Raw genomic sequence first — 55,618 nt, 5'->3', positions numbered from 1 at the left:
GCTCGAGATACACAACTTCGGCATCAACAATGTCTTTATCGTCGCGCGACGCCTTCGAAGCGGGCTTTGCCGCATCGACCACAACCGACTTCGCCGGTATCAGAGGCTTCAAATCTTCGCGAGGTGGCGCCGGTCGCACCGGTTCGGCCGCCAGAGCGCTGTCAAAATCATCGCCGGAATCGATCACCTGGCCAAGTTGCTCGACCGGGACCTTCCATTCGAACGCATCGAGTTTACCCGTTACCGGCGAGGCCGGCGCCCAACGTTCCGACACATAGCCGTCTGCTGTCCACGCCGGATCGCGCGGCGCCTTGACTGCCCTTGACAGCCACTGGCGCACGCGACCCTGATCGCCCGTCTGGGCTTCCTCGATATCGGCGAGCAAGAGATAGGCACTCTCGCGCGGGGCGCTTCGAAGCACCGCTTCTGCCGCCTCCCGCGCTTCCTTCAGCTCGCCCGCCGCAAGTGCAGCATGGGCGATCGCAAGGCTGGATTCGGGGTGGTGCGGATAAAGTCCCGCCAAATGGCGGGCGCGCTTTAGCCTGTCAAAAACCGAATCGCCGAGCCGCGCATGAATATAGGTCTCTGCCACTTCCGGATGCGGTTCCTTCTTCCAGACATGCTCGAGAATTTTCGATCCCTTGCGTAGATCACCCTGCTGGAACAGCGCCCTTGCTGCAACAATTGCTGCCGGCACAAGATCCGGCGCTAGCTTGTTCGCCTCAATGGCAATCGGCTTTGCACTCAGCGGATCGCTGTCAAACGTTGCGATCGCCTTGGCGGTCAGGAGCACAGCGCGCTCCCGCTTGGCCTTCTCCTTGTCGATCTGTTTTGTCGCCTTCTGCTTTTCAAGCAGTGTCAAAGCACCATCCCAGTCGCCATGGGTGGTTTTTTGACCAAGAGCAGCCGATGCAGCCCATTCGACGGTAGGAGCAAGCAAGGCAGCTTCCTCGGCATAGTGGCGGGACGCATCACGCGCGCCAAGCCGTTGCGCCTCGAGGTAAAGCCCTCGCAGACCAAGCAGCTTTGTCTCCGGATCGTCAAGCATCGCCTCGAACTTTGCCCGCGCATCGTCAGCCCGCCCTTCCAACATTGCCGCTTGCGCATCCAGGAGCTTGATCAAAGGCTCCTGGTCGACATTGAGCAGTTTTTGCGCCTGACCGATCATCCGTCGCGCCGTCTGACCGTCACCGGCACCGGCAGCAATCAAGCCGGTAGAAAGTGATTGATAGCCACGGTCACGCTTACGCGCACGGAAGTGGCGGCGCAGTGCATAGGGCGACGCAATGACGCTTTTGATAACCCACCATGCGAGCATCACAGCAGCAACAATTGCCACGATGGCAGACGCGGCGACCATAAGCGTGACTTTGTACTGCATGCCGGCAAAGGTAACGACCAGATCACCAGGGCGATCGGCCAGCCATGCAAACCCGATGCCAAGCAAGAGAACTACAAGGAAGAAGACGAGAATACGGATCATGTTCTTCTTGCTCCTAATTGGCTGCCGCTGGCGATTTGACGCCGGTCAGCGCATCGGCCAAGGCTTTTGATACAACCTCGTCAGCTTTTTGCCGCGCCTTCATGGCGTTGGTGAAATCCATCGAGACGGTTTTGGCGTTCTCTGGCAGCTTTTCCCCCTCGGCGATCGCAGCTTTTATGTCACCTGCATGCAAATGGGCTTCGATACGAGCTGTTATAGCGTCGACGCTCTCACCTTCGACCATCCCAACAGGACGGGCTTCGACCAAGCCTTCCGCACTCGCCCATAACCGGTCGAGCACTCCGGCATTGGGATCGACAGCACGCGCGGCTGCAATAATTTTGGGCGCTATATCACCAAACTGGCTCGCCAGCATGCCGATCGTCGGCACTCCCTTGGCAGCGACCGCACGAAGGCTATCAGCGTCTCCCGGTGTTGGTGCAACCGCGAGATAAGTGTCGAGTTCCGCTGCAAAAGGTCCACCGCGATCAATAGCCGCCTTGAGACTCGTGGCAGCCATGGCAAGCGCCATATTGGTCTGGCCGGATGTGTCATTGACCTTTGCTTCCAGCGCATTGAGTCTTTCCGCTGCTCCGGCAGCGGCTCCTTCGGCGTGTTCGGCCTTCTGCGCGCTGGCGCTCAGCTGTGTCTCAAGCGCTGCAATACGGGCATCGATGGCGCTTGTATCCACAGAGCCGGTCCCAGCAGCCGCATTCTTTTGAATTTCGGCAATGCTTTGCTTGATTGAGCTGATTTCGCCGGAAAGTCCACTCGTTTGCCCTAGCGCCTGCTTGGCATTCTCAACGGCACCGTTTAGCGCCACCTGTGCGCCTTCGTCGAGTGTCTGGCCCTGGGCGGGCGTGCTGCGCAATTGGGCAATCTGCTGTTCAAGTGCCGAGATATCTGTACTTGGCGATGGCAAAACACCTGCCCACTGCAAGGTAGCAGCGCCAACCAGCGCAACGATACCGCCAGCAAAGCCTGCCGCCAGCCGGCCAAGTCCGTCGCCGGATTTCTGTACAGGTGCCGTAGGTGCAGTTTTAGCATGCTCTTGGCCGGTGGATTGCGCGCGCTCGAATGATTGTTGGCTTTCCGGTGAACTGTCCCGCTGGAGCCGCTCCTCGGGCGGCAACGAAGGCGGCGCCTTAGCAGTTGGTTCAACAATATTTGGTGCGCTCTGATCAACTGGATCGAAGCCCACAGGCTCCGCCGAGGGGGTTTCCGCCGTTGTGGCCGTTTTGTTGATAGCCGATGGCTCCAGTTCTATCGTCACAGGTTTGCGGGCAGATTTCGAATGACGCGGAACGGAAGATTTGGCCATGGATAGATTCTCTCGATCATGAAAACTGGTCAGTGCGAGGCTAGCAAGGAAGCTCCAACTGCGAAACGGCACAAATGGTATTAGAGGTGGCACACAAAGATCTATGCCCTTTGCATAAGTTCAAAGAGAGCGTCTTCATTGGGCTTGTTCGCGACATGAACCGAAGCGTTGCCTATTCCATTCAATACTTCGGCGATCCTGCCGGAAAGACACAAAATCGATGTGTTATCAAGATGATGAGCAATCTCGGCTTGACTGGCCAAACGCATGAATTCCTCCGCACTCCAGCGCGAGTACAACAGGCAGTAATCAATCCTTCCCCTGCTGAAAAAATTCAGCAAAAAATCAGTTGTGTAACTGACTGAAACCGTATCGTAGGACATCAGAGTACGAAAATGAACCCGCGCTTTCCGCAATAAATCTTCAAAATCGGGCGCACGGACGCGTCCCGTCAAATAAAGAATACGGGCGCCAGCGCATGATTCCTCGATTACTATTTGGGCAAGCGACGCACCGTCACCGTCTCCTGTCGTGACTGTTTCAAATCCGCGGGCGCGGGCCATCGCGGCAGTCGCCTCCCCCACAACGAAACAAGGCAACTTTTGAAGAGGCTGCAACGCCTCATCTGAGGCTTGGCGCAACGCACTGGCACTTGTCACCGCAACTGCACTGAATTTCATGGCAGGTTTCTTTGCTGGCAGGGCGACAATCTCCGTCAGCGGCAAGACCAGAGGCAGGAAGCCGTTGCAAAGCAATCGCTCAGACGTTCTGGTCGCTCCCGGTTGAGGCCGTGTGACCAGGACCGTTTTCATGGTCAGAGCCAATCCGTGAAAAAATGCGCCCCGGCTAGTTTGCGCACGCGCAGCGCCGCATCGTGACCGATCTCAACGGCGTTGGACAGTGCGCCCTCGCCAGTCACCTCGTGCGCTTCACTGCCATCCGGCAGGAGAATCATGCCGTGGAACTGAACCTTTTCCCCCGAGACCGTTGCAAGGCCAGCAATCGGGGTGCGGCAAGAACCATCCAGAGCGCCGAGGAAGGCGCGTTCGCAGCTGAGCGCCGTTGACGTCGGGAGATGGTTGAGAGGCGCGAGCAGCGCATCGATCCGATCATCGCCGATGCGGCTTTCAACGGTGATCGCTCCCTGCCCGGGCGCCGGCGGAAAGGTTTTTACATCCATCAGTTCCGTCACTGCGTCACCAAGCCCGAGACGCTTCAGACCAGCATATGCCAGAAATGTCGCGTCCACCTGTCCATCAGCAAGCTTACGCAGTCGCGTTTCTACATTGCCACGGAAATTGACAACCTTGAGGTCGGGGCGGGCACGCCGGATCAGTGCCTGACGCCGCAGGGAAGCGGAACCGACGACAGCTCCATGCGGCAGGTCCAGCAACCTCTTGACGTCTCGCCCGATAAAGGCGTCGCGCGGGTCTTCACGCTCAAGGAAGATCGACAGGTGCAGTCCCTCAGGCAAGAAGGTCGGCATATCTTTTGACGAATGTACAGCAAGGTCGATACGCCCATCGGCAAGTTGTTCTTCTATCTCGAGCGTGAAGAGCCCCTTGCCGCCCACCTCTGCGAGCGGCCGGTCCTGAATCCGGTCACCACTGGTCGAAATGACGACAATCTCGATGTCCTCCTCGCGAATTCCGTGGGCTTTTATCAGCCGGTCACGCGTCTCACGGGCTTGTGCGAGCGCCAGGGCACTCCCACGTGTACCGATCTTGAGCGTTTTTGTTTGCATTGGCTGCTGTCCGTGTTACGCGAGTTCAAATTGGAGCCTTACCTAACGAGCTTTTATTCGACGGGCAATGCGGCGAAGGATATCAGGTTTATCGATGCGAGTGCTAGGAATTGAGACAAGCTGTGACGAAACAGCGGCGGCGATTGTCGAACGTGACGATCGTGGCCACGGCCGCATCTTGGCGAATGTCGTTCTAAGCCAGATTGACGATCACGCGCCTTATGGCGGGGTGGTACCTGAAATTGCCGCACGCGCCCATGTCGAGGTGCTCGACCGGCTGATCGCCCAGGCATTGCACGAAGCGCAAATGACCCTGGAAGATGTCGACGTCGTGGCGGCGACCGCGGGTCCGGGATTGATTGGCGGATTGATTGTCGGGCTGATGACCGGCAAGGCGATCGCCATGGCGGGCCACAAGCCCTTCTACGCAATCAACCACCTCGAAGGACATGCGCTCACGCCGCGCCTCACCGATAGCATCGATTTTCCCTATTTGCTGCTGCTGGTATCTGGTGGCCACACGCAAATGGTTCTGGTTAAAGGTCTTGGCGACTATGAGCGGCTTGGCACCACGATCGACGATGCATTGGGCGAAGCATTCGACAAGACCGCCAAGCTGCTTGGCCTGCCCTATCCCGGGGGGCCCGAGGTTGAGAAAGCTGCCCTCCTTGGCGATCCGAACCGTTTCGTTCTGCCGCGACCGCTGAAGGGTGAGGAGCGACTCGATTTTTCCTTCTCCGGTCTTAAGACGGCCGTGCGCCAGTTGGCGATCACGCTGGAGCCGCTATCCGAGACGGACGTCAACGATATTTGTGCCGCATTCCAGACTGCCGTCGCCGACACGCTGGATGACCGCGTCTCGCGGTCGCTGATGCGGTTTCGTCGAAGCTTCCCGCACGTCAAGGAACCCGCCCTGGTCGTGGCGGGCGGTGTCGCCGCGAACAAGGTCTTGCGCGATGGCCTGCAGCGCCTTTGCTCGGACAATGGCTTCCGCTTCATTGCGCCTCCGATGACGCTGTGCACAGACAACGCCGCAATGATCGCCTGGGCAGGCGCAGAGCGAGCCAATCAAGTCCCTGCTGACTCGCTCGATATTGCGCCACGTTCGCGCTGGCCACTGGACATGCAGTCGGCACCATTGATCGGCGCCGGTCGACGGGGAGCCAAGGCATGAGCAGAAAACCAACGATTTCCGTGCTTGGTGGGGGCGCTTGGGGTACGGCGCTTGGAAGCATGGCTGCGCGCAACGGCAATGCTGTCAAACTCTACGCACGTGATACCGCAACGGTCGCTGCCATCAACAATAGCCATCGCAACGAAATCTATCTGCCCGGAATTGACCTGCACCCGGCGCTCATAGCAAGCAGCGAAGCCGGCCGTGTTATGGCAAACAGCGATTTGATCCTTTGCGTCATTCCCGCGCAGGCTCTAGCCGGGGCCATGCAGGAATTGAAGGACCGGATCCCGGCCGCCACCCCCTTCGTCATCTGCGCCAAGGGCATAGAGCGCAGCAGCGGTCTGCTCATGTCTGATCTGGTCGCCAGAATTTTGCCGGATCAAACCCTTGGCGCTTTGTCAGGACCAAGCTTTGCCACTGACGTGGCCAGAGGACTGCCGACCGCTGTGACCGTGGCAGCACGCAATCAGGCAACTGCCGACCGCATCGCGCTGATGCTGTCCGGCCCAACATTCCGTTGCTATTCGACCGACGATCTGACCGGTGTTGAAATTGGCGGCGCGCTTAAGAATGTACTTGCCATTGCCGCCGGCGCGGCGATCGGTCGGGGCTTCGGCGCCAGCGCCCAGGCAGCGCTGGTTACCCGCGGCTTTGTGGAACTGCGCCGTGTGGGTCGGGCGCTCGGCGCAAGACCGGAGACCATCATGGGCCTCTCCGGACTTGGCGACCTGATGCTAACGTGCTCAACGCCGCAATCGCGCAATTATTCCTATGGGCTTGCTCTCGGGCGCGGTGAGGATCTGACCGGCCGTCCGCTTGCGGAGGGCGTAGCGACCGCCGGTATCGCTGCCGAGCTTGCCGCCCGGCACGGCATCGAAGCGCCGATCATTGCGGCGGTCGCACAGATACTCGCCCGCCACATCACCATTGACGAAGCCATGGAAGCACTGCTTTCTCGGCCCCTCAAAAACGAAGATTGAACCAGGAGACTGTGAATGCTTTATGCCCTTCTTTGCAACGACAAGCCTGACCATCTGCAACTGCGCCTCGACACCCGCACTGCCCATCTCGATTATCTAAGCGGCTTGGACGATCGCTTGAAATTTGCCGGCCCGTTCCTTGGCGACGATGCCAAGCCGAACGGAAGTCTTGTCGTTGTCGAAGCCGCCGATCTTGCGGGGGCAAAGGCCATTGCAGCCAATGATCCGTACGCCAAGGCTGGTCTCTTCGCGTCTGTAGACATTCGCCCATGGAACTGGGCAATCAAGAATCCGGACAACAAATAGGGCTTCAAAAGATGGCATTCTGGCTGTTCAAATCCGAACCCGACGCATGGTCTTGGGAAAAACAAAAAGCTGCTGGCGCCAAGGGCACTGAATGGACTGGCGTGCGCAACTACCAGGCGCGCAACAATATGCGCGCCATGCAGATTGGCGATAAGGGTTTCTTCTACCATTCGAATGAAGGGCTGGAAGTCGTCGGCATCGTCGAGGTCTGCGCGCTGGCCCATCACGATTCAACTACGGATGATCCGCGCTGGGAATGCGTCGATATCCGTGCCGTCAAGGATGTGCCGACACCGGTAACTCTGAAAGACGTCAAGGCAAATCCAAAGCTGGAAAAAATGGCGCTGGTTACCTCTATGCGTCTGTCGGTTCAGCCGGTGACGCCAGATGAATGGAAGGAAGTCTGCCGCATGGGCGGACTGGTCCCTGCACCCGAATGACCATAGAAGAGGCGGTTCTCGATCCCGACAGCGACCGCTATCATCGGTTCGTTCTGGCAAATACGGTGCTGCAATCACCGCCTCATGTCCCGGAGATCAAGCTACATCTGGCCGACGAGGCCCACGATCTCTGGCACCGCACCGAGGAGGAACTGGCAACGATCGGCCTGCCGCCACCCTTCTGGGCATTCGCCTGGGCAGGCGGTCAGGGCGTTGCACGCTACGTTCTTGATCATCCGGAGGCGGTCGCAGACGCTGTTGTCCTCGACTTTGCCTCGGGCTCGGGTCTCGTTGGCATTGCCGCCGCCAAGGCCGGCGCGGCACACGTCATCTCCTGTGATATCGACCCGTTTGCACGACCGGCTATTGCACTCAATGCCAAGGCAAATCAAACGACGATCGAAGCACGTGTCGATGACCTGATCGGCAGCGATGATGGCTGGGATGTCGTTCTGGCAGGAGACGTGTTCTATGAAAAGCCGCTGGCAGATCGGCTGGTACCGTGGTTCACGGCACTCGCGAAACGCGGTGCCACGATTATCGTTGGCGATCCGGGTCGATCCTATTTTCCCAACAATCTTCTTGAATCGCTTGCGGTTTACTCGGTCCCGGTGACACGGGTCCTTGAAGATGCCGAAGTCAAGCAGACGTCCGTCTGGCGCTTCCGGCGCTAGCGCAAGGTTCGAATAGCTGTCTTGTTTGATAGATAAGGTAATAGCCGATTCATATCGCTGCGGTTCAATGCGATGCAGCCTTCCGTCGGTGTATAGCCGGGGCGCGCCAGATGAAAGAAGATGGCGCTGCCCTTTGCGCGCCGCCGCGGTCTAATGTTCCAATCCATGACTATGCAGACATCGTACATATCATCCTTGCGCCACATTGTCTCATGACTTGCGCCATAGGGTATACGGACCTTGCGGTTGTAATTGCGGTCGTTGCTCACCTCACACCAGCCATCATTGCGGCGAAGAGCCTTCATCGTCAGCCCGGTCGGACCTTTGACCTTCTTGTCCGGACGCTTGAAACCATAGAGAAGCCGCATCCTGGTCAAAGGCGTTGCGCCATCGCCCTCACGCTTGAATGCGGAAATACCGCCCTTACCGAGCGCACAGCGCAGGATCATGTTGCCAGCGATCATCTGACCCTGGCTTGCGTTACCGGGTCTTGGACGAACATCGATCAATTTCAATGACCTGCGACTCATGCTTGCCTCATAAAGAGCATTATTGTGTCAGACTGATGCGCCAAATAAGCATAATCAAGTCGATGGTCTTTCTTTCCTCTCGAATTCGACATAAATTCCAACGACTTCTTTCCATTTGCGGGAGATCTGATGACAGCGCGTACCATTCTTATCGTCGATGACGATGCAGACCTGCGGGCCATTCTGATTGAACAGCTCAGCCTCTATGAAGAGTTCCAGATCATCGAGGAGGACAATGCAGCCAAAGGCATCCAGGCGGCAAGGAACGGCGTTGTCGATCTCCTGATCATGGATGTCGGATTGCCTGACATGGATGGACGCGAGGCGGTGAAACTGCTTCGCAAGGGCGGCTTCAAGGCACCCGTCATCATGCTGACCGGGCATGATACCGATTCGGATACAATTCTGGGGCTCGAATCCGGCGCCAATGACTACGTGACCAAGCCATTTCGCTTCGCGGTCCTGCTGGCACGCATTCGCGCGCAGCTCCGCCAGCACGAGCAAAGCGAAGACGCGACTTTTGTCGTCGGGCCCTATACCTTCAAGCCTGGGCAAAAGATGCTGATCGACGCGAAAGGCGGCAAAATTCGGTTGACCGAGAAGGAAGTGGCGATCATCAAATATCTTTACCGCGCTGGTGGTAAGGTCATTACCCGCGATGTGCTGCTGGAAGAAGTTTGGGGTTACAACTCAGGGGTGACCACGCACACGCTCGAAACCCACGTCTACAGGTTGCGGCAAAAAATCGAGCAGGATCCGTCGAATTCAACCATACTCGTCACCGAAAGCGGGGGATACAAGCTCATTCCTTGATGCTGATGGGGCCAATCTAGGTATATGTCTGTAATTGCATGGCAATTGAAGATGATATTCGCATACTGGAGACGGTGGGGCTGTTCGGAACGTTTACGCGCGACCAGTTGCGGTTGCTTGCCTTTGGTACGGAGCGGCTTGTATTAAGGGAAGGCCGTGAACTCTACCGTGAGGGCCAATCGGCCGATTGCGCCTATGTCATTGATCGCGGTGAGATTTCCCTGTTTCGCGAAGGTCCGGCCGGCCGCGTCGTGCTGAAATCGGTAGGCCCCGGCGCCGTCCTTGGTGAAATGGCGATCATCGCCCAGACCAAGCGGCTGACCAGCGCTATGGCGGAAACCGAAACCGAGGTGATTCGTCTCAATCGCTCGCTTTTCCGGCGAATCCTCGAGGAATATCCAGAGATTGCCGCCGCCCTGCACGATCAGATATCGATGGATCTCAATGAAATGATCGAGGCCATTACCAAATATGAACACCTGTTCGGCGAGCGCTAACTCGCGTTGGCACAACCATATTTCCCGCATCGGTTGAAAATCTTGTGTGAGAATCGATGATTCTTGTGCAGGATTCGGAGAAATCCTTGCAAGAATCGAACATTCTTCTGCAATTTTTGTCCGGAATCCGGCTCAATCCAGATTAAAGCGCGCAATGACTGGAACATGGTCCGATGGCCTTTCCCATCCGCGGGCTTCCCGCAAGACCGTGATGTCGGTCAGATCGTTTTCGAGGTTGGGTGAACCCCAGATGTGATCCAGCCGCCGGCCGCGATCTGCAGCATCCCAATCGGCCGCCCGGTAGCTCCACCAGGTATAGATCTTTTCACTCGGCGGAATGTGATGGCGCATCAGATCGCTCCAGCCGCCATTTTTGCGCAATGCCTCAAGCCCCTCGGTCTCGACCGGCGTATGGCTGACCACCTTCAGCAATTGCTTGTGTGACCAGACATCGGTTTCAAGTGGCGCGATATTGAGGTCGCCGACCAGCAGCGAAGCATGCCCTTCACCATAGACGGCGTTCATGGCCTTCATCTCGTCGAGGAAGCCGAGCTTGTGGGCAAACTTCGGATTTATTTCGGGGTCCGGCTCATCGCCACCGGCCGGAACATAGAAATTATGAATACGCAGTCGCTTCGATCCAGCGGTGACAACCGTGCTCAAATGCCGGCAATCAACAATATCGCAAAACTCGACGCGTTCTGATTCCGTCAAAGGGCGACGCGAGACGGTGGCAACACCGTGATAGCCCTTCTGGCCGCTGACCTCGATATGTTCGTAGCCCGCCGCGTGGAAGGCCTCGCGCGGAAACAGATCATCCGGACACTTGGTTTCCTGCAAGCACAGCACATCTGGCTTATGCTCGCCCAGGAATTGTAAAACCAGCGGCAGGCGCAGGCGCACCGAGTTGATGTTCCAGGTAGCAACAGAAAAGGGCATGGGAAATTAGACTCGCGGCATCGACAGGAAGCCGCGAGACTAGTGCAAGTTCGCCCGAATGAAAACCGAAAGACGGCTCGTCCACAGCTGTAAGCCGGTCATTATCGCTTCATGGCGATGCGCGTATAGTCGATCGTGAACATGTCATCGGCGAACCGAACGCCGGTGCGGACATTGGTGATCATGACGGTCGTATCCAAACCTTGCGCATCCGTGATCGTCCATTGGCGCAGATCATTGGTTTTCGGATCGAACATCATCGTTATGGTTGAATTGCCGAAGATCGACTTGTCGCCAAGCACGATCGTCGTCATGTCCGGCTCTTGCTTGACCGACTTGACCTTGCCGCCGGAAAGATCGATCTGATCGCTGAGAAGCAACTTCAGGGGCGTCTTGGATAGAGGATAGAGATCCCACGTGTCGAGCTTGCGGTTATTGATGACCACTGACTTGCCGTCGGAGATAACGCGGATCGGCGACGGCTTGTTGTAGTTGAATCTGATCTTGCCAGGCCGCTCGATATAGAACGTACCTTCAGTCTGATCGCCGCGCGGGCCGAACTGAACGAAATTGCCGGTCAAAGTTTTGACGCTCGAGAACTTGTTGGCGATTTCCTGGGCAGCGCTGATGCTGCCAGGCGCTGCCTGGGCCAAAGCAGGCGTTGTCAAGGCCACACCTGCCCCTCCCATCAGCAATCCCATACCGACCATGGAAGTGACCACCGAAGCCCTGGCAAACGAGCCAGCTGCGCGAAACGGTGCTTTGATATTGATCATGGTCGTATCTCCTGTGGTCATGTCTTGCTTGTACGAGGCCAGTTTGACCTGACTGTGGCTAAGAAACGGCAGAACCTGCTTCTTGTTCCTCAAAACCGTTACGTAACCGCATTGCTGATGCGTTATGTAATGTTCGTGACCGGTTCATTCCATATCGGCGCATAAAATCGTTACGTTACGTCCGTTCTGCCTCTTACCCTGTCCCCTATGGGGAGGGCAGGAAGTGACTGCTCACTCAAAACTCATCGTCCTGTGTCGGCACGAGAATTTCGCGCTTGCCGGCATGATTGGCCGGGCCGACAAGCCCTTCCTGTTCCATGCGCTCGATGATAGATGCGGCGCGGTTATAGCCGATGCCAAGGCGCCGCTGAATATAGCTGGTCGACGCCTTCTGGTCGCGCAACACCACGGCAACCGCCTGATCATACGGATCGTCGGAATCTTCGAGATTCGAGCTTCCGGCAGGTCCGCCGCCGCCCTCGTCTTCATCATCCTCTTCGGTGATCGAATCGAGATATTCCGGGGCGCCCTGCAATTTGAGATGCTGAACGATCTTCTCCACCTCGTCGTCGCCGACAAATGGACCGTGCACGCGCTGGATGCGCCCGCCGCCGGCCATATAAAGCATGTCACCCATGCCGAGCAGCTGTTCTCCGCCCTGCTCGCCAAGAATCGTGCGCGAATCGATCTTCGATGTCACCTGGAAGGAAATACGGGTCGGGAAGTTCGCCTTGATCGTACCGGTAATAACGTCGACCGACGGGCGCTGCGTCGCCATGATCACGTGGATACCGGCAGCACGGGCCATCTGTGCCAGCCGCTGCACCGCGCCTTCGATATCCTTGCCGGCAACCATCATCAGATCGGCCATTTCGTCGATGATGACGACGATATAGGGCATCGGCTTCAGATCGAGTTCTTCGGTCTCGTAGACAGCTTCGCCCGTGGCCCGGTCGAAACCGGTCTGTACCGTGCGGGCAATGCGCTCGCCTTTCTTCTGCGCCTGTTCGACACGCTGGTTGAAGCCGTCAATGTTGCGCACACCGACCTTCGACATCTTACGATAACGGTCTTCCATCTCCTTGACCGTCCACTTCAATGCAACAACGGCCTTCTTCGGATCGGTAACAACCGGGGTCAGCAAATGCGGAATGCCGTCATAGATCGACAATTCGAGCATTTTCGGATCGATCATGATCAGGCGACATTGCTCGGGTGTCATCCGGTAGAGCAGCGACAGAATCATCGTGTTGATAGCAACGGACTTGCCCGAGCCGGTGGTACCCGCAACCAGCAGATGCGGCATCTTCGCAAGATCCGCGATGACCGCCTCACCATTGATGGTTTTGCCAAGGGCAAGGGCAAGCTTGGTCTTGGTCTGCTCGAAGTCGCGGCTCGCCAGAAGCTCACGCAAATAAACCATCTCACGGGTCTGGTTCGGCAGTTCGATGCCAATGGCGTTGCGCCCGGGTACGACGGCAACACGCGCCGCGATGGCACTCATCGAACGGGCGATATCGTCGGCCAGCGTGATAACGCGTGAGGATTTGATACCGGGCGCTGGCTCCAGCTCATAAAGCGTAACAACCGGGCCTGGACGAACGTGGATGATTTCACCGCGCACGCCGAAATCTTCCAGCACCCCTTCCAGCAACCGCGCGTTCTGTTCCAGCGCCTCCTTCGACAGGCTGGGATTGCGAACAACGTTTTTTGGTTCGCTGAGGAAATGCAGCGATGGCATTTCGAATTCATCGGACTTGATCAATGAGGCTTGCGCCTCGCGCTGGACGCGAGCGCCGGCCTTTGGAGCGGGCGCCGGCGTGTCAATGCGCGCTGCGCCGGGCCTTCCCGCTGGCATTGCCGTGGGTCGCGCAGGTACCTGCTGCGGCCCCCAGTCGTCAATGTCGTCCTCATCGTCGCTGAAGGCGACGGGATCGAAACGGCCGGGCCGGGCATCAAAGCGGTCATTATCGATTTCGATCGATGGCGCATCGACATGTGGGGCTTGGTCATAGAATCCGGGCTCACGCCGCATGCCATTCGAAGCATTTTTCTGACGGGCCATCGGTACATCAGAGAGGAAGTCACCATCGTTGCGACGGGCACTGCTGCCGCGGGCGCCAATGTAGGCACCGGCACCGTGGCCAGAAATACGGCGGAACAGCGCCTTTGTGCTCAGGAACCAGTGGGTTACCGCGCCAAGAGCGAGCAGGCCACCACCCTCACGGTCATCTTCGTCTTCGTCGTCGTAATCATCCTCGTCTGCCACATGGCGCGTGGATTTCTTGGCGACTGCCGGTTCGGTATCACGATAGGTGATGCCACTGGCAAAACCGAAGACCCAGAGTGTCGGCAGTGCTAGAATGGCAACGAGGATCATCGCAAGGCCGCCGCGCGGGAACGCGCCGATGAAGATCGCCGGAATTTTCAGGACCATATCGCCGAAAACACCGCCAAGGCCGATCGGCATGGGCCAGCTCGATGGGATCGCGAAGCAACCCGCCATTGCGGCCGCCATCAGCGACGCGCAAAACCAGGCAATTGCCCGGCGCGGCATGCGATCAACGCCGCGCCCGGTGAGGAAGAGACCGCCCCAGAAGAGCGCGGGCATCAACGCTACGACCATCGAAAGCCCGAAAAACTGCATGCCGAGATCGGAAAACACTGCCCCAGGATAACCGAGTGCATTGCGCACCGGATTCGATGTAGCGTGGCTGAAACTTGGATCGAGCACATTCCACGTGGCAAGGCTTCCTACGGCAAAGGCAACAAAGCAGAACAGCGCCAATCCCCAGAGGATATAAATCTGCCTGCGGAACAGGGTCGTCAAACCGGTCCGCTCGTCTTCAATGGCATAAGAGGCTGAATATCCTTGACGCATGAAATCCGGTCCCATGTGAACGCATACACGGCAGCCGAGACGGGCCGCAGATCTAAGAGTTCTCACGTTAAGATGCGGATGGTTAAGGGGGCATTAACCATGGGAGGCGGGCGGAAGGAATTTAGCACTAAAGGCTGACAATATGAGTTGCGCGTGGTTCCCCTGCAAGGAAGAGGCGCCAACAGCAGCCCCAAAACAAATGGGCCCGGTTAACCGGGCCCATCGCAATTGTCGTCACCTACGGTTTACGAGGCGTGGTAGGCAGCTTCACCGTGCGATGTCAGGTCAAGACCTTCACGCTCAGCTTCGGGCGATGCACGCAGGCCGACGATCAGGTCGACGATCTTGTAGAGGATCGCACTGCCGATACCGGACCAGAGCAGCGTAACAACCACGCCCTTGAACTGCGCCCAGAGCTGAGTTGCCGTACCGGCGTAGCTGGCGGCAAAGTCAGCGGTCGAGTAGTCGACGATGCCAGCACCGCCAAGTGCCGGGTTGACCAGGATACCCGTGCCGAGAGCGCCGATGATGCCGCCAACGCAATGGATACCAAAGACGTCCAGACTGTCGTCATAGTCGAACTTGTTCTTAACGACTGCGACGAAGAAGTAGCACACGAAGGTTACGACAGCACCGAGTACGATGGCGCCCATCGGACCGACGAAGCCGGCAGCCGGCGTTACGGCAACGAGACCGGCAACTGCACCGGAGGCAGCACCCAACATGGAGGCTTTGCCGCGCAGAAACGCTTCAAGGATGATCCACATGACAGCGGCAGCGGCAGTTGCCACGAAGGTATTGATCATGGCGAGGGCAGCGTAAGCATTGGCTTCAAGGTTAGAACCCGCATTGAAACCGAACCAGCCAACCCACAGCAAAGACGCACCGATCATGGTCATTGTCATCGAGTGCGGCGCCATGATGTCTTTCTTGTAGCCGACGCGCTTGCCGATCATCAGTGCACCGACGAAACCGGCGATGCCAGCATTGATGTGAACGACCGTGCCGCCCGCGAAGTCAATCGCGCCAAAGCCCCAGATAAGGCCACCCGGATCGGAATAGGCGCTTGGACCACCCCAGAACCAGACCATATGGGCGATTGGGAAGTAAACGAACGTGACCCATAGGATGACAAAGAGAATGACTGCCGAGAACTTGACGCGTTCAGCAAAGGCACCAACGATAAGAGCAGGCGTGATGCAGGCAAAGGTCATCTGGAAGACGACAAAAACCAGCTCAGGGATTGCAACGCCCTTCGTGAAGGTTTCAGACACGGTGGTCACGTCGACGCCATGCAGAAATGCCTTCGACAGCCCGCCGAAGAGCGCGTTGCCAGGTGTGAACGCCAGGCTGTACCCGTAGAATACCCAGATCAGCATCACGACAGCCGTAATGGTGAAGACCTGCATGAGAACCGAAAGCATGTTCTTTGAGCGAACAAGGCCACCGTAGAAAAGGGCGAGACCAGGGATGGTCATCAACAGTACCAGAACTGTCGAAATCATCATCCAGGTTGTATCACCCTTATCGACGGCCATGGCTGGCGCCGCGGCGGCGGGAGCAGCTGGTGCGGCTTCCTGAGCAAACGCGGCCAGTGAGCCGATGGCGACCAGTGCCAGCGAACCCAGAAGGGTGCTGCGCGCCGCAGATGTCAGACTGGTTGGAATTTTCATTATTGTCTCCTTGAACCCCAAATTTTACAGTGCGTCGGTGTCGGTCTCGCCCGTACGGATACGGACGGCCTGCTCGATGCTGAGAACGAATATCTTCCCGTCACCGATCTGACCGGTCTTTGCGGCCGTGGTGATGGCTTCAACGGCGGTGTCGACGAGCTCGGACGCGACTGCGACTTCGATTTTCAATTTCGGAAGAAAGCTGACCGCATATTCGGCGCCACGATAGATCTCGGTGTGTCCTTTCTGGCGGCCATAACCCTTCACCTCGGTGACGGTCAGGCCCTGGATGCCGACAGCGGTGAGTGCTTCGCGCACTTCGTCCAGCTTGAACGGCTTGATGATGGCCATCACAATTTTCATTGACTATACCCCTGCGCTAGCGCGGTACCCTCCAGGTGGAATTACCTGAACTGCAGCAATCCGCGTTGAACCCATCGCCAAAAGCCGTATTGGCCATCGGTGACTGGTCAGGAGTATTCAAGTTCCGTGCCAGACTCGGAATATAATACTAAGCTATTGATTAGAAATATGTATTTTTCGCAAAGTGTGGTGCGAATATGCTTTTTGCAGCAACATGCCTAAAATATAGGCATTACTCGACAAATGACTTGAACTCACGCCACAGGATGCACACGAATTAGGCCCTCCTGCGCCGTCGAGGCAATCAACGTGCCGTCACGGCTATAGATTGCACCACGATTGAAACCACGCGCACCGGATGTACTCGGACTGTCTGCCGTATAAAGCAGCCAGTCGTCGAAGCGACAGGGCCTATGAAACCACATGGCGTGATCGAGGCTGGCAACCTGCAGATCGCGGTCGAAGATCGAGCGGCCGTGCGCGTAGAGCGAGGTGTCGAGCAGGGTCATGTCCGAGAGGTAGGCAAGCACGGCTGCCTGCACGGCACGGTCATCCGGCACCGGACCGGTGGTCTTGATCCAGACATTCTGTTCCGGCGGAAGTTTCTCGCGCGAGAAATAATGCGTGAGCGATAGCGGCTTCAACTCGATCGGCCGGTCCTGTTCCCAATACCTGCGAATATTGGCGGGTGCGTTTTGCAGATACTGCTCTTTCAGGTCCTTGTCACTGATCAGCTGTTCCGGTGCGGTAAGATCGAGCGGCGCAGGCTTCTGGTGTTCGAGCCCTGCCTCTTCGATCTGAAACGAGGCTTCCAGCGAAAAGATTGCATGGCCATGCTGGATGCCGACGACGCGGCGGGTGGTGAAACTGGAGCCATCGCGGATGCGGTCGACCTCATAGATGATGGGCACTTTCGGGTCGCCAGCGCGCATGAAATAGCCATGCAGCGAATGGACATGCCGCGCTGGATCGACGGTGCGCTGTGCCGCGACGAGGGCCTGGCCGATCACCTGTCCGCCGAAGACACGCTGCCAGCCGACCTGCGGGCTGCGACCTCGAAACAGGTTGTGTTCAAGCGTCTCAAGGTCGAGTATGGACAAAAGCTCTTTCATGGCGTCTGACATGATCGGCATCTCCTGTTCGCGTAACTTCAACGCTTGCAACAGGAACAGAAGAACAAGTCAAGCGCATCAAGCGCAACCCGGAGGCAATCATGGTTGAACGAACCCGGAAAGAACAGCCAAGCACCGACATTATCATTGCGGGCGCTGGCTATGTCGGCCTCGCGACAGCCGTGGCGCTTAAATCTTCGGCGCCGCATTTGGGCGTGACGGTCATCGACGCGGCACCCGCCGGCGTCTGGCGCAACGACACGCGCGCTTCGGCGATTGCTGCAGCCGCAAGCCGCATGCTCGACCGGCTCGGTTGCTGGGATGCCATTGTGCCGGAAGCCCAGCCCATCAATGAAATGATCGTCACTGATTCGCGTACCGCCGATCCGGTCCGGCCGGTGTTCCTGACCTTCAACGGCGAAATCGAGCCGGGCGAACCCTTTGCGCATATGGTGGAGAACCGGGTGCTGAATGCATCGCTGCGCGCCAAGGCGGAAGAGCTCGGCATAGCTTTCATCGAAGGTGCGCCGGTCAATGGTTTCGAGCACGGCGAGGCGCACCTGGCGGTTCACTATGCGGGCGACAAGAGCCTGCGCACGCGGCTGCTGGTGGCCGCCGATGGCGTGAAATCGCGCCTGCGCGACATGGCGGGCATCAAGACGGTGAACTGGGAATACGGCCAATCCGGCATCGTTTGCACCGTATCGCATGAGCGGCCGCATCATGGCCGGGCGGAGGAGCATTTTCTCCCGGCTGGTCCCTTCGCCATCCTCCCGCTCAAGGGCAATCGCTCCTCGCTGGTCTGGACCGAGCGGACGGATGACGCAGAGCGGCTGGTCAATGACGATGATTTCGTGTTCGAACACGAGCTGGAGCAGCGCTTTGGCCTGAAGCTCGGCGAATTGCGTGTCGAAGGCCCGCGCAAATCATTCCCGCTGGGCCTCACCCTGGCGCGTGATTTCGTCAAGCCGCGCTTTGCGCTTGCCGGAGACGCAGCGCACGGCATCCACCCGATCGCCGGACAAGGACTCAACCTCGGCTTCAAGGATGCGGCGGCACTGGCGGAGACGATTGTCGATGCCGACCGGCTTGGCCTCGACATCGGGTCGATCGCGGTGCTCGAGCGCTACCAGACCTGGCGGCGCTTCGACACGGTGCAGATGGGTGTCACCACCGATGTTTTGAACCGGCTGTTCTCCAATGACAATGTACCGGTGCGGATGCTGCGCGACTTCGGCCTCGGCCTCGTCGAGAGGATGCCGCGGCTCAAGGGATTCTTCATCCGCCAGGCTGCGGGCTTGTCGACGACGGCGCCCAAATTGTTGCAGGGCCAGCCGATCTAGAGCGGGCGCGGGTATTTCCGGTAGATCGCATCGATCTCCTTGAGGATTTCTGGCGACAGTGTGACCGAGCTTGCCCAGATATCGGTCTTCAACTGTTCCATCGATGTGGCGCCGATAATCACCGAAGTCATGAATGGCCGCGTCAGGGCAAAGGCGATAGCCATCTGCGCCACATCGAGCCCATGTTTGCGGGCAAGATCGATGTAGGCCTTGACGGCCGGCGCGGAATTGTCGTTGTTGCGCCACAGACCGCCCGGCTGGATCGCGCCGCGCGTTCCAGCCGGCATCTTTCCGTCCAGATATTTGCCGGTCAAAACCCCCGATGCCAGCGACGAGTAGGCGAGCAGCCCGACATCCTCGTGGTGGCTGAGTTCGGCGAGATCAAGGTCGAATACGCGCTGGATCAGGCTGTACTCGTTCTGCACCGACGCAACACGCGGCAGGTCATTGCGCTCGGCAAGCTTCAGCCATTGGCTGATGCCCCAGGCCGTCTCGTTGGATAGGCCAATATGGCGGATCTTGCCTTCTTTGACCATGTCGTCGAGGCCCAGAAGAGCTTCTTCGATCTGTGCTGTAGCCAGGCTTTTGTCCTGATTCTGCGGCGCATATTTCCACGCTGTACCGAAATGATAGTGCCCACGTGCAGGATAATGCACCTGATAGAGATCGATATAGTCGGTTTGCAGCCGCTTCAGGCTGCCCTCAACCGCCTCGCGCACCTGCTTCCTGTCCGGACGTGTTCCATTGCGGATCCAGCTGTTGCCGCCACCGGAGACTTTGGTGGCGAGGACGAATTTGTCGCGTTTGCCGGTTTTCTTGAACCAAGTGCCGATATAGGTCTCGGTCTTGCCATAGGTCTCGGGGCTTGAGGGAACAGCATAGACTTCCGCCGTATCCATGAAATTGATGCCGGCGTCGAGCGCATAGTCGATCTGCCGATGCGCGTCTTCTTCGGTGTTCTGCACGCCCCAGGTCATCGTTCCGAGGCAAATTTCTGTGACGTCAATATCCGTACGGCCAAGCTTTTTCAGTTTCACGGGATCTTCCTGTTTCGATTTCGGGTTGATCAGTCGACTTGGAGGCCAAGCCCCTGCTTGAGCTTTCTGATCCGCTGGCCGTAATGGTGGGAGACTGGAACGGCGGCAGCGGCCGCTCCTACCATATCAATCAATTCACACTTTTCCAGATCATTGAGCTGCCTGCGGAGGAGTGGTGACGTTTTTTCAATGATCGTTGCCGTGTCGCCGATCTGGGTGAAGGCCCATTTCGCGCAGATCATCGCCTCGTCCGCCTTCCTGGGATTGCTGACATCGATGAGGACACTGCGTACTGCATCGAAATGGTTTTCCGTGATCAGGGTATCTTCAGCAATAATCGCACACCGTTGCTGCCGCAAGAACGAGATCTTCGATGGCAGTCAAGGGAGAGTGAGTGGCCTGCTGCCTTATTTTCCTGCGCCGGAAACAACTGCGCACACGCCCCATACTGTCTGCGACATCACCAGCCCTTCACTCAGTATCTTCAGTCGGTACCACCAGAACAAGCCGCCGCCGAGGAGCCCGAGAATCGCGAGAACAATATGCATGATCAAAATCCCTCAACAAAAAGTCTATTTCTAGAAGAGGGAGATGCAGTCCGTAAATTAGGCGATAGAATAATGCGGTGCCATCGATATGATACGGAACCATGTTACCACGGAGCCGTTATCGCCAGGCCTGGTGATGGCCTGCACATCCGCCACGCAATCAATTTCAACGAGGGAGATTAAAATGGACAGACAAGCAACAGCGATCTGGAAAGGCGCGCTAAAGGACGGCTCGGGCACGCTCGATACCCAAAGCGGTGCGCTCAAAGGTCTTCCTTATAATTTCAAGGCGCGTTTCGAGGATGCCAGCGGCACCTCCGGCACCAATCCTGAAGAGTTGCTCGGCGCTGCCCATGCGGGTTGCTTTGCCATGCAGCTGTCGCATTTCCTTGCGGAGAATGGCACGCCCGCGCAGAAGCTCGAAGCAAAGGCTGTCGTGACGATTGATCCGGCCAAAGGAGCAATTACCAAGAGCGCCCTGACGCTGGTCGGCAATGTTCCAGGTATAGACGCGGCTACCTTCAATGAACTCGCCACCAAAGCCAAAGCCAACTGCCCGGTGTCAAAGGCGCTCGGCGCAATCGAAGTCACGCTGGACGCAAAGTTGGCGTGATCCTGAGATCAGCGATTGAATCAAAAACGGGCGCTCTTGAGCGCCCGTTTTATTTTGAAGCCAAAGCCGGTTTCACGTCCACCGCCAATGCCGACTATCTCTCCCCCTCATGGGGGAGATTAAGAACGGCGCTATCAAATCAAACCCGGCGCTCGACCATCATCTTCTTGATTTCGGCGATTGCCTTGGCCGGATTCAGGCCCTTCGGGCAGGTCTGAGCACAGTTCATGATCGTGTGGCAGCGATAGAGCCGGAACGGATCCTCGAGATTATCGAGCCGCTCGCCTGTCGCTTCGTCGCGGCTGTCGATCAGCCAGCGATAGGCCTGCAACAGCACAGCAGGACCAAGATAGCGATCGCCGTTCCACCAATAGCTCGGGCAGGACGTCGAGCAGCAGGCACACAGGATGCACTCGTAGAGTCCGTCAAGCTTGGCGCGGTCCTCGTGGCTCTGCAACCATTCCTTTGCCGGCTCCGGCGAGACGGTCTTCAGCCATGGCTCGATCGACCGGTGCTGGGCATAGAAGTTGGAAAGATCCGGCACCAGGTCCTTGACCACCGGCAGGTGCGGCAGCGGATAGATCTTCACTGGCCCCTTGATCTCGTCCATGCCCTTGGTGCAGGCGAGCGTATTGGTCCCGTCGATATTCATGGCGCAGGAGCCGCAGATGCCTTCACGGCAGGAGCGGCGCAACGTCAGCGTCGGATCGATCTTGTTCTTGATCCACAGCAGGCCATCGAGAACCATCGGGCCGCAATCGTCCAGATCGACATAATAGGTGTCGATGCGCGGATTTTCGCCATCATCCGGTGACCACCGATAGATCCGGTACTCGCGCAGATTATTGGCGCCCTGCGGACGATCCCAGGTCTTGCCGGGACGCATCTGCGAATTCTTGGGAAGTGCAAGTTCAACCATAATGCTCTTGTCCCTAAATCAATACACACGCGCTTTTGGCGCGATCTTGGCGAGGCTGATGCCGCCATCTTCTTCCTTGACCAGCGGGTCGAGGTGGACAGGGCGGTAGCCGAGCGTGACCTTGCCGTCCGGATCGAGCCAGGCGAGGCTGTGCTTGCGCCAGTTGACATCATCGCGGTTCGGGAAATCCTCGTGCGCATGAGCGCCGCGGCTTTCCTTGCGCGCTTCTGCGGCAACGACCGTGGTCAGGGCGTTGGCCATCAGGTTCTCCAGTTCCAGTGTTTCCACCAGATCGGAATTCCAGATCATCGAACGGTCAGTGACCTTGACGTCTGGCAGCTCGCTCCAGATTTTCTCCATGCGTTGAACTCCGGACTTCAGCGATTCCGACGTGCGGAACACAGCGGCATCTTCCTGCATGGTCCGCTGCATTTTCTCGCGCAACGCGGCTGTCGGCGTGCCGCCATTGGCGTGGCGCAGGCGATCGAAACGATCCATGATCTTTGTGACCGAGGCCTCGTTGATATCCGGAACCTTGGCGTTGCGGTCGATGACCTGACCGGCGCGAATTGCTGCTGCCCGGCCAAACACCACAAGATCGATCAGCGAATTGGAGCCGAGGCGGTTGGCACCGTGCACCGAGGCGCATCCGGCCTCGCCCACGGCCATGAGGCCGGGCTGGATGCGATCGGGATTATCTTTCGTCGGATTGAGCGCTTCACCCCAATAATTGGTCGGAATGCCGCCCATATTGTAATGGACTGTAGGGATGACCGGGATCGGCTCCTTGGTCAGATCGACACCAGCAAAAATCTTCGCCGATTCCGAAATGCCGGGCAGGCGCTCATGCAAGACAGCCGGATCGAGGTGGTCCAGATGCAGGAAGATGTGATCCTTGTTCTTGCCGACACCGCGGCCTTCGCGGATTTCCAGCGTCATGCAGCGTGAAACCACGTCACGCGATGCCAGATCCTTGGCCGAAGGCGCATAGCGCTCCATGAAGCGCTCGCCTTCGGAATTAACCAGATATCCGCCTTCGCCGCGCGCGCCTTCGGTGATCAGGCAGCCAGCACCGTAGATGCCCGTCGGATGGAACTGCACGAATTCCATGTCCTGCAGCGGCAATCCGGTGCGGGCAACCATGCCGCCGCCATCGCCGGTACAGGTATGCGCGGAGGTCGCTGAGAAATAGGAGCGTCCGTAACCGCCCGTCGCCATGACGACCATCTTGGCGGCAAAGCGATGGATCGTGCCGTCATCAAGATTCCAGGCGACAACACCAGTGATCGTGCCGTCTTCATCCTGGGTGAGATCGAGCGCGAAATATTCGATGAAGAACTGCGCATTGTTGCGCAAGGACTGGCCGTAGAGCGTGTGCAGGATGGCATGGCCGGTACGGTCCGCCGCGGCGCAAGTACGCTGCACGGGCGGGCCATCGCCATAATTCATCATGTGTCCGCCGAAAGGACGCTGATAGATCTTGCCTTCTTCCGTGCGCGAGAACGGCACGCCGTAGTGCTCGAGCTCATAGACGGCCGCGGGTGCTTCGCGCGCCAGGTATTCCATGGCGTCGGTATCGCCGAGCCAGTCGGAACCCTTGACGGTGTCATACATATGCCACTGCCAGGAATCCGGACCCATATTGCTGAGCGAGGCGGCAATGCCGCCCTGCGCCGCAACTGTATGCGAGCGGGTCGGGAAGACCTTGGTGATACAGGCCGTCTTCAGGCCCTGCTCAGCCATGCCAAGCGTTGCCCGCAAACCTGCACCGCCGGCCCCGACCACGACCACATCGAACTTGTGGTCGACGAATGTATAGGCCTTGCCGGCCTTGGTGTCTGTTGCTGCCATGATAGAGATTAAACTCCGAAGCTCAGCTTGAGGATCGCAAAGATGCTGACAATGCCAACCGCCAAAGCGAAGAAGGTATTGAGCATCAACAGCACGATCTTCGTGCCTTCGCCGTGTACGTAGTCTTCAATGATCACCTGCATGCCGAGGCGCATGTGATAGAGACCGGAAATGATCACCATCAAGAGAACCATGGCTGTCAGCGGGTGTGACAAGGCTGCCCTGGTCTCTGCATAGCTCGCACCATGCAGCGACAGGATCAAGCCAATGAAAAACAGCATCAGTGGAACGTTGGCGACGGCTGTCAGCCGCTGACGCCAGAAATGGTCCGTGCCTTCTTTCGCAGAACCCAGTCCGCGAACTTTGCCAAGCGGCGTGCGCATGTCGCCCATCGTTCGGCCTCCTTTAAGCTATTGTGAATGCGGCGATCCAGACAAGGATCGTCAATGCGACTGAAAGTATGAGCGACGCCCAGGCCATTTTCGTCGTCGTATCTTTTTCGAGCCCGCGGCCAGTATCCCAGATCAAGTGGCGTATGCCGCCGATCATGTGATGGATAAGCGCCCAGGTGTAGCCGAGCAGGACAAGACGGCCGATCCAGGAACCGTAAATCGCGTTGACGAAATTGAAGTATTGTTCATTCGTCGCCGCCGCGATCAGCCACCAGGCTACCAGCAACGTGCCGACATAAAGTGCCGAGCCGGTGATGCGGTGGACGATGGACATGACCATGGTTGGGATTGGCTTGTAGATTTGCAAATGCGGCGACAACGGCCGATTGGCATGCAGATTTGTCTTGCTCATAGCGTCCCCAAGAGTAGCGCCACATCTGGTTAGACGGGCAGGGCCGAAAAGGCTGGATAGAGGCAATTTAGAGGGGTTTTAATCCGGTTTTTGCACTGCGTCAAAGCCCCATTCCATACCCTCATGCGGCGAATTGGCTGGAATAGCAAGTCAATAAGGTTTCTGCTTAGAATTCAATCGTTTAAAGGTGTCAAAACGGCCTTACAAGAGCAAAAATTTTGAGACTGTGTGCTGCAAAAAATTATTTGAGCGAGTCTGTCCGATTCAGGCACGGAATGGCTTGTTTCGCCTCTTTCAATCGCTGTTTGTCTGCGACAGACAGGGTCGTAAGCAGGATGCCGCTGACCTTGCGGCAACCTTGCATTGCTGCCGCTTACTGATTGCCGAACCTGATGATGAAGCTCGTCCAGTCGGCGGGCGCTGCAACCTGCTCGTAAAGCTTGCGGCCGTCCTCCGGCACGCGTGGCGCATTGAGCGACAGCTTCGTCCAGCCGCGCTCCTCCGCTTTGTCGGCGAGCACGTCGATCAGGGCCTTGGCAATGCCTTTGCCGCGGTGGTCATGATGCACATAGATATGATCGACCTGACCGGCGCGCATACCGGAAACCGGCTCGGGAAGATCGTAGAAAATAACGAAGCCAACGAGATGGCCATCAAGGCGTGCCCCGGCTATTTCCGCTGCACGGTCGCGCAGGAGGTTTTCGGCATAGTAATCATCCGGCCGGCGCGGCGCACCACGCTTCAGCGCCTGGGCATAGCTGGCAAGCAGCGGCGCGAATTCATGGGCATCGCTCAAATGCAGGAGTGAAATGTCGATGGCGTGTTCATCAACGGTCTTTGTTGTCATGATTGCTTCCGTCCCTTCATGCCTGCCGGTGAATCCTGTCCTCATTAGACTGAGGATTGGTTGATTGTGCCGCGCCCGTCAACCTGCACCGCGGATGAAAATCGATTTGATTAGTTTTGGCCGGATGACAATTGTTAATAAAAGGTTAATCTCTGGCTTGAGGAATCGTCAGGAGTATCGCCATGTTTCAAAAGAGACTCGTCCGTTCTGTTGTGGCGTCGATGGCCCTGACGTTTGCCCTGACCACCCCGCAAATTGCGGCAGCAAACGATATCAAGCGCAGCAATAGCTACGGTGACGAATACGGCAATGTCATCCTGCATGAGGCAGGCGGGCCGAAGATCATCTTTGTCGGCGCATCCGCAGCGAAATCCGATACGCTCGGCCGCGAGATCAGGCGGCAGGTTCCTGTCTACAAACGCGGCAAAGGCCCGTCAGTAATTTCTCCAGTGAGTGATCCGGTCGTCCTTGGTGTCGTGCCAGCACCCAATACCGGCTGCGACAGTCCCATAGTCATTCAGGGCCGCAGTTACATGTATGGCCTCGACCGCAACGAAACGCCGGTTATCGGCCATCCCGGCTGCGACTGACGCCGATCATTAAGAGATTTGATTTGCTTCGGTGACCCGGGCCCTGTAAGGGGGGCCGCTTCATCGAAGAGGTAGTAATAATGGCTCGCAATTCTGACGGCGCACTGGTCCTGTTTTCCGGCGGGCAGGATTCGGCCACGTGCCTTGCCTGGGCCCTGTCCCGTTTCGACCGCGTCGAGACGGTGGGTTTCGACTATGGCCAGCGGCACAGGATCGAGCTCGAAGTGCGTGCTGCGTTCCGCAGCGCCGTCGTGAAGCAATTTCCGCACTGGGCAACGCGGCTTGGTGACGATCATATGCTGGATGCTGGGATTGTCGGGCAACTTGGCGCCTCGGCCATGACCGATGACATCGCCATCGAGATGGCGGAAAACGGCCTGCCCAATACCTTCGTGCCCGGCCGCAATCTGCTGTTCTTCACGCTTGCAGGTGCGCTCGCCTATCGACGCGGTCTGCGGGTCATTGTCGGCGGAATGTGCGAGACCGACTATTCGGGCTACCCCGATTGCCGCGACGACACGCTGAAAGCCCAGCAGGTGGCCCTGTCGCTCGGTCTCGATCGCCGCATCACGATCGAGACGCCATTGATGTGGCTCGACAAGGCCGAAACTTTTGCTCTCGCCCGCGATCTCGGCGGGGACCAGCTGCTCGATCTCATCGTCGAGAACACGCATACCTGCTATCTTGGCGATCGCTCCAGGCGCCATGCATGGGGCTATGGCTGCGGCACCTGCCCGGCATGCCAGTTGCGTTCTGGCGGCTGGGAAAAGTTCAAGGCGGAAGCGGCATGACGTACGCCGTCAAGGAGATCTATCTGACCCTGCAAGGCGAGGGTAACCACACCGGCCGCGCTGCCGTGTTCATGCGCTTTGCCGGCTGCAACCTGTGGTCCGGGCTCGAGCGCGATCGCGAAGACGCTGTCTGCCAGTTCTGCGATACGGATTTCGTCGGTGTGAATGGCCCGGGCGGCGGCAAATTCAAGACCGCAGAGCCTCTGGCCGATGCCGTTGCTGCGCAATGGCCGAAGGGTGACAGTTCCGGCGGCAAGCCCTATGTCATCTGCACTGGCGGCGAGCCTTTGCTGCAGCTCGATGCGCCGCTGATTGAAGCTTTTCATGCGCGCGGCTTCGAAGTAGGCGTTGAGACCAATGGAACCATTGCGGCACCGGCTGGGCTTGACTGGATCTGCGTTTCGCCCAAGGCGGCAGCACCGCTGGTTCAGACCAGCGGCAATGAGCTCAAGCTGGTCTATCCGCAAAAGGAAGCCGAGACGCACCCGTCCCGTTTCGAACAGCTGTCGTTCGAGCATTTCTACCTGCAACCTCTTGACGTGATCGGTGATCCGGCGCAAACCGCATCGCATGTGGCATCTGCAGCGGCCTATTGCCTCGCCCACCCGCTTTGGCGGCTGAGCACGCAGACACATAAACTGATCGGCCTGCCCTGAGGCAGGCTTTAGCGGGCGCCTGTATTGCGCCAGAGCAAGAGCAATAGACATGAGAATCTTCAACGAATTTACGTTCGAAGCGGCACATCATTTGCCGCACATCTTTCCCGACGGGCACGTCAATACCCGTCTGCACGGACACAGTTTCCGTGTGCGGGTGACCCTGGAAGGAAAACCGGACAGCAGGACCGGTCTTATTTCCGATCTCGGCGCTGTGAAGGCCGCTTTCGACAGCGCGCGCGAGCAGCTCGACCACCGGTACCTTAACGAGATCCAGGGTCTGGAAACGCCGACGCTCGAAAACATCGCCATGTGGCTGTGGCGGCATTTTGCGTCGACCCTGCCCGGCTTGGCCGTGGTCGGCGTCTACCGTGATACGTGCGGCGAAGGCTGCGAATATCAGGGCGAATTCGAGATGGAAAGGACAGCAGCATGAGTCACTATGCAGAACAGGCAACGATGCTCGGCAAGGATGTGAAAATTCCGCAGCATCCCGATGAGGCCACGCTCGATGCCGTCCCCAACCCGCAGGCGGGAACGCTCTTCCTCGCGCGCTTTGCCTGCCCGGAATTCACCTCGCTTTGCCCAGTCACCGGCCAGCCGGATTTCGGCCATCTGGTGATCGACTATGCGCCGGATCAGAGCCTGGTGGAATCCAAATCGCTGAAGCTGTTCCTTTTCAGCTTCCGCAACCACGGCGCCTTTCATGAAGACTGCACCGTCACCATCGGCAAGCGCATCGTCGAGGCGGTCAAACCCTTGTGGCTGCGTATCGGCGGCTACTGGTATCCGCGTGGCGGGATTCCGATCGATGTCTTCTGGCAAACCGGCCCCGTCCCGGAGGGCCTTTGGCTGCCGGATCAGGGTGTACCAGCATATCGCGGACGCGGCTGACACTTACCCTCCCCCTTGTGGGGAGGGAAGCTGCGAAGCAGCAGGGAGGGGCCTTGGCTAGGAGGACTCATCCTGCACTATTGGTATCCTTTGGCGAACAAGAAAAGCCCCTCCTCGGACCTCCGGTCCGTCCCTCCCCACAAGGGGGAGGGTAAGAAGTGGCTCGCTCAGCCGATTACTTCCATTCGCGAATATCGACGAAGTGGCCGGCAATCGCTGCAGCTGCAGCCATGGCAGGCGATACGAGGTGCGTGCGTCCTTTGAAGCCCTGGCGCCCTTCGAAATTGCGGTTCGAGGTCGAAGCGCAGCGTTCGCCCGGCTTCAGGCGATCATCATTCATGGCAAGGCACATGGAGCAGCCCGGCTCACGCCAGTCAAAACCAGCTGCCTTGAAAATCTTGTCGAGGCCTTCGGATTCCGCCTGTTCCTTGACGAGGCCGGAGCCTGGAACGATCATCGCATCGACGGTTTCGCTGACCTTGCGGCCTTCGACAACCTTTGCGACTTCGCGCAGGTCCTCAATACGGCCATTGGTGCAGGAACCAATGAAGACGCGGTCAAGCTTGATATCGGTGATCGGGGTGCCGGGCTTCAAGCCCATATAGTCGAGCGCCCGCCACTTCGATGAGCGCTTGGTCTCGTCGGCAATGTCGTCCGGGTTAGGAACGGCGCCGGTCACCGCGATTACATCCTCCGGCGAAGAACCCCAGGAAACGATGGGCGGCAGATCGGCGGCGTTCAGCACGACAACCTTGTCGAAATGCGCGCCCTCATCGCTCTTCAGCGTCTTCCAGTACTCAACGGCCTGATCGAAAGCTTCGCCCTTCGGCGCGCGCGGCTTGCCTTTGACATAGGCAAATGTCGTTTCGTCGGGCGCGATCAAGCCAGCGCGAGCACCGCCTTCGATCGACATGTTGCAGATCGTCATACGACCTTCCATCGACAGCGCGCGAATGGCTTCGCCCGCATATTCGATGACATAGCCGGTACCGCCTGCCGTACCGATCTCGCCGATAATGGCAAGGATGATGTCCTTGGCCGTCACGCCGGCCGGCAGCACGCCATCCACACGCACCAGCATGTTCTTGGCCTTCGACTGGATCAGCGTCTGGGTAGCGAGAACGTGCTCGACTTCCGACGTGCCGATACCGTGCGCCAGCGCACCGAAAGCGCCGTGGGTGGAGGTATGGCTGTCACCGCAGACAATGGTCATGCCCGGCAGGGTGAAACCCTGTTCTGGTCCGATGATGTGAACGATGCCCTGACGGATGTCCTTCTCGGAATAATATTCGACGCCGAAATCCGCAGCGTTTTTGGCAAGCGCCTCGACCTGGATGCGGCTTTCCTCGTTCTTGATGCCGTTGACCCGGTCCGGCGACGTCGGCACGTTGTGATCGACGACAGCAAGTGTCTTTTCCGGATGGCGGACCTTGCGGCCCGCTACGCGCAAGCCTTCGAAAGCCTGCGGGCTGGTCACTTCATGCACAAGATGGCGATCAATATAGAGGAGGCAAGTGCCGTCATCCTGCTGATCGACCAGATGGTCATCCCATATCTTGTCATAAAGTGTACGTGGCACAGTCATAGCGATATCCTCGGCACTGTTTTGTGCTTTTCGATTATTTCGTGGACATATGCACTCGGTGTCCACTTACGTCAAGAAACAAGCGCGAAAAGTAATATTCCGGCGACAATGCGCCGCTCTTTAAGCCTTCTCAGATGATTGCTATCAGTGCCCTGCATTCTGGCCCAGGCGCCTTTCGACCCAACGCAAGCCGAGCGACAGGCTGATTGTCAGGATCAGGTAGACATAGGCGACAACGGAATAGGTTTCGAAGAAGCGGAAAGAACCGGACGCATATACCTTGCCCATTTGCGTCACGTCGACCACGCCAAGGACCGAGACAAGCGAGGAATCCTTCACCATCGAAATGAAGTCATTGCCATAGGGGGGAAGGATGGTGCGGATAGCTTGCGGCATGACGATAAGGCGGAAACGTTGAAAACGTTTGAGCCCCAACGCCTTCGACGCTTCGATCTGGCCCTTGTCCACGGCCTGGATGCCGGCACGGAAAATCTCGGCAAGGAAGGCGGCATAAGCGAGCATCAGCGCGATGATGGCGCGCCAGAGCAACGAAAAATCCCGGACCAGCAGCGGCTCGACGATGCCCGCGCTCTGCAATGGCTGAGTGATGAAATTCCACAGCGCGACAACTGCCGGGGCCCCGACGAAGGCGATGTAGAACAGGAGCACCAACAGCGGAATGCCCCGCATGATCTCGACATAAAATCGCGCTATCTGCCTCACGGCAATATGGTCCGACAAGCTCATTACCGCCAGAAACAGGCCGAGCGCCGAGGCAAGGAAAAACGCCAGTAGCGATACCCAGACCGTAATCCAGATGCCTTGCGATACCGTGGAAAAGACCTGTCCGTAGATCGGACTGACGAGGATGGCGATGCCGAGCGCAATGGCAATCGCCGCAGCAACCAGCAGCCACCACGGGAAATCCTTCTTCGCGGAGGGTCCCCTGCTCTGAGTGTTATCGGACACTGTTCAGCTTACTGGCCGAGCTTGTAGTCGAGGAACCACTTCTTGTTGAGGGCTTCGAAAGTTCCGTCCGCCTTCAGTGCCGCGATGGCGGCGTTGACTGGAGCGACAAGGTCCGAGCCCTTCGGGAAGATGAAACCGAAATCTTCAGCGCCAAGCGGTCCGCCAATCAGCTTCAAGGCACCACCCGATGCGTCGACATAGCCTTTACCGGCCGTGCTGTCGGTGAGCACGAGATCGACATCGCCAGTCTTCAGCGCCTGGATCGTCGCGCCAAAGGTTTCGAACAGCTTGATGCGCGGGTTCTGCTCATTGCCATCGAGCACATTGTAGACGGCAACGTAGAAATTGGTCGTGCCCGGTTGCGCGCCAACAAGTGTATCCTTGGTATCGGCAAAGCTTTTGGCATCGGTGAAACGCTTCTCGTCGCTGCGCACCAGCATGAACTGTTCCGAGCGCATATAGGGTTCGGAAAAATCGACCTTCTGCTTGCGCTCGTCGTTGATGGTGATGCCGGTCATGCCGATCTGATACTGATTGTCCGAAACGGCCTGGATCATCGCATCCCAGCTCGTGTTCAGATACTCGATCTTGACGTTCAACCGCTTGGCGATCTCGTTCATCGCATCGTATTCCCAACCAATGGGCTTGCCAGTCTTCGGGTCGACGAATTGCAGGGGCGGATAGGCGTTTTCCGTCACAACGGTGACCTTCTTCCCGCCAAGATCGGGCAGGTCGGCAGCCAATGCGGAAAATGGCGCCATGGCGAGCATAAGCCCCGCCAAAAGAACGGATCGCAAGTTCATCTCAAACCCCTGTCACGTGGTTGCGTCGGAAACTGATTTCACCTTGTCAGCGGCGCGTCAATCCCCTTACCTCCTCACAAGCGGGAGGGAAAACGCCTCAAACAAAAAAGGCGGCCCGAAGACCGCCTTTTTCAGAACTGATACGAACCGTGCTTATTCAGCAGCAGGTGCCTTGGCAACAGTTGCTTCCGTTACAACTTCGGCTGCGCCGGTAGCCGGAACAGTCGCCTTGCCCTTGCGGTTGTCTTTCTTCTCGGCAATACGGGCTGCCTTACCGGTCAGGCCGCGCAGGTAATAGAGCTTCGCACGACGAACCTTGCCGCGACGAACGACTTCAACACCTTCAACCAGCGGAGAAATGACCGGGAATACGCGCTCGACGCCTTCGCCGTAGGAAATCTTGCGAACCGTAAAGTTCTCGTTGATGCCAGCGCCGTTACGGGCAATGCAAACGCCTTCATAGGCCTGAACGCGGGTACGGGTACCTTCCGTCACGCGGACATTGACACGAACCGTGTCGCCCGGGCGGAAATCTGGAAGCGTGCGCTTTGCTTCGATCTTTGCTCTCTGCTCGAGATCGAGCTGACGAATAATATCGACGGTCATCGTCTTCATCCTTTTCTTGTCTTCTCGAACAGTCAGAGCGCTCGACACTTGGCACGCAGCAACTTTGGCCGCATTTCTATGCCTCTGAGGAGGCAGGAGCGAATTCACCATTCCTTGATTAATGGACCGGGTTTTCCCGAGTTGGCGGGCTGATACACCATAAAACCCGGTTTGTCACCTCTGAAGGCGATTCTTTTTGCTTGGCTATTTTCTTGGGGGCGCTTTATGGGTCGCCCAAAGATCTGGCCGTCGTTCCCGCGTCAGCCGCTCTGCTTCCGCTCGCCGCCATTGATCGATCGCACCGTGATTGCCTGACAAAAGCACATCCGGAATGCGGCGGCCTTCCCATTCCTGCGGTCTGGTATAGTGCGGATGTTCCAGCAAGCCCGTTTCAAAGCTCTCGGTCTCGCCGGACATGGCATTTCCCATAACACCGGGCAACAACCGGACAATGGCGTCGAGAACGACAATCGCCGCGGTTTCGCCGCCGGAGAGAATATAGTCGCCGATCGAAACTTCCTCGAAATCCCGGGCCTCGATCAACCGCTCATCCACGCCTTCGAAACGACCGCAGAGCAGGATTGCGCCAGGACCGGCAGCAAGCTCGCGTACGCGCGCCTGGCTTAGCGGCTTGCCACGCGGGCTCATGTACAGTTTTGGCCGCCCGTCGGCCACATGGTCGACGGCGCGTGCCAGAACATCCGGCTTCATCACCATGCCAGCCCCGCCGCCGGCAGGCGTATCATCGACCATGCGGTGCTTGTCCGTAGCAAAATCGCGGATCTGCACAGTTTCCAGCGACCATGCGCCATCCCGCAGTGCCTTTCCGGCGAGCGACACGCCTAGCGGCCCTGGAAACATCTCCGGATAGAGCGTCAGTACAGTGGCGCGAAAGCCGCTATCACCCAATGTCATGACCGGTTTTTCCCGCCGCCCTCGCCGCCGAGCTGACGGCGGCGTTCCTCGTCCTCATTCTCGTCGGGAACAAGACCAGCAGCCGCAGGATCGATGACGATATGGCCCGCTTTCACATCCACATGCGGCACGGCCGCCTGTGTGAACGGGATCAACATGGGGCGCCTGCCGGGAATGGTGAGTTCGATGAGGTCGCCACCGCCGAAATCGAACATGGCCGATACCTTGCCGTGCCTTTTGCCTTCCGCATCGATGGCCTCAAGGCCGATGAGGTCAGAGTGGTAATATTCGTCCTCTTCCAGATCCTGCGGCAATTGCGAGCGGTCGATGAACAGGGTCGTGCCATTGAGCGCCTCGGCCATGTTGCGGTCATTCACGCCGCGAAAGCGCACGACGACAACGGTCTTGGCAGGACGGATGTCCAGAACTTCGAAGGGCCTGCCGGTTGCATCATACAGTATGCCGTAGTCGCCCAGCGCCATGGGATCGCCGGTGAAGGTTTTCACCCTGAGTTCGCCGCGCGTTCCGTGTGCCGCACCGATCACCGCCAACTGCACCGGATCATTCAACTTTGCCATGGGGCTTCTTCCATCTTGTTCATTCAGCCCGAATTAGAGCAAAGCCGGGGCAAATCCAAGGACGAAACGACTCTGTAACGACTGACATGCCAATGTCCGGGCGATAATGACCAAGGAGCGAGCCATGGGCGTCCAACCGCAAACCGAACAATTTCTGGTTTCTGCCAAAGCCGACCTGATCGATGCGCGTGAAAGCTGGCTGAAATCGCTGAAGAATACGCGGCGGCTGGCTGTAAACACGCTGGAAGCCTATGAACGTGACACCCGCCAGTTCTTCCAGTTCCTCACCGGCCATCTGGGTGAGCCGCCGGCATTGAAGGACGTGGCGACACTGCGCATTGCTGATCTGCGTTCGTTCCTGGCACGGCGCCGCAATGATGGCGCCGGCGCACGAACGCTTGGCCGCGGGCTTGCCGGCATACGCTCGTTCCTGCGCTATCTGGAGAAACAGGGCATGGCCAATGCGGCCGCCTCGATCGCCATGCGCGCACCGCGCCAGCCAAAATCGCTGCCGAAGCCGCTGACCATGGTGGATGCGCGCCGCGTGGTCGAAACGGGCGAACAGCTCAATGAGGAACCCTGGATCGCCGCGCGCAATGCCGCTGTCCTGACACTGCTCTACGGTTGCGGGCTGCGCATATCGGAAGCACTTGGGCTCGATGGCGGGGCACTGACCGATCCGGATGCCCGCTCCATTCCCATTGCCGGCAAAGGCGGAAAGACCCGCATGGTGCCGCTTCTGCCCATCGTGCATCGTGCTGTCGCCGAATATCGCAAGCTTTGCCCCTACGCGCTCGATGAGGGCAAGCCGCTGTTTCGCGGCGCGCGCGGCGGCGAGCTGCATTCGGCCATCATCCAGCGCGACATGCAGAAGATGCGCGGCGCGCTTGGTCTGCCCGATACGGCAACACCGCATGCGCTGCGCCATTCTTTCGCCACGCATCTGCTGGGGCGCGGCGGCGACCTGCGCACGATCCAGGAACTGCTCGGTCACGCCAGCCTGTCGACGACCCAGGTCTATACCGGCGTCGATACCGAGCGATTGATGGAAATCTACGACAAGGCACATCCCCGCGCCTGAATTTCATACTAGGGACAATTTGCGGGCAGAGATTAACGCTTTCTCCGCAGGCACATGGATAGAGCTTAAGGCATGAACGACAAAGATACCTTTCCATCACTCGACCGCATTGCCGATGAGCTTCTCAAACTTTGCCTGGCGCTGAGCTGGCTGCTGCTGGCCTCGTTTCTTGTTGTCGCTGTCAGCGCAACGCGCGTTCGAGCCGATGACATTGCATGCGGCGGCCACGATCTGATCGCCGAGATGGCGAAGAGCGATCCGGCGAAGCTCGATGCTCTGCACAAGGAGGCCGCAGCAACAGTGAACGGCAAGGGTCTCCTCTGGAAGATCGAAAAACCCGGCGTGAAGCCTTCCTTCCTCTTTGGCACGATGCATTTGACCGATCCTCGCGTCCTCAAGCTTTCCGATGCTGCAGAAACCGCCTATGAGGGCGCCGACACGGTTGTCATCGAGACGGACGAAGTGCTCGACCCGAAGGCACCGATAAAGGTGATGGCGGAGACGCCCGACCTGATGATGCTCACCAATGGCCAGACGCTCGACAAGCTCATCCCCAGGGACAAGCTTGAAACCGTCAAGAATGCGCTTTCCGAACGCGGCATCTCGCTCGCGGCGGTCAACCGCATGCAACCATGGATGTTGACCAGCATGCTCGCCATGCCGGCCTGCGAATTCGCCCGCAAAAAGGAGGGCGCAAACTTCCTCGATATCAAGCTGGCCGAAGAGGCGAAGAGCCATGGCAAGGAGATCGCTGGTCTTGAAACCATCAAGGATCAGCTCGGCGCCATGGCTTCATTGCCGACACAGTTCCACATTGATGGCCTGATAGAAACGCTGACGCTGGGGCCGGAGCTGCCCGATGTCTTCGAAACCATGACTGTCCTGTATACGAAGGGTGACATCGGAATGATCTTCCCGCTGATGCGCTCGGTTTCCCCCGACGGCACCGCAAGCGGCAGGAATTACGCCGAGTTTGAAGAGAAAATGGTCAACACCCGCAATCGGACCATGGCAGAGCGGGCAGCCCCGATTGTCGACAAGGGCAATGCGTTTATTGCGGTCGGTGCCTTGCATCTTCCTGGAGAGCAAGGTCTCGTTTCATTGTTGAAAAACAAGGGTTATACAATCACGGTTCAATGACTGTTTGAGCAAGTATTTATCCTTAAGCTGTGCCTAAATAGACCTCGGTTTTCCGACGATACCTATGCAATTGCTGGATATTCTGGAACTTAACGGCGAACTGTCCGTTATTCATGCATCCTTGTGCAAAGGAAGTCATGGAGGACACGAAATGACCTATGATCCAAACCTGCAAGGGCGCCCGATGGAAACCGATCCATTGAACCCTAAAACCACGGTCGCAAAATCCGGCGGTGCGAGCGGTTTTCTTATTGCGGGCATCCTGATCGCGGCCCTGGTTATCGGCGGCTATTACTATCTCAACAGCACCGGTAACGAAATGAGTGCTCCGACGCCGCCAGCACCGACAAGTCAGGCCCCTGCTCCGGCTGCGCCTGCCCCCGCTGAGCCGCCTGCCGCGATGGCTCCGGCGCCAACAGCTCCAGCCCCGGCTGAGCCTGCTCCTGCCCCATCGACAACACCGGCTCCTACGGCCCCGGCTCCGGCACAGTAACGAGTGAGACGCGAGTCGAAATAAGAAAGGCCCGAAAACTCGGGCCTTTTTTCATATGTGTTTGCAGTCCTGTTACATGTGAATCGGTTTGGCAAAAGTAGCGAGTGCCGCTTCGCGCACGGCTTCCGACATTGTCGGGTGCGCGTGCGTGGTGCGAGCCAGATCTTCTGAGGAACCGCCGAATTCCATCAGCACCGTTGCCTCATGGATCATTTCGCCTGCGCCATAGCCAAGGATATGTACGCCAAGCACGCGATCACTCGCCTTGTCAGCCAGGATCTTGACGAAGCCGTCCGTGTGCAACATGGCACGGGCGCGGCCATTGGCCGTGAACGGGAATTTCCCGGCTTTGTATTCGATCCCTTCGGTCTTCAGCTCTTCCTCGGTCTTGCCAACAGAAGCCACTTCCGGCTGTGTGTAAACTACGCTCGGGATCGCATCATAATTCACGTGCCCTACCTGCCCTGCAAGGATTTCTGCAACAGCAATGCCTTCATCCTCGGCCTTGTGTGCCAGCATCGCTCCATCCACGACATCGCCGATGGCGTAAATGCCGGGGACATTGGTCTGCCAATGATCATTAATGGCCACACGGCCGCGATCGTCCACCGCAATTCCAGCTTCCTTCAGGCCAAGGCCGTCTGTGTAGGGCTTGCGGCCCGTAGATACGAGCACGACGTCGGTGTCGATCGTCTGGGCATCACCACCCTTGACCGGTTCGAACGTAACCTTGACGCCTTTGCCGGACTTTTCAACGCCGGTGACCTTGGCACCCATCTTGAACTCGATGCCCTGCTTTTCCAGCATGCGCTGGAACTGCCTGGAAACTTCGCCGTCCATTGGTCCAAGAATCTTGTCAAGATATTCAACGACCGTCACCTTCGAACCGAGCCGGCTCCAGACCGAACCAAGTTCAAGCCCGATGACGCCGCCACCGACAACGACAAGATGTTCCGGCACCTTCTCGAGTTCCAGTGCCCCGGTCGAAGACACGATAACCTTCTCATCGAACTCGACATTGACGCCAGGAATGCCGGCAACGTCGGAACCGGTGGCGATGACGATATTCTTCGTCTCAATTTCCTCGACCGAGCCATCTGCGGCAGTCACGGAAACCTTGCCTGCACCTATAACCTTGCCAGTCCCCATAAATGCATCGATCTTGTTCTTCTTGAACAGGAAGGCAACGCCATTGACGTTGGCTTCGACCGTCGCGTCCTTGTGAGCCAGCATCGCTTTCAGGTTGAGTTTGGGTGTACCGACATCAACACCGAGCGTGGCATGGGAATGGCCGGCCTCATGGAACACTTCCGAAGCGTGCAGCATCGCCTTTGACGGAATGCAGCCAATATTGAGGCAGGTCCCACCAAATGTCGCGCGCTTCTCGATCACCGCGGTCTTCAGCCCGAGCTGCGCGGCCTTGATCGCGCACACATAGCCGCCAGGACCTGTTCCGATGATCACCACATCATATGCCATGATTGATTCCTTCTTTTTGCGAGCTCACGCGAATTACTGTTCGGGAACGCATTCTTTGAAACGGAAGACTTCCCATGGGAAAGTCTCGATGGGTTTTTCGAGTTTGAAGTTGAAGCCGCTCATCGAGCTGGAAAAATCCGGCAGCAGCAATGCCTGCGCTGCCGGTTCCTTCGCCTTTGGCAGAAGGTCGGCATCGGCGCCTTCGGTCAACGCATAGATGACGCCTTGCCAGACCGTGCAGGCCAGCAATTCCTCGCCCGTGACGTCACCGGTCGGACATTTGTACATGATAATGCCGTTCGGACGGGCCACACCCTCATTCCACATGACCACACCATCGAGTTTCAGATCGCTGTCGTTCATCTGGATCGTGAACTCATTTGACGTCATCACGGGCTGATCTTCCGGAACGCTCCTGAATGTCAGTGTGTAGGCATCATCCCTGTCGGTGTAGATGGCACGGTCTTGCGTGCACGCCGCAAAAGCCGGCGTTGCAAGCATGGTAGCCATGGCCACGAGGGCAGTGGCGAGGCTTGCCGGATGAGAACGAGCGCCAGCAACCATCAAATGCTCTAGCTCGCCTGGCTGGTAGCAAGCTTGATGCCAAGCCCGATGAACACAAAGCCGGTTACGCGGTTGAACCAGCGCCCCCAGGCAACGAAGCGGTCGCGCACGGATTGCATGGTGAAGAATATTGACACGGCGACAAACCACGAAATCAGCGCAGTCGACATGACCACGCCGTAGCCAGCCTGGATGAGGATGGGAGTCTCGTGGCTCACCAGCGCCGAAAACAGCGAGAGAAAGAACAAAACGGCCTTCGGGTTCAGGGCGTTCGTGACGAAGCCCATGAGGAAGCAGCGCAGAGCAGAAAGCTGCTTTGTCGCCTGATCGGCAACAATATTGGCCGGCGCCTCCGGCGCTGGTGCGCGCAGCGCCCTTACCCCGAGATAGAACAGATAAGCGGCACCGGCCCATTTCAGCATGCTGAAAAGGTAGAGCGACTTCGACACGATCAATCCCAGACCCAGAACGGTGTAGCTGATATGGAACAATAGCGATGCGCCGATTCCGAAACTGGTGATGATGGCGCTGCGCCGTCCGTGCACAACGCTTTGCCGGACCACGAGCGCAAAATCGGCTCCAGGCGAGACGATCATGATCGAGAAAACCGCCATGAGGCCAAGAAGTTCGTAGAGATAATGCGACATGATTATGCTCCGGCCGCCGTTCTACCGAGCGGTGCGTTGAATGCCCAGACATGACCGAACGGGTCCTTCACACGACCATAACGAGCGTTCCAGAAAGTATCCTCGACGGGCATGATCGGCATTGCGCCAGCCTTGACGGCGCGGTCAACTGCCGCGTCGACATCCGCAGCCTTTGACAAATTGATATTGATAGCGACGCTCGCTCCGCCAAGACTTGCTGGCGAAAGAACATCGCTGCCATATTCCGGAAACTCGTCATGCATCATGATAGTGCCGCCAAACAGCGATAGATTGGCATGCATGACGCGCTTTCCGTCTTCTGTCATTTGCTTGAAGGTGTTTTTGGCACCGAAAGCCTTCTCGTAGAAAGCGATGGCTTCAAGGGCGCCCTTGACACAGATATGAGGCTCGATTGGCGGGAAATTCGGTACATCAGCCACTTTGCTTTGCCTTTCATCCTATGCCGCGGTTTCGAGAAACCACGCCCGGCCAACAAGATTAAGCGAATTCATTCCGATGCACCACAGGGGCAACGTGAAACGTCGCCCCTCCTGGTAGAGTATCAGAGATCGAGAACCAGGCGTTCCGGATCTTCCAGGCTTTCCTTGACACGGACGAGGAAGGTCACCGCTTCCTTGCCATCGACGATGCGGTGGTCGTAGCTCAGCGCGAGATACATCATCGGACGAATGACGATCTGTCCACCGACGACAACCGGGCGATCCTGGATCTTGTGCATGCCAAGAATACCGGATTGCGGCGCATTGAGGATCGGCGAGGACATCAGCGAACCATAGACACCGCCATTTGAGATGGTGAAGGTACCACCCTGCATGTCCGCCATCGACAAAGCGCCATCGCGTGCCGCCTTTCCGAGGCGGCCGATTTCCTTTTCGATCTCGGCGATCGACATCTGGTCGGCATTGCGGACGACTGGCACGACAAGGCCCTTGTCCGTGCCAACGGCAACGCCGACATGGGCAAAGTTCTTGTAGATGATGTCGGTACCGTCGATTTCCGCGTTGACCGCCGGAATTTCCTTCAGGGCATGCGTTACGGCCTTGGTGAAGAAGCCCATGAAGCCAAGCTTGACGCCATGCTTCTTCTCGAAAATATCCTTGTAACGATTGCGCAGGTCCATAACCGCTGACATGTCCACCTCATTATAGGTGGTCAGCATGGCGGCCGTGTTCTGTGCATCCTTGAGGCGCCTGGCAATGGTCTGGCGCAGGCGGGTCATCTTGACACGCTCTTCGCGCCCTGCATCGTCGGCAGGTGAAGCCGGACGCGCGACCGCTTTCGGCGCTTCCGCCGTCGGCTGAACGGAGATGCCTTTGGCAACGGCATCGAGCACATCGCCCTTCAGAACCTGACCGCGCTTGCCGGAACCTTCGACCTGCGAGGCCGAAACGCCTTTTTCAGCCAAAAGCTTGGATGCTGCCGGAGACGCGGGCATTTCACTTGGCTTGCGCTCAGCGATCGCAGGCTCACCCGCAACTTCAGCGGTCTTTGCCGCCGCCTCGGCGGTGGAGGTTGCCGCGGCCGCGCCAGATGCCTGCGCAACAGCCGCAGGCTTTGGCTCTTCCTTCTTCGCCGGTGCGGCGCCTGCACCATCGCCCGAACCGATCATGCCGAGCAAGGCGCCAACTTCGACCGTGTCGCCTTCCTTGGCGGCAATTTCAGCAAGAGACCCGGCAGCGGCTGCCGGAACCTCGATCGTCACCTTGTCGGTCTCGAGTTCTACCAAAGGCTCGTCAACGGCAATCGCGTCGCCAACCTTCTTGAACCATTTGCCAATGGTCGCTTCGGAAACGGATTCGCCCAGCGTTGGGACGCGGATTTCGGTTGCCATTTTTTCGCTCTTCCGTTGATATTCTACTGTTTAATTAAGAACCCAGAGCATCTTCAAGTAATGCTTCGAGCTGTGCAAGGTGTTTGGACATCAGGCCCGTCGCGGTCGAAGCCGCGGCAGGACGCCCGGTATAACGGACGCGCTGATGCTTGGCATCGATATGCGCCAAGACCCACTCCAGGTAGGGGTCGATGAAGGCCCAGGCACCCATATTCTTGGGTTCTTCCTGACACCAGACCATTTCCGCATTGCGGAAGCGGGAAAGCTCGGTGATCAGGGCCTTTGCCGGGAACGGATAGAGCTGCTCGACGCGCAGGAGGTAGACATCGTCGATGCCTCGCTTCTCGCGCTCTTCGTAGAGGTCGTAATAGACCTTGCCCGAACACAGGACCACGCGGCGGATCTTCGAATCCTTCTGCAGCTTGATCGGCTGATCCTTCAGGAGCTGCGCATCGTCCCACAGCAGGCGATGGAACGAGGAATCGCCCGTGAAGTCGCCGACCGACGATACAGCACGCTTGTGGCGTAGCAATGATTTCGGCGTCATCAAGATAAGCGGTTTGCGGAAGTCACGCTTCATCTGGCGGCGCAGGATATGGAAGTAATTGGCAGGCGTCGTGCAGTTCGCCACCTGCATATTGTCTTCCGCACAAAGCTGCAGATAACGCTCAAGACGTGCCGATGAATGTTCCGGTCCCTGACCTTCGTAGCCATGCGGCAGCAGGCAGACGAGACCCGACATGCGCAGCCACTTGCGCTCGCCTGAAGAGATGAACTGGTCGAAGATGACCTGCGCACCATTGGCGAAATCGCCGAACTGCGCTTCCCACAAGGTCAAGGCACGCGGATCAGAAAGCGAATAGCCATACTCGAAACCGAGCACTGCTTCTTCCGAAAGCATCGAGTTAATGACTTCGTAGAGCGCCTGGCCCTTTTGCAGGTTGTTGAGGGGGATATAGCGCTGTTCGGTGTCCTGATCATAAAGCACCGAGTGACGCTGGCTGAAGGTGCCGCGCTCGACATCTTGACCGGAAAGGCGGACCGGATGACCCTCGGTAACCAGTGAGCCAAAGGCCAGGGCTTCCGCCGTCGCCCAATCGAAACCTTCGCCGGTCTCGATCATCTTGGCGCGGTTGTCCTGGAAACGCTGGATCGTCCGGTGCACGTTGAGGCCGGCCGGGACTTCGGCAAGCTTCTTGCCCATTTCCTTAAGTGTCTTTACCGGCAGCCCGGTCTTGCCGCGGCGCTGCTCATCGGCATTGTCTGCCGTGCGCAAGCCGCTCCAGGCACCGTCGAGCCAGTCAGCCTTGTTGGGCTTGTACGCCTGACCTGATTCGAACTCCTGTTCGAGGGTTTCGCGCCATGCGGCCCGCATCTTATCGACATCGGCTTCGGTGACGAGACCTTCCTCGATGAGCTTGGTAGAATAGAGCTGAACCGTCGTCTTCTGGCTCCGGATCGTCTTGTACATAATCGGTTGGGTGAATGCGGGCTCGTCGCCCTCATTATGGCCGAACCGGCGATAGCAGAACATGTCGATGACGACTGGCTTATGGAACGTCATGCGGTATTCGGTGGCGATCTTCGCCACATAGACCACAGCTTCCGGGTCGTCGCCATTGACGTGGAAGATCGGCGCTTCGATCATCTTGGCAACATCGGACGGATAGGGCGAAGAGCGCGAGAAACGCGGATTCGTGGTGAAGCCGATCTGGTTGTTGATGATGAAATGCACGGTGCCGGCGACGCGGTGACCGCGCAGACCGGAAAGGCCCAGACATTCTGCAACGACGCCTTGGCCCGCGAAGGCTGCATCGCCATGCAACAGCAGTGGCATCACCTTAGAACGCTCCGACAGCGGCACGATTTCATCGCGTTCACGGCCGGCGAGGATATCCTGCTTGGCGCGGGCCTTGCCCATGACAACCGGGTTGACGATCTCAAGGTGCGAAGGGTTGGCCGTCAGCGAGAGGTGGACCTTGTTGCCGTCGAATTCGCGATCAGACGAGGCACCAAGGTGGTACTTCACGTCGCCGGAGCCTTCGACATCGTCCGGTGCGTAGGAGCCGCCCTTGAACTCATGGAAAATCGCGCGGTGCGGCTTGCGCATGAACTGGCTGAGCACGTTGAGGCGGCCGCGATGCGCCATGCCGAGAACGATTTCCTTCAGGCCCATGGAACCGCCACGCTTGACGATCTGTTCGAGCGCGGGAATGAGCGACTCGCCGCCATCGAGACCGAAACGCTTCGTGCCCTTGTACTTGACGTCGATGAACTGCTCGAAGCCTTCCGCCTCGATCAGCTTCGACAGAATAGCCCTCTTGCCTTCCGCCGTGAAAGCAACGCCCTTGTCCGGACCTTCGATGCGTTCCTGAATCCAAGATTTTTCCACCGGATCAGAAATGTGCATGAACTCGACGCCGATGGTCGAGCAATAGGTGCGCTTTAGGATGTCGAGCATCTGCGGGATCGTTGCGTATTCGAGACCCAGCACATTGTCGATGAAGATCCTGCGGTCGTAGTCGGCCGGCGAGAAGCCATAACTCTCGGGTGACAGCTCGTTATAGTCTTCCTTGACCTCGGCAAGTCCGAGCGGATCGAGCTTGGCATGCAGGTGGCCGCGCATGCGATAGGCGCGGATCATCATGATTGCGCGTACGGAATCACGCGCGGCATGAATGATGTCCGAGTCGGATGACGGCGCGGGTGCCAAGGGTGCGACAACGCCATTGGTTGCGGCGGAGCCATTCGCAGCCCTGGCCTTCAGCTTGTCGGTGATATGCTTTTCGACTTCGCCCCAGTTGCCGTCGAGCGCCGAGACAAGCTCGCCATTGCCGGCAATCGGCCAATTCGGCTTTTCCCAGGACGCGCCCTTGGCGTTCTTTAGGACATCATCCTTGGCGTCGTTGAGATTGGCAAAGAATTCCTGCCACTCGGCACCAACCGATGCCGGATCCTTCTCGTACTGCGCGTGCAGTTCCTCGATATAGTGGGCGTTGCCACCATAGAGGAACGAAGTGAGCGCAAAAATGTCGTTGGCCTGTTCTTGACGTGCCATATTCGTGACCGGAGCCTCGCGCTCCGTCTCCCTTGGTTAGAGTTCGCCGGTCCATGATGAACCGGAGACACTCCGGGTTGAGGCCCACATGGCCCCGTGGATCGGTCGGGGCGGCAACCGCCCCGATCCAGTCTTGCTATCCTGATCTCAGCCCTTGAGGACTTCGACCAATGTCTTGCCGAGCTGCGCCGGCGATGGCGACACACGGATGCCCGCGGCTTCCATGGCTGCGATCTTGTCTTCCGCGCCGCCCTTGCCGCCGGAGATGACGGCACCGGCATGGCCCATCGTGCGTCCGGGAGGAGCCGTGCGTCCGGCGATGAAACCGGCCATCGGCTTCTTGCGGCCACGCTTTGCTTCGTCAGCAAGGAACTGCGCTGCGTCTTCTTCGGCCGAGCCACCGATTTCACCGATCATGATGATCGATTTCGTCGCTTCGTCGGCAAGGAACATTTCCAGGACGTCGATGAATTCCGTACCCTTCACAGGATCGCCGCCGATACCGACAGCGGTGGTCTGGCCGAGGCCTTCATTCGTCGTCTGGAACACTGCTTCATAGGTAAGTGTCCCGGAGCGGGATACAACACCCACCGAGCCCTTCTTGAAGATGTTTCCCGGCATGATGCCGATCTTGCATTCTTCCGGCGTCAGCACGCCCGGGCAGTTCGGTCCGATCAGGCGCGACGCTGAACGATCAAGACGGGCCTTTACCCGCACCATGTCCATGACGGGGATGCCTTCGGTGATGCAGATGATCAACGGAATTTCCGCATCGATCGCCTCTATGATGGCTTCTGCTGCACCTGCCGGCGGCACGTAGATCGCCGAGGCGTTGGCGCCGGTGCGATCCTTGCCTTCCGCAACGGAGGCGAAAATCGGCAGCTGCGCGCTCGAACCGTTCGGCAGATTGCCCTCCCAGGTCTCACCACCCTTTTTCGGATGAATGCCGCCGACCATCTTGGTGCCGTAATAGGCCAGAGCCTGTTCGGTGTGAAAAGTACCGGTCTTGCCGGTCAGGCCCTGAACGAGGACCTTGGTGTCTTTGTTGACGAGAATAGACATACGAGACCTTTTCTATTGGTGATCGACGGCCGAAGTGCGGCGGTAGACACCGCTGACAACGTCCTGCCAGATATCGCTCCCGATTGGCGCAAAATCCACGCGCAACTGGAACCGGTCTTGATCTTCGAATTGATAGACCGAGCGGGCACGCCCGCGCGGTGACGATTTCTGCAATATGAGTTCATTACCCGACCATGTTCCCGATGCCGGAGACGACGGGACAAAGCCGACAATGTCGAACTGGTAGAGCTTGTAACTGCCATCGCTGACGTCGAAGCCGAAAATGTTGCGGGCTTCGAACGACGTCTTGCCATCACGAACTTGGCGGTAAGTCTGGTTCACAAACAGTCCGCCAAGATCACTTGTCGCGGAAAGATATCCCTTCGCCACCCCGGCGCTTGTCCAGGGTGTGGCCGCAACGCGTTCATCGCCTTCAAATGTGCCGATGAAGGCTGACAGGCGTTGATGCTCCGGTCGAAGGGGTGATGGCGTCAACATCAGCTCAGCTCTTAGCCTTTCACGGCCTTGACGATCTTCTGCGCAGCATCATCGAGATCATCTGCAGAAACGACATTAAGGCCGCTTTCGTTGATGATCTTCTTGCCGAGTTCCGCGTTGGTGCCTTCGAGACGCACGACCAGGGGAACCTTGAGGCCGACTTCCTTGACCGCTGCAATCACGCCCTCGGCGATGACATCGCACTTCATGATGCCGCCAAAAATGTTGATCAGGATGCCCTCTACGGCCGGATCGGCAGTGATGATCTTGAACGCAGCCGTGACTTTCTCCTTGCTGGCGCCGCCGCCAACATCGAGGAAGTTTGCAGGCTCTGCACCATAGAGCTTGATGATGTCCATCGTTGCCATGGCAAGACCAGCACCATTGACCATGCAGCCGATATTGCCGTCGAGGGCGACATAGGCGAGGTCAAACTTCGATGCCTCGATCTCTTTTTCGTCTTCTTCGGTCGTGTCGCGCAATTCGACCACGTCCGGATGACGGAAGAGCGCATTTCCATCGAAGGAAACCTTGGCGTCGAGGACGCGCAGACGGCCGTCTTTCATGACGATCAGCGGATTGACCTCGAGGAGGCTCATGTCCTTCTCGGTGAAAGCCTTGTAGAGGATCGGAAACAGCGCTTCGCCGTCCGTCCGCGCTTCACCCGTCAGGCCATAGGCATCGTTGATCTTCGCCGCATCTTCTGCAGTCACCCCCTTTTCGGGATCGATCGCAACGGTAATGATCTTTTCCGGCGTGTCGTGGGCAACCGCTTCGATGTCCATGCCGCCTTCAGTGGAAACTACGAAAGCCGGACGACCAACCGAACGGTCAACGAGGATCGACAGATAAAGCTCGCGTTCGATGTCAGCGCCGTCTTCTATGTAGAGGCGGTTGACCTGCTTGCCAGCCGGGCCGGTCTGCTTGGTGACAAGTGTGTTGCCGAGCATTTCCCTGGCGTTGGCAACAACTTCCTCGACCGACCGCGAAAGGCGTACACCGCCCTTTGCATCTGGACCGAGTTCCTTGAACTTGCCCTTGCCGCGACCGCCTGCATGAATCTGGCTCTTCACCACATAAAGCGGGCCTGGCAGCGTCTTCGCCCATTCTTCCGCCTGTTCGACAGAGTATACGGCAACGCCATTGGCGATCGGCGCACCAAACGAGTGCAGCAGACGCTTGGCCTGATATTCATGAATGTTCATTATCTAATTCCCTTTACGAAGAATCCGGCGCGCACAAGCGCAGGATCGTTTCAGGATGATTTCAGGCCGAGTTACTTGAGGTTCGGCGCGATGGCGATGCAGGCCTCGCAAAGACCAGCAACGGAAGCGACAGAGTTTTCGAAGGCCTTCTCTTCGGTTTTGTTGAGATCGATTTCGATGATGCGTTCGACACCGCCTGCGCCAATGACGACTGGCACGCCGACATACATGTCCTTGACGCCATACTGGCCCGACAGGTGTGCAGCAACGGGCAGAACGCGCTTCTTGTCCTTCAGGAAGGCTTCAGCCATCTGGACCCCAGACGATGCCGGCGCGTAGAAGGCGGAGCCGGTCTTCAGCAAGCCGACGATCTCGGCGCCGCCATCACGAGTGCGCTGAACGATCTGGTCCAGCTTTTCCTGGCTGGTCCAGCCCATCTTGATCAGATCCGGCAGGGGGATACCGGCAACAGTCGAGTAGCGGGTGAGCGGTACCATCGAGTCACCATGACCGCCAAGGACGAAGGCAGTGACATCTTCAACGGAAACCTTGAATTCGTCTGCAAGGAAGTAACGGAAGCGGGCACTGTCGAGAACGCCGGCCATACCGACAACCATGTTCTTCGGCAGGCCGGAGAATTTCTGCAGTGCCCAGACCATCGCATCGAGCGGATTGGTGATGCAGATGACGAAAGCGCCGGGAGCATATTTCTTGATGCCCGCGCCAACCTGCTCCATGACTTTGAGGTTGATGCCGAGGAGATCGTCGCGGCTCATGCCCGGCTTGCGCGGTACACCGGCGGTGACGATGACGACGTCCGCACCCTCGATGGCCGAATAATCATTGGCGCCGACGAGCTTCGCGTCGAAATCGTCAACAGGCGACGACTGGGCAATATCCAGTCCCTTGCCCTGCGGTATGCCCTCTGCGATGTCGAAAAGCACGATATCACCGAGCTCCTTGAGCCCGATCAAATGTGCAAGCGTTCCACCGATCATGCCTGAACCGATGAGGGCGATTTTGTTACGTGCCATGCTGGTTACTTCCCTGATCTGAAGTCTTGACGGACGCCAAAGAACATATTTCGATAGTCGGACCGCCAGACGGCAAACCTGTCACCACATGCCTTTGCGTTGGGACGTTCGAATATTCCTCTTTGGAAAATAACTCAACCGAAAATTTTCACCTCAATAAATTCAATCGTTTAGATTTAATGGTATTTACGTAAACGTCAAATAATTTAAGATTGGGCAATACGAAAGTGTATTGTTACTAGCATATGCAACATATCAAATTGATGAAAGAAGTGACGTCGTTCCATAGCCAGAATTTGGGTTCAAACCTCCGCAGACCGTGCTTCGGTCGCTGGCTCAAGCCTATCGGCTCCTGCCAGATATTCCTCGCTCTGCATCTCAAACAGGCGTGACGCCGTCCGGTCAAACTCAAAGGCCTCGGGGCCAGATTTCGCCACATAGAGCTTGTCGGGCGAAGCCGCTGCCGAGATCACGACATGAATGTGGTGATCATAAAGAATGTCGATCAGAATTATGAACCGCTTGGCTTCGTTGCGCCTGGGATGATCCAGAACCGGCACGCCGTCGATGAAGATGGTCCGGTAGTGCTGGATAATCGCCGTATAGTCGGCTGCACCCAGCGGCTTTGAACACAGATCGGCAAAAGTGAACCGGGCAGTCGCCGTGTGCGGCGCTGCTTGCGGGATAATAACTGTGTGGCCTTTCACCTTAAGGCTGTCCTGTGCGACCGTGGCACCACCTGTCGCCGCATTCCACGCCTTGTCCAAAAGCCGGTCAGTCTCTCCATTCAGTGGCGAGAGATAAACGGGTAAGCGGTTCAGCTTCTCCAGCCGATAATCCGTGCGGGCATCGAGGTTGATGACATCCACGTGGCTTTTCAGAAGATCGACGAATGGAAGGAAAAGCTGGCGATTGAGACCGTCGCGATAGAGATTGTCCGGCTGAACGTTGGAAGTGGCGACAAGCACTACGCCGCGCTCAAAAAGCGCCCGGAATAACCGGGACAGGATCATCGCATCGGCAATATCGGTAACAGTGAATTCGTCGAAACAGAGCACCCAGGCTTGTTCGGCCAAGGCATCAGCGACGGGCGGAATTGGATCGTCCTGCTTGGTGTCGCCGTTTTTCAACGCCTGACGATGGGCGTTGATGCGTTCGTGCACATCGGCCATGAAATCGAGAAAATGCGCCCGGCGCTTGCGCTTGGCCGGCACGAGCTGGTGGAACATATCCATCAGCATTGTCTTGCCGCGCCCCACCTCGCCGTAAATATATAGGCCCTTGATGATCTCACGCCGCGGCGCACGACGGCTGAACAGCCAGCCCAGTGCACTGGATTTGGTTGCAAGCCGCGTTGTGGCCAGCTCGTGGATCAGCCGGTCAAAGCGGTCGGCGAGATGCTGTTGTGCCGGGTCCGCATCGATATCCCCCGCCTGCACGAGCGCATCATAGCGCTCGCGCACGGAGGGAAATACTTTCAAATTATCGTGCGACAACGCAGTCTCCGGGCGCGCTCAACAACCTGTGGCGCGCTCCATAATCTATTAGCGTGACAGGCTGAGATTCTGCCCACCCGATGTCTGACCATCGAATCTCGATTGGCCGGATGAATAGAGCCGGGCAACGGTACCGCCGGCCGCATCATAGAGCGTGAGCTGCTTCCCGCTGACCGCCCAGGAAGACAGGTTGGCAAGTTCACCCGGGCAGCGCAGCGGACCTGCACGATAACCCTGACCGAATTTCGTCTGCGGCGTTGCTATCTTGCAGCTCTGGCCGCCCATCGACGCATTCCAGACACCAGCGACGCTTCCCGCGGTAAGATCCGGTGCGTTTGCCGGCGGCAATGATGCGACCTGCGTATTGCCCTGCGTCGCCGGCGCCGCATTACCCGTTGTTGGCGCAGTCGGAAACTGATTGGCGCCACCGGGTGGCGGCAACTGGCTCTGGCTCACAGTGCCCGACGGCGCAGGCTGAAGCGGTGCTGGTCCGGACGAAGCGGGGTCCATTCGCGAACTCTGGCATCCCGCCATCACCATGCCGGCAGCGGCAACGGCGAGCAAATTGACTTTGAAAGACCCCATAACCTCAACTCTCCATCTGCGCATCCCTGCTCGGCAATGCGATTCCATTTGGCGTTCTTAACCAAGATACAATGGCGATCGTGGCGAAATTTCAACCCGCACCCGGGAAAAACCCGCGTATTTCGAGTCAATTACTCCATCGGGACCGTCAAAAAATGACAGAATTGACAATATCGCCACACTTCTCCAGCGCCTGCCTTCGATCGCGAGAATCATTGGCATTAACCAATTCAACCATTTCAAGGTGAACAAAGTCTTATACTTGCCGCGATAGCTCAATGACGCAAATGTGTAGTGAGGGCGATTGCACTTGCCAGCATGGCGCGATATTTCATGACTATGACACTCATAAATAAATCCCCCCAAAGAATCCGTCATGAAACCCGCCTGCGTCTCCTCGAGGTCCAGGCTGTCAAACACATCACTCCATTGATGTTGCGTGTGACCCTTGCAGGCGATCAGCTTGCTGGCTTTAGCAGCCCCGGTTACGCGGATCACATCAAGATCTTTTTCCCGCCTGCAGGGCACAAAGCGGTCATGCCGGTGCTCGGGCCAGATGGTTTGGCTTTCCCGCCGGATAAGCCGCGCCCGGAAATGCGCGATTATACGCCCCGCGCCTTTCACGCGGCATCCACTACACTCGACGTGGATTTCGTTCTGCATGGCGACGGCCCTGCTTCAAGCTGGGCGGCACAGGCGGAAGTTGGTCAAAAAATCGTCATTGGCGGGCCACGCGGTTCAATGATTATCCCTGACGCTTTCGACTGGTACCTGCTCGCCGGCGACGAGACCGCTTTGCCGGCGATCGGCCGCCGCCTGGAAGAATTGCCGGCGCCAGCACGTGCTGTCGCCGTCATCGAGGTCGCCAGCAAGGAGGAAGAACAGCCGCTCCGAACCGATGCTCAATCAGAAATCATCTGGGTGCACCGTAATGGCGCCGAAGCAGGAAATAATGACCTTCTGTTGCGCAGGATCGAGCAGCTTGCTCTGCCCGAAGGCGACTGCTACGCCTTCATCGCCGCCGAAAGCAGCATCTCAAAGGCAGTACGCGACCATCTCGTCGGGCAGCGCGGCATCGATGGAGAATGGGTAAAGGCTGCGGGCTATTGGCTACGCGGTGTCGCCGACGCGCACGAACCGCACTAATCGCCAGCTGGATCTAGTGCCAGTATCGCCGCCCCCCGCAGCTTTGATGCGGGCTGCCACTGGCATTTCTTCCCCTTTTCCGCCATATAAGCCTTCTATCGACAGAAAACGGCAATCACAGGCTAGCGACAGGCATGGCAGCACGCGCGCAATTTGCGAAGATGAACGGGCTCGGCAACGAAATCATCGTTGCCGACATGCGCGGGCGCGCGGATCGAATTACGCCCGCAGCAGCCATTGCGCTCGACCGCGACCCCGTGACGAAGTTCGACCAGATCATGGCTATTCACGCGCCAAAGACCAGCGGCACGGAGGCCTATATAGAGATCATCAATTCCGATGGTACCCAGGCGCAGGCTTGCGGCAATGGCATGCGCTGCGTGGTGCAGGCGCTGAGCTCCGAAACAGGCAAGCGCGAATTCACCTTCGAGACCATCGCCGGAATTCTGATCGCACATGAACATCCGGACGGGCAGATATCCGTGGACATGGGCATGCCGCGCTTCAACTGGCAGGACATTCCGCTGGCCGAACCGTTTCACGACACGCGCAGGATAGAACTGCAGATCGGACCGATCGATGCGCCAGTCCTGCATTCGCCCTCGGTTGCCAGCATGGGCAATCCGCATGCGATCTTCTGGGTCGACCAGGATGTCTGGACCTACGATCTGGAGCGGTTCGGCCCGCTTCTCGAAAACCATCCGATTTTTCCGGAACGCGCCAATATCTCCATCGCGCATGTGACCAGCCGTCACGCCATCACCTTGCGCACCTGGGAACGTGGCGCCGGCCTCACGCGCGCTTGCGGCTCGGCTGCCTGTGCCGCCGCGGTTTCGGCAGCTCGTACTGGACGTACGGATCGTACTGTGACGGTAACCGTTCCTGGTGGTCCGCTTTTGATCGAATGGCTTGAAGACGATCACGTGATGATGACCGGGCCTGCCGAGTGGGAGTTTTCAGGCTTACTCGATCCGCAGACCGGTGCCTGGCAACGTGACGAAACGCCATCGCAGGGAGCCGCCTGATGGCTGTTGACGTCATCACTTTTGGCTGCCGGCTCAACACCTACGAGTCCGAGGTGATGAAGCGCGAAGCCGACGCAGCGGGCCTCGGTGCGCTGGAAAACGGCGCGATCATCTTCAACACCTGTGCCGTCACCAGCGAAGCAGTGCGTCAGGCCCGGCAGGCAATCCGCAAGGCACGCCGTGACAATCCCGACGCACGGATCATCGTCACCGGCTGCGCTGCCCAGACCGGCGCAGGCGAATTTGCTGCGATGGACGAAGTCGATCTCGTTCTTGGCAATGAGGAAAAGCTGAAATCCAATTCCTACCGCATGCTGCCGGATTTCGGCGTCAACCAGTTCGAGAAAGTGCGCGTCAACGATATCATGGAAGTGCGCGAGACCGCCTCGCACCTGGTCGATGCCATCGAGGGACGCGCCCGCGCTTTTGTTCAGGTGCAGAATGGCTGCGACCATCGCTGCACCTTTTGCATCATCCCCTATGGCCGCGGCAACTCCCGGTCGGTCCCGATGGGAGGCGTCGTCGAACAGGTGAAGCGGCTGCTCGGTAACGGCTATAATGAAGTGGTGCTGACCGGCGTCGACATGACCAGCTATGGTCCCGATCTGCCAGGGAATCTTCGCCTCGGAAAGCTGGTGAAGACCGTTCTCAAGGAAGTGCCGGATTTGCAGCGGCTGCGCCTTTCCTCCATCGACTCGATCGAAGCCGACGAGGATTTGCTGGAAGCGCTGGCAAATGAAAGGCGACTGATGCCGCATCTGCACCTGTCGCTGCAATCGGGCGACAACATGATCCTGAAGCGCATGAAGCGCCGTCATTTGCGCGAAAACTCGATCGAATTTTGTGAGAACGTCCGCCGGATCCGTCCCGACATCGTCTTTGGTGCTGATATTATCGCCGGTTTTCCGACCGAAACGGACGAGATGCTCGAAAATTCGATCCGGATCGTCGAGGAGTGCGGACTGACGCACCTGCACGTTTTCCCGTTCAGCCCGCGTGAAGGAACGCCTGCTGCGCGCATGCCGCAGGTTAACCGTCAAGTCGTCAAATCCCGCGCCGCACGGCTGCGGGCTGCGGGTGACGCGGCTTATCGTGCCCATTTGCACAGCCTGGTTGGCACTCGTCAGAAGATTCTCGTCGAACGCGAAGGCATCGGCCGGACCGAGGGTTTCACCCTCGTCGGCCTTGACGGTGGGATGCCGGGCCATATCATCGAGCGCACGATCACTGGCCATGACAGCGACAAGCTGCTGGCCGCCGACACCGACCTTCGCGCAGCATAACGCAATCAAGCAAAGCAGCATTCATGGCTCTGGGTTTTATCAAGAAGATATTTTCTTTCGGCAAGAAGGAGGTCGAGGAGGTTCCGACAGAGGAATCACTGACCGCGCTGGAGGCACCTACAACCGTCGAGCAGATCTATGAGGACACGGCAGCACAAGAAGCGCTGCCTGCCGCCGAGGAAACTGCGGCCGTGGAAGCCGAGCCGGTTGAAAGTCGCGCGGCGTTCGCCGAACCGGAATCTATCGCGGACGAACCTACCCCCGCAGAGCCCGAGATTCTCCCGGACGTAGAACCTGTCATCGTCGAGTGGACACAGATCGAAGCGACTCCCGCCGAGGAGCCGGAGGTCATCGAGGTCGAAACTGGCCCCGCGACTGAGATTGTAGAAGCGCCAATAGCAGCCGAAACAACCGCCACGGAAACAGAAGCGGCCGACGAAGGGCTCGCAGAGTCGGCCGCTGAAATCCTTGCATCGCCGATGGGCGAAGCGGCGATCGAGCCTGCTCCGATCCCGGCTCCCGAAGCGCCAGTCGCGGACGTTCCCGAACCAGCGATCGTTCCGCCGAAACCATCAACGTCCAAGGTAACGGTCAGCAAGACCGTCGAGGAAAAGAAACCCGACGAACCACTTCCTGCCGAGCCGGAAAAGCGGCTCTCGTGGTTTGAGCGCCTGCGCAAGGGCCTGTCGCGCTCGTCGCAGCAACTGGGCGATTCCATCGGCGGTATCTTTACCCGGCGCAAGCTCGATGAAGACACATTGCAGGACCTGGAAGATGTCTTGATCCAGGCCGATCTCGGCATGGAAACCGCCATCCGCATCACCGATAGCTTGAGTGCCACTCGCTATGGCAAGGATATCAGCACGGATGAAGTCCGCACTATCATGGCCTCGGAAATCGAGAAGGTGCTGGGCCCGGTAGCCAAGCCGCTGGAGCTTGATCTCTCGCACAAACCGCACGTGATTCTCGTCGTTGGCGTTAACGGCACCGGCAAGACCACGACAATCGGCAAACTTGCAGCCAAACTCACGGCAGGCGGCTTGAACGTCATGCTCGCTGCAGGCGACACGTTTCGTGCTGCCGCCATCGAACAGTTGCACATTTGGGGCAAGCGCACCGGTGCACCGGTTGTCTCTTCCAAACTCGGCGCCGATGCTGCAGGACTCGCCTTCGACGCCTGGAAACAGGCCAAGGAAGCCGGCAGCGACGTACTCATCATCGATACTGCGGGCCGACTGCAGAACAGGGCGGAACTGATGGACGAACTGGCGAAGATTGTCCGCGTGCTCGGGAAGAACGATCCGGAAGCGCCGCACACCGTGCTGCAAACGCTCGACGCGACGACCGGCCAGAATGCGCTGAACCAGGTCGAGATTTTCAAGAACATCGCCGGCGTCAATGGTCTGGTCATGACCAAGCTTGACGGCACGGCACGCGGTGGCATTCTTGTCGCCATCTCGGCCAAGCACAAACTGCCTGTCTATTTCATTGGCGTAGGCGAGCAGGTCGATGATCTTGAACCCTTCGCCGCCAGAGATTTTGCCAAAGCCATTGCTGGAGTTGCATGATGGAAGATTCCGTATTCGAACGCGATCCGTCGGATCCGGCACACAAGGACGTCAATCCGCTGTTGAAATTGGCAATCGAGATGGGACCACTGATGGTCTTCTTCTTCGCCAATGCGCGCGGCGAATGGCTGATTGAACGTTTTCCTGTCCTGGCAAATATTGGCGGGCCGATTTTCATTGCGACCGCACTCTTCATGGCGGCAACGGTATTAGCGCTTCTCGTTTCGTGGATCTTGATCCGCAGCCTGCCCATCATGCCACTGATTTCCGGAATTGTTGTCCTGGTGTTTGGTTCGTTGACACTGTGGCTTCACGATGAAAACTTCATCAAGATGAAGCCGACC

At 58.0% G+C, this 55,618-nt stretch carries 59 protein-coding genes (1 of these 59 cut by a window edge); 22 read left to right on the top strand and 37 right to left on the bottom strand.

Translation table 11 applies throughout. The features are described from left to right. From AAAC48_RS29265 to hemC, 4 genes are all read right to left on the bottom strand, one after another. On the bottom strand, positions 1-1,483 hold the 5' portion of the coding sequence (locus AAAC48_RS29265) for a heme biosynthesis protein HemY (RefSeq protein ID WP_340657545.1). Its footprint begins 191 nt before the window's first position; the window shows 1,483 of its 1,674 coding nt (coding positions 1-1,483); it begins with the start codon at positions 1,481-1,483; its stop codon lies off the left edge, out of view. A 13-nt stretch (positions 1,484-1,496) separates the two neighbouring features. Beyond that, the gene (locus AAAC48_RS29260; RefSeq protein ID WP_340657544.1) at positions 1,497-2,804 is read right to left on the bottom strand and encodes a mitofilin family membrane protein; all 1,308 of its coding nucleotides are present in this window, start codon (positions 2,802-2,804) and stop codon (positions 1,497-1,499) included. Between the two features lie 101 nt (positions 2,805-2,905). Next, on the bottom strand, positions 2,906-3,616 hold the full coding sequence (locus tag AAAC48_RS29255) for a uroporphyrinogen-III synthase (RefSeq protein WP_340657543.1): 711 nt from the start codon (positions 3,614-3,616) through the stop codon (positions 2,906-2,908). 2 nt (positions 3,617-3,618) lie between these two features. After that, positions 3,619-4,548: a hydroxymethylbilane synthase gene (hemC, locus tag AAAC48_RS29250; RefSeq protein WP_340657542.1), complete on the bottom strand. Its 930-nt coding sequence runs from the start codon at positions 4,546-4,548 to the stop codon at positions 3,619-3,621. Positions 4,549-4,642: 94 nt separating this feature from the next. Between hemC and tsaD the strand changes: the two genes are divergently transcribed. The 5 genes from tsaD to AAAC48_RS29225 are packed head-to-tail and all read left to right on the top strand — an operon-like array spanning position 4,643 to position 8,125. Next, positions 4,643-5,722, top strand: coding sequence for a tRNA (adenosine(37)-N6)-threonylcarbamoyltransferase complex transferase subunit TsaD (tsaD, locus tag AAAC48_RS29245; RefSeq protein WP_340657541.1), 1,080 nt, complete (start codon positions 4,643-4,645; stop codon positions 5,720-5,722). Beyond that, positions 5,719-6,705 (top strand): NAD(P)H-dependent glycerol-3-phosphate dehydrogenase, encoded by a 987-nt coding sequence (locus AAAC48_RS29240; RefSeq protein ID WP_340657540.1) that lies wholly within the window; start codon positions 5,719-5,721, stop codon positions 6,703-6,705. Before tsaD ends, AAAC48_RS29240 begins: the two co-directional genes overlap by 4 nt. A 15-nt stretch (positions 6,706-6,720) precedes the next feature. Then, positions 6,721-7,011 carry a YciI-like protein gene (locus AAAC48_RS29235; RefSeq protein WP_340657539.1) on the top strand — a complete coding sequence of 97 codons (291 nt, stop codon included), beginning with the start codon at positions 6,721-6,723 and terminating at the stop codon, positions 7,009-7,011. Between the two features lie 11 nt (positions 7,012-7,022). Next, complete coding sequence (locus tag AAAC48_RS29230; protein WP_340657538.1) at positions 7,023-7,451, top strand: EVE domain-containing protein; 429 nt, start codon at positions 7,023-7,025, stop codon at positions 7,449-7,451. Beyond that, positions 7,448-8,125, top strand: coding sequence for a methyltransferase (locus AAAC48_RS29225; RefSeq protein WP_340657537.1), 678 nt, complete (start codon positions 7,448-7,450; stop codon positions 8,123-8,125). Before AAAC48_RS29230 ends, AAAC48_RS29225 begins: the two co-directional genes overlap by 4 nt. On the opposite strand, the gene AAAC48_RS29220 is transcribed toward AAAC48_RS29225, so the two are convergent. Next, on the bottom strand, positions 8,122-8,655 hold the full coding sequence (locus tag AAAC48_RS29220) for a L,D-transpeptidase family protein (RefSeq protein WP_340657536.1): 534 nt from the start codon (positions 8,653-8,655) through the stop codon (positions 8,122-8,124). The two genes, AAAC48_RS29225 and AAAC48_RS29220, sit on opposite strands and share 4 nt — an antisense overlap. A gap of 129 nt (positions 8,656-8,784) precedes the next feature. On the opposite strand from AAAC48_RS29220, the gene AAAC48_RS29215 reads away from it, so the two are divergent. Beyond that, the gene (locus AAAC48_RS29215) at positions 8,785-9,468 is read left to right on the top strand and encodes a response regulator transcription factor (RefSeq protein WP_340657535.1); all 684 of its coding nucleotides are present in this window, start codon (positions 8,785-8,787) and stop codon (positions 9,466-9,468) included. A gap of 38 nt (positions 9,469-9,506) precedes the next feature. After that, positions 9,507-9,965 carry a cyclic nucleotide-binding domain-containing protein gene (locus AAAC48_RS29210; protein ID WP_340657534.1) on the top strand — a complete coding sequence of 153 codons (459 nt, stop codon included), beginning with the start codon at positions 9,507-9,509 and terminating at the stop codon, positions 9,963-9,965. A 132-nt stretch (positions 9,966-10,097) separates the two neighbouring features. On the opposite strand, the gene AAAC48_RS29205 is transcribed toward AAAC48_RS29210, so the two are convergent. The 6 genes from AAAC48_RS29205 to tesB form a co-directional block, all read right to left on the bottom strand. Continuing rightward, positions 10,098-10,904, bottom strand: coding sequence for an exodeoxyribonuclease III (locus tag AAAC48_RS29205; RefSeq protein WP_340657533.1), 807 nt, complete (start codon positions 10,902-10,904; stop codon positions 10,098-10,100). Positions 10,905-11,005: 101 nt separating this feature from the next. After that, complete coding sequence (locus tag AAAC48_RS29200) at positions 11,006-11,680, bottom strand: outer membrane lipoprotein carrier protein LolA (protein WP_340657532.1); 675 nt, start codon at positions 11,678-11,680, stop codon at positions 11,006-11,008. 235 nt (positions 11,681-11,915) lie between these two features. After that, positions 11,916-14,561: a DNA translocase FtsK gene (locus tag AAAC48_RS29195; RefSeq protein WP_340657531.1), complete on the bottom strand. Its 2,646-nt coding sequence runs from the start codon at positions 14,559-14,561 to the stop codon at positions 11,916-11,918. Between the two features lie 245 nt (positions 14,562-14,806). Then, positions 14,807-16,234, bottom strand: a complete 1,428-nt coding sequence (locus AAAC48_RS29190) for an ammonium transporter (RefSeq protein WP_340657530.1) — start codon at positions 16,232-16,234, stop codon at positions 14,807-14,809. Between the two features lie 24 nt (positions 16,235-16,258). After that, positions 16,259-16,597 (bottom strand): P-II family nitrogen regulator, encoded by a 339-nt coding sequence (locus AAAC48_RS29185; protein WP_106712667.1) that lies wholly within the window; start codon positions 16,595-16,597, stop codon positions 16,259-16,261. 254 nt (positions 16,598-16,851) lie between these two features. Continuing rightward, the gene (gene tesB, locus AAAC48_RS29180; protein WP_340657529.1) at positions 16,852-17,721 is read right to left on the bottom strand and encodes an acyl-CoA thioesterase II; all 870 of its coding nucleotides are present in this window, start codon (positions 17,719-17,721) and stop codon (positions 16,852-16,854) included. 89 nt (positions 17,722-17,810) lie between these two features. Between tesB and AAAC48_RS29175 the strand changes: the two genes are divergently transcribed. Continuing rightward, entirely contained in the window at positions 17,811-19,052 is a 1,242-nt protein-coding gene (locus AAAC48_RS29175) for a ubiquinone biosynthesis hydroxylase (RefSeq protein WP_340657528.1), read from the top strand. Here the strand turns inward: AAAC48_RS29175 and AAAC48_RS29170 are convergent. The 3 genes from AAAC48_RS29170 to AAAC48_RS29160 are packed head-to-tail and all read right to left on the bottom strand — an operon-like array spanning position 19,049 to position 20,637. Then, positions 19,049-20,089 (bottom strand): aldo/keto reductase, encoded by a 1,041-nt coding sequence (locus AAAC48_RS29170; protein ID WP_340657527.1) that lies wholly within the window; start codon positions 20,087-20,089, stop codon positions 19,049-19,051. The genes AAAC48_RS29175 and AAAC48_RS29170 overlap by 4 nt on opposite strands. A gap of 29 nt (positions 20,090-20,118) precedes the next feature. Next, positions 20,119-20,448 (bottom strand): hypothetical protein, encoded by a 330-nt coding sequence (locus AAAC48_RS29165; RefSeq protein ID WP_340657526.1) that lies wholly within the window; start codon positions 20,446-20,448, stop codon positions 20,119-20,121. A 48-nt stretch (positions 20,449-20,496) separates the two neighbouring features. Beyond that, positions 20,497-20,637 (bottom strand): hypothetical protein, encoded by a 141-nt coding sequence (locus AAAC48_RS29160; protein WP_340657525.1) that lies wholly within the window; start codon positions 20,635-20,637, stop codon positions 20,497-20,499. A 184-nt stretch (positions 20,638-20,821) separates the two neighbouring features. Here AAAC48_RS29160 and AAAC48_RS29155 point away from each other — a divergent pair, with 184 nt between their 5' ends. Beyond that, positions 20,822-21,250 (top strand): OsmC family protein, encoded by a 429-nt coding sequence (locus tag AAAC48_RS29155; protein ID WP_340657524.1) that lies wholly within the window; start codon positions 20,822-20,824, stop codon positions 21,248-21,250. Positions 21,251-21,389: 139 nt separating this feature from the next. Here the strand turns inward: AAAC48_RS29155 and AAAC48_RS29150 are convergent, their stop codons facing one another. The 5 genes from AAAC48_RS29150 to AAAC48_RS29130 form a co-directional block, all read right to left on the bottom strand. Then, positions 21,390-22,169, bottom strand: coding sequence for a succinate dehydrogenase iron-sulfur subunit (locus tag AAAC48_RS29150; protein WP_106662103.1), 780 nt, complete (start codon positions 22,167-22,169; stop codon positions 21,390-21,392). Between the two features lie 18 nt (positions 22,170-22,187). Next, positions 22,188-24,020, bottom strand: coding sequence for a succinate dehydrogenase flavoprotein subunit (gene sdhA / locus AAAC48_RS29145; protein ID WP_340657523.1), 1,833 nt, complete (start codon positions 24,018-24,020; stop codon positions 22,188-22,190). Between the two features lie 8 nt (positions 24,021-24,028). Further along, positions 24,029-24,412 carry a succinate dehydrogenase, hydrophobic membrane anchor protein gene (gene sdhD, locus AAAC48_RS29140; protein ID WP_340657522.1) on the bottom strand — a complete coding sequence of 128 codons (384 nt, stop codon included), beginning with the start codon at positions 24,410-24,412 and terminating at the stop codon, positions 24,029-24,031. Between the two features lie 13 nt (positions 24,413-24,425). Continuing rightward, entirely contained in the window at positions 24,426-24,824 is a 399-nt protein-coding gene (sdhC, locus tag AAAC48_RS29135) for a succinate dehydrogenase, cytochrome b556 subunit (protein ID WP_340657521.1), read from the bottom strand. A 373-nt stretch (positions 24,825-25,197) separates the two neighbouring features. After that, complete coding sequence (locus AAAC48_RS29130; protein WP_340657520.1) at positions 25,198-25,671, bottom strand: GNAT family N-acetyltransferase; 474 nt, start codon at positions 25,669-25,671, stop codon at positions 25,198-25,200. 182 nt (positions 25,672-25,853) lie between these two features. Between AAAC48_RS29130 and AAAC48_RS29125 the strand changes: the two genes are divergently transcribed. The 5 genes from AAAC48_RS29125 (at position 25,854) to queF (ending at position 28,602) form a co-directional block, all read left to right on the top strand. Next, positions 25,854-26,261 carry a hypothetical protein gene (locus AAAC48_RS29125; protein ID WP_340657519.1) on the top strand — a complete coding sequence of 136 codons (408 nt, stop codon included), beginning with the start codon at positions 25,854-25,856 and terminating at the stop codon, positions 26,259-26,261. A gap of 80 nt (positions 26,262-26,341) precedes the next feature. Then, positions 26,342-27,052: a 7-cyano-7-deazaguanine synthase QueC gene (gene queC, locus AAAC48_RS29120; RefSeq protein WP_340657518.1), complete on the top strand. Its 711-nt coding sequence runs from the start codon at positions 26,342-26,344 to the stop codon at positions 27,050-27,052. Further along, on the top strand, positions 27,049-27,708 hold the full coding sequence (gene queE / locus AAAC48_RS29115) for a 7-carboxy-7-deazaguanine synthase (protein WP_340657517.1): 660 nt from the start codon (positions 27,049-27,051) through the stop codon (positions 27,706-27,708). Before queC ends, queE begins: the two co-directional genes overlap by 4 nt. A 49-nt stretch (positions 27,709-27,757) precedes the next feature. After that, entirely contained in the window at positions 27,758-28,144 is a 387-nt protein-coding gene (locus AAAC48_RS29110; RefSeq protein ID WP_340657516.1) for a 6-carboxytetrahydropterin synthase, read from the top strand. After that, complete coding sequence (queF, locus tag AAAC48_RS29105; RefSeq protein WP_340657515.1) at positions 28,141-28,602, top strand: preQ(1) synthase; 462 nt, start codon at positions 28,141-28,143, stop codon at positions 28,600-28,602. Before AAAC48_RS29110 ends, queF begins: the two co-directional genes overlap by 4 nt. 175 nt (positions 28,603-28,777) lie before the next feature. Here queF and leuC read toward each other — a convergent pair whose 3' ends face one another. From leuC to rimM, 6 genes are all read right to left on the bottom strand, one after another. Further along, positions 28,778-30,187: a 3-isopropylmalate dehydratase large subunit gene (gene leuC, locus AAAC48_RS29100; protein WP_340657514.1), complete on the bottom strand. Its 1,410-nt coding sequence runs from the start codon at positions 30,185-30,187 to the stop codon at positions 28,778-28,780. A 144-nt stretch (positions 30,188-30,331) separates the two neighbouring features. Further along, complete coding sequence (locus AAAC48_RS29095) at positions 30,332-31,156, bottom strand: amino acid ABC transporter permease (protein ID WP_340657513.1); 825 nt, start codon at positions 31,154-31,156, stop codon at positions 30,332-30,334. Between the two features lie 8 nt (positions 31,157-31,164). Then, on the bottom strand, positions 31,165-31,959 hold the full coding sequence (locus AAAC48_RS29090) for a basic amino acid ABC transporter substrate-binding protein (RefSeq protein WP_340657512.1): 795 nt from the start codon (positions 31,957-31,959) through the stop codon (positions 31,165-31,167). A gap of 153 nt (positions 31,960-32,112) precedes the next feature. Further along, complete coding sequence (rplS, locus tag AAAC48_RS29085) at positions 32,113-32,565, bottom strand: 50S ribosomal protein L19 (protein ID WP_340657511.1); 453 nt, start codon at positions 32,563-32,565, stop codon at positions 32,113-32,115. 204 nt (positions 32,566-32,769) lie between these two features. Then, entirely contained in the window at positions 32,770-33,480 is a 711-nt protein-coding gene (gene trmD, locus AAAC48_RS29080; RefSeq protein ID WP_340657510.1) for a tRNA (guanosine(37)-N1)-methyltransferase TrmD, read from the bottom strand. After that, positions 33,477-34,058: a ribosome maturation factor RimM gene (gene rimM / locus AAAC48_RS29075; protein WP_340657509.1), complete on the bottom strand. Its 582-nt coding sequence runs from the start codon at positions 34,056-34,058 to the stop codon at positions 33,477-33,479. Before rimM ends, trmD begins: the two co-directional genes overlap by 4 nt. A 124-nt stretch (positions 34,059-34,182) precedes the next feature. Here rimM and AAAC48_RS29070 point away from each other — a divergent pair, with 124 nt between their 5' ends. The 3 genes from AAAC48_RS29070 (at position 34,183) to AAAC48_RS29060 (ending at position 36,772) form a co-directional block, all read left to right on the top strand. Beyond that, positions 34,183-35,139, top strand: coding sequence for a tyrosine recombinase XerC (locus AAAC48_RS29070; protein ID WP_340657508.1), 957 nt, complete (start codon positions 34,183-34,185; stop codon positions 35,137-35,139). A 72-nt stretch (positions 35,140-35,211) separates the two neighbouring features. After that, entirely contained in the window at positions 35,212-36,279 is a 1,068-nt protein-coding gene (locus tag AAAC48_RS29065; RefSeq protein ID WP_340657507.1) for a TraB/GumN family protein, read from the top strand. Between the two features lie 151 nt (positions 36,280-36,430). Then, positions 36,431-36,772: a hypothetical protein gene (locus tag AAAC48_RS29060; RefSeq protein WP_340657506.1), complete on the top strand. Its 342-nt coding sequence runs from the start codon at positions 36,431-36,433 to the stop codon at positions 36,770-36,772. Positions 36,773-36,844: 72 nt separating this feature from the next. Here the strand turns inward: AAAC48_RS29060 and lpdA are convergent, their stop codons facing one another. The 12 genes from lpdA to AAAC48_RS29000 form a co-directional block, all read right to left on the bottom strand. Next, positions 36,845-38,251 carry a dihydrolipoyl dehydrogenase gene (lpdA, locus tag AAAC48_RS29055; protein WP_340657505.1) on the bottom strand — a complete coding sequence of 469 codons (1,407 nt, stop codon included), beginning with the start codon at positions 38,249-38,251 and terminating at the stop codon, positions 36,845-36,847. 33 nt (positions 38,252-38,284) lie between these two features. Then, the gene (locus AAAC48_RS29050) at positions 38,285-38,815 is read right to left on the bottom strand and encodes a hypothetical protein (protein ID WP_340657504.1); all 531 of its coding nucleotides are present in this window, start codon (positions 38,813-38,815) and stop codon (positions 38,285-38,287) included. 8 nt (positions 38,816-38,823) lie between these two features. Next, positions 38,824-39,462: a LysE family translocator gene (locus AAAC48_RS29045; protein WP_340657503.1), complete on the bottom strand. Its 639-nt coding sequence runs from the start codon at positions 39,460-39,462 to the stop codon at positions 38,824-38,826. Positions 39,463-39,464: 2 nt separating this feature from the next. Next, positions 39,465-39,902, bottom strand: coding sequence for a VOC family protein (locus AAAC48_RS29040; protein ID WP_340657502.1), 438 nt, complete (start codon positions 39,900-39,902; stop codon positions 39,465-39,467). Positions 39,903-40,024: 122 nt separating this feature from the next. Beyond that, entirely contained in the window at positions 40,025-41,314 is a 1,290-nt protein-coding gene (gene odhB / locus AAAC48_RS29035; RefSeq protein WP_340657501.1) for a 2-oxoglutarate dehydrogenase complex dihydrolipoyllysine-residue succinyltransferase, read from the bottom strand. Between the two features lie 34 nt (positions 41,315-41,348). After that, positions 41,349-44,372 carry a 2-oxoglutarate dehydrogenase E1 component gene (locus tag AAAC48_RS29030; protein ID WP_340657500.1) on the bottom strand — a complete coding sequence of 1,008 codons (3,024 nt, stop codon included), beginning with the start codon at positions 44,370-44,372 and terminating at the stop codon, positions 41,349-41,351. A gap of 147 nt (positions 44,373-44,519) precedes the next feature. After that, the gene (sucD, locus tag AAAC48_RS29025; protein ID WP_340657499.1) at positions 44,520-45,434 is read right to left on the bottom strand and encodes a succinate--CoA ligase subunit alpha; all 915 of its coding nucleotides are present in this window, start codon (positions 45,432-45,434) and stop codon (positions 44,520-44,522) included. A 12-nt stretch (positions 45,435-45,446) separates the two neighbouring features. Next, complete coding sequence (locus AAAC48_RS29020; RefSeq protein ID WP_340657498.1) at positions 45,447-45,932, bottom strand: DUF1579 family protein; 486 nt, start codon at positions 45,930-45,932, stop codon at positions 45,447-45,449. Positions 45,933-45,943: 11 nt separating this feature from the next. Continuing rightward, positions 45,944-47,137 carry an ADP-forming succinate--CoA ligase subunit beta gene (gene sucC, locus AAAC48_RS29015; RefSeq protein WP_340657497.1) on the bottom strand — a complete coding sequence of 398 codons (1,194 nt, stop codon included), beginning with the start codon at positions 47,135-47,137 and terminating at the stop codon, positions 45,944-45,946. Between the two features lie 71 nt (positions 47,138-47,208). Beyond that, positions 47,209-48,171 carry a malate dehydrogenase gene (gene mdh, locus AAAC48_RS29010; protein ID WP_340657496.1) on the bottom strand — a complete coding sequence of 321 codons (963 nt, stop codon included), beginning with the start codon at positions 48,169-48,171 and terminating at the stop codon, positions 47,209-47,211. 302 nt (positions 48,172-48,473) lie between these two features. Next, complete coding sequence (gene zapE, locus AAAC48_RS29005; RefSeq protein WP_340657495.1) at positions 48,474-49,667, bottom strand: cell division protein ZapE; 1,194 nt, start codon at positions 49,665-49,667, stop codon at positions 48,474-48,476. A gap of 48 nt (positions 49,668-49,715) precedes the next feature. Continuing rightward, positions 49,716-50,252 carry an AprI/Inh family metalloprotease inhibitor gene (locus AAAC48_RS29000; RefSeq protein ID WP_340657494.1) on the bottom strand — a complete coding sequence of 179 codons (537 nt, stop codon included), beginning with the start codon at positions 50,250-50,252 and terminating at the stop codon, positions 49,716-49,718. 333 nt (positions 50,253-50,585) lie between these two features. On the opposite strand from AAAC48_RS29000, the gene AAAC48_RS28995 reads away from it, so the two are divergent. The 5 genes from AAAC48_RS28995 to AAAC48_RS28975 all read left to right on the top strand — a co-directional run. Then, positions 50,586-51,398: a siderophore-interacting protein gene (locus AAAC48_RS28995; RefSeq protein WP_340657493.1), complete on the top strand. Its 813-nt coding sequence runs from the start codon at positions 50,586-50,588 to the stop codon at positions 51,396-51,398. Positions 51,399-51,532: 134 nt separating this feature from the next. Then, positions 51,533-52,423 carry a diaminopimelate epimerase gene (gene dapF / locus AAAC48_RS28990; RefSeq protein WP_340657492.1) on the top strand — a complete coding sequence of 297 codons (891 nt, stop codon included), beginning with the start codon at positions 51,533-51,535 and terminating at the stop codon, positions 52,421-52,423. Further along, the gene (mtaB, locus tag AAAC48_RS28985) at positions 52,423-53,706 is read left to right on the top strand and encodes a tRNA (N(6)-L-threonylcarbamoyladenosine(37)-C(2))-methylthiotransferase MtaB (protein WP_340657491.1); all 1,284 of its coding nucleotides are present in this window, start codon (positions 52,423-52,425) and stop codon (positions 53,704-53,706) included. The genes dapF and mtaB overlap by 1 nt, the downstream gene beginning before the upstream one ends. Positions 53,707-53,729: 23 nt before the next feature. Then, the gene (gene ftsY, locus AAAC48_RS28980) at positions 53,730-55,274 is read left to right on the top strand and encodes a signal recognition particle-docking protein FtsY (RefSeq protein WP_340657490.1); all 1,545 of its coding nucleotides are present in this window, start codon (positions 53,730-53,732) and stop codon (positions 55,272-55,274) included. After that, a partial coding sequence (locus tag AAAC48_RS28975) for a septation protein IspZ (RefSeq protein WP_340657560.1) occupies positions 55,274-55,618 on the top strand: 345 nt, incomplete at its 3' end. The genes ftsY and AAAC48_RS28975, both read left to right, overlap by 1 nt.

Source organism: Phyllobacterium sp., assembly GCF_037994405.1.
Taxonomy (GTDB): domain Bacteria; phylum Pseudomonadota; class Alphaproteobacteria; order Rhizobiales; family Rhizobiaceae; genus Phyllobacterium.
Note: the sequence above shows the minus strand (reverse complement) of the source record. Positions and strands in the feature narration are given on the sequence as shown.

What these genes read in the sequence shown, in the direction of transcription:
- AAAC48_RS29260 (WP_340657544.1), bottom strand. Translation starts at nt 2,804, where the DNA reads ATGGCCAAATCTTCCGTTCCGCGTCATTCGAAATCTGCCCGCAAACCT.
- AAAC48_RS29255 (WP_340657543.1), bottom strand. Translation starts at nt 3,616, where the DNA reads ATGAAAACGGTCCTGGTCACACGGCCTCAACCGGGAGCGACCAGAACG.
- hemC (WP_340657542.1), bottom strand. Translation starts at nt 4,548, where the DNA reads ATGCAAACAAAAACGCTCAAGATCGGTACACGTGGGAGTGCCCTGGCG.
- tsaD (WP_340657541.1), top strand. Translation starts at nt 4,643, where the DNA reads ATGCGAGTGCTAGGAATTGAGACAAGCTGTGACGAAACAGCGGCGGCG.
- AAAC48_RS29240 (WP_340657540.1), top strand. Translation starts at nt 5,719, where the DNA reads ATGAGCAGAAAACCAACGATTTCCGTGCTTGGTGGGGGCGCTTGGGGT.
- AAAC48_RS29235 (WP_340657539.1), top strand. Translation starts at nt 6,721, where the DNA reads ATGCTTTATGCCCTTCTTTGCAACGACAAGCCTGACCATCTGCAACTG.
- AAAC48_RS29230 (WP_340657538.1), top strand. Translation starts at nt 7,023, where the DNA reads ATGGCATTCTGGCTGTTCAAATCCGAACCCGACGCATGGTCTTGGGAA.
- AAAC48_RS29225 (WP_340657537.1), top strand. Translation starts at nt 7,448, where the DNA reads ATGACCATAGAAGAGGCGGTTCTCGATCCCGACAGCGACCGCTATCAT.
- AAAC48_RS29220 (WP_340657536.1), bottom strand. Translation starts at nt 8,655, where the DNA reads ATGAGTCGCAGGTCATTGAAATTGATCGATGTTCGTCCAAGACCCGGT.
- AAAC48_RS29215 (WP_340657535.1), top strand. Translation starts at nt 8,785, where the DNA reads ATGACAGCGCGTACCATTCTTATCGTCGATGACGATGCAGACCTGCGG.
- AAAC48_RS29210 (WP_340657534.1), top strand. Translation starts at nt 9,507, where the DNA reads ATGGCAATTGAAGATGATATTCGCATACTGGAGACGGTGGGGCTGTTC.
- AAAC48_RS29205 (WP_340657533.1), bottom strand. Translation starts at nt 10,904, where the DNA reads ATGCCCTTTTCTGTTGCTACCTGGAACATCAACTCGGTGCGCCTGCGC.
- AAAC48_RS29200 (WP_340657532.1), bottom strand. Translation starts at nt 11,680, where the DNA reads ATGATCAATATCAAAGCACCGTTTCGCGCAGCTGGCTCGTTTGCCAGG.
- AAAC48_RS29195 (WP_340657531.1), bottom strand. Translation starts at nt 14,561, where the DNA reads ATGCGTCAAGGATATTCAGCCTCTTATGCCATTGAAGACGAGCGGACC.
- AAAC48_RS29190 (WP_340657530.1), bottom strand. Translation starts at nt 16,234, where the DNA reads ATGAAAATTCCAACCAGTCTGACATCTGCGGCGCGCAGCACCCTTCTG.
- AAAC48_RS29185 (WP_106712667.1), bottom strand. Translation starts at nt 16,597, where the DNA reads ATGAAAATTGTGATGGCCATCATCAAGCCGTTCAAGCTGGACGAAGTG.
- tesB (WP_340657529.1), bottom strand. Translation starts at nt 17,721, where the DNA reads ATGTCAGACGCCATGAAAGAGCTTTTGTCCATACTCGACCTTGAGACG.
- AAAC48_RS29175 (WP_340657528.1), top strand. Translation starts at nt 17,811, where the DNA reads ATGGTTGAACGAACCCGGAAAGAACAGCCAAGCACCGACATTATCATT.
- AAAC48_RS29160 (WP_340657525.1), bottom strand. Translation starts at nt 20,637, where the DNA reads ATGCATATTGTTCTCGCGATTCTCGGGCTCCTCGGCGGCGGCTTGTTC.
- AAAC48_RS29155 (WP_340657524.1), top strand. Translation starts at nt 20,822, where the DNA reads ATGGACAGACAAGCAACAGCGATCTGGAAAGGCGCGCTAAAGGACGGC.
- AAAC48_RS29150 (WP_106662103.1), bottom strand. Translation starts at nt 22,169, where the DNA reads ATGGTTGAACTTGCACTTCCCAAGAATTCGCAGATGCGTCCCGGCAAG.
- sdhA (WP_340657523.1), bottom strand. Translation starts at nt 24,020, where the DNA reads ATGGCAGCAACAGACACCAAGGCCGGCAAGGCCTATACATTCGTCGAC.
- sdhD (WP_340657522.1), bottom strand. Translation starts at nt 24,412, where the DNA reads ATGGGCGACATGCGCACGCCGCTTGGCAAAGTTCGCGGACTGGGTTCT.
- sdhC (WP_340657521.1), bottom strand. Translation starts at nt 24,824, where the DNA reads ATGAGCAAGACAAATCTGCATGCCAATCGGCCGTTGTCGCCGCATTTG.
- AAAC48_RS29130 (WP_340657520.1), bottom strand. Translation starts at nt 25,671, where the DNA reads ATGACAACAAAGACCGTTGATGAACACGCCATCGACATTTCACTCCTG.
- AAAC48_RS29125 (WP_340657519.1), top strand. Translation starts at nt 25,854, where the DNA reads ATGTTTCAAAAGAGACTCGTCCGTTCTGTTGTGGCGTCGATGGCCCTG.
- queC (WP_340657518.1), top strand. Translation starts at nt 26,342, where the DNA reads ATGGCTCGCAATTCTGACGGCGCACTGGTCCTGTTTTCCGGCGGGCAG.
- queE (WP_340657517.1), top strand. Translation starts at nt 27,049, where the DNA reads ATGACGTACGCCGTCAAGGAGATCTATCTGACCCTGCAAGGCGAGGGT.
- AAAC48_RS29110 (WP_340657516.1), top strand. Translation starts at nt 27,758, where the DNA reads ATGAGAATCTTCAACGAATTTACGTTCGAAGCGGCACATCATTTGCCG.
- queF (WP_340657515.1), top strand. Translation starts at nt 28,141, where the DNA reads ATGAGTCACTATGCAGAACAGGCAACGATGCTCGGCAAGGATGTGAAA.
- leuC (WP_340657514.1), bottom strand. Translation starts at nt 30,187, where the DNA reads ATGACTGTGCCACGTACACTTTATGACAAGATATGGGATGACCATCTG.
- AAAC48_RS29090 (WP_340657512.1), bottom strand. Translation starts at nt 31,959, where the DNA reads ATGAACTTGCGATCCGTTCTTTTGGCGGGGCTTATGCTCGCCATGGCG.
- rplS (WP_340657511.1), bottom strand. Translation starts at nt 32,565, where the DNA reads ATGACCGTCGATATTATTCGTCAGCTCGATCTCGAGCAGAGAGCAAAG.
- trmD (WP_340657510.1), bottom strand. Translation starts at nt 33,480, where the DNA reads ATGACATTGGGTGATAGCGGCTTTCGCGCCACTGTACTGACGCTCTAT.
- rimM (WP_340657509.1), bottom strand. Translation starts at nt 34,058, where the DNA reads ATGGCAAAGTTGAATGATCCGGTGCAGTTGGCGGTGATCGGTGCGGCA.
- AAAC48_RS29070 (WP_340657508.1), top strand. Translation starts at nt 34,183, where the DNA reads ATGGGCGTCCAACCGCAAACCGAACAATTTCTGGTTTCTGCCAAAGCC.
- AAAC48_RS29065 (WP_340657507.1), top strand. Translation starts at nt 35,212, where the DNA reads ATGAACGACAAAGATACCTTTCCATCACTCGACCGCATTGCCGATGAG.
- AAAC48_RS29060 (WP_340657506.1), top strand. Translation starts at nt 36,431, where the DNA reads ATGACCTATGATCCAAACCTGCAAGGGCGCCCGATGGAAACCGATCCA.
- lpdA (WP_340657505.1), bottom strand. Translation starts at nt 38,251, where the DNA reads ATGGCATATGATGTGGTGATCATCGGAACAGGTCCTGGCGGCTATGTG.
- AAAC48_RS29050 (WP_340657504.1), bottom strand. Translation starts at nt 38,815, where the DNA reads ATGGTTGCTGGCGCTCGTTCTCATCCGGCAAGCCTCGCCACTGCCCTC.
- AAAC48_RS29045 (WP_340657503.1), bottom strand. Translation starts at nt 39,462, where the DNA reads ATGTCGCATTATCTCTACGAACTTCTTGGCCTCATGGCGGTTTTCTCG.
- odhB (WP_340657501.1), bottom strand. Translation starts at nt 41,314, where the DNA reads ATGGCAACCGAAATCCGCGTCCCAACGCTGGGCGAATCCGTTTCCGAA.
- AAAC48_RS29030 (WP_340657500.1), bottom strand. Translation starts at nt 44,372, where the DNA reads ATGGCACGTCAAGAACAGGCCAACGACATTTTTGCGCTCACTTCGTTC.
- sucD (WP_340657499.1), bottom strand. Translation starts at nt 45,434, where the DNA reads ATGTCTATTCTCGTCAACAAAGACACCAAGGTCCTCGTTCAGGGCCTG.
- AAAC48_RS29020 (WP_340657498.1), bottom strand. Translation starts at nt 45,932, where the DNA reads ATGTTGACGCCATCACCCCTTCGACCGGAGCATCAACGCCTGTCAGCC.
- sucC (WP_340657497.1), bottom strand. Translation starts at nt 47,137, where the DNA reads ATGAACATTCATGAATATCAGGCCAAGCGTCTGCTGCACTCGTTTGGT.
- mdh (WP_340657496.1), bottom strand. Translation starts at nt 48,171, where the DNA reads ATGGCACGTAACAAAATCGCCCTCATCGGTTCAGGCATGATCGGTGGA.
- AAAC48_RS29000 (WP_340657494.1), bottom strand. Translation starts at nt 50,252, where the DNA reads ATGGGGTCTTTCAAAGTCAATTTGCTCGCCGTTGCCGCTGCCGGCATG.
- AAAC48_RS28995 (WP_340657493.1), top strand. Translation starts at nt 50,586, where the DNA reads ATGACTATGACACTCATAAATAAATCCCCCCAAAGAATCCGTCATGAA.
- dapF (WP_340657492.1), top strand. Translation starts at nt 51,533, where the DNA reads ATGGCAGCACGCGCGCAATTTGCGAAGATGAACGGGCTCGGCAACGAA.
- mtaB (WP_340657491.1), top strand. Translation starts at nt 52,423, where the DNA reads ATGGCTGTTGACGTCATCACTTTTGGCTGCCGGCTCAACACCTACGAG.
- ftsY (WP_340657490.1), top strand. Translation starts at nt 53,730, where the DNA reads ATGGCTCTGGGTTTTATCAAGAAGATATTTTCTTTCGGCAAGAAGGAG.